This window comes from Arthrobacter sp. WCS2018Hpa-7 (assembly GCF_031843805.1).
GTDB lineage: Bacteria > Actinomycetota > Actinomycetes > Actinomycetales > Micrococcaceae > Arthrobacter.
In genome coordinates this window covers 110,730-152,143 of sequence record NZ_JAVTJB010000010.1, presented here as the reverse complement: position 1 = coordinate 152,143, position 41,414 = coordinate 110,730, and the positions used below count along the sequence as shown (strand labels likewise).

The 41,414-nt window shown below is 63.1% G+C and carries 37 protein-coding genes (1 of these 37 only partly in view); 22 read left to right on the top strand and 15 right to left on the bottom strand.

The window, feature by feature from the left end:
* Positions 1-171: 171 nt before the first annotated feature.
* Positions 172-903 carry a glutamine amidotransferase gene (locus RQH14_RS13095; RefSeq protein ID WP_311213650.1) on the bottom strand — a complete coding sequence of 244 codons (732 nt, stop codon included), beginning with the start codon at positions 901-903 and terminating at the stop codon, positions 172-174.
* A 148-nt stretch (positions 904-1,051) separates the two neighbouring features.
* Between RQH14_RS13095 and RQH14_RS13090 the strand changes: the two genes are divergently transcribed.
* The gene (locus tag RQH14_RS13090) at positions 1,052-2,290 is read left to right on the top strand and encodes an MFS transporter (protein ID WP_396136283.1); all 1,239 of its coding nucleotides are present in this window, start codon (positions 1,052-1,054) and stop codon (positions 2,288-2,290) included.
* Positions 2,291-2,460: 170 nt separating this feature from the next.
* On the top strand, positions 2,461-3,774 hold the full coding sequence (locus tag RQH14_RS13085) for an ammonium transporter (protein WP_311213649.1): 1,314 nt from the start codon (positions 2,461-2,463) through the stop codon (positions 3,772-3,774).
* 139 nt (positions 3,775-3,913) lie between these two features.
* On the opposite strand, the gene RQH14_RS13080 is transcribed toward RQH14_RS13085, so the two are convergent.
* Together RQH14_RS13080 and RQH14_RS13075 are read right to left on the bottom strand one after the other, a co-directional pair.
* Positions 3,914-4,510 (bottom strand): DUF1992 domain-containing protein, encoded by a 597-nt coding sequence (locus tag RQH14_RS13080; protein WP_311213648.1) that lies wholly within the window; start codon positions 4,508-4,510, stop codon positions 3,914-3,916.
* A 191-nt stretch (positions 4,511-4,701) separates the two neighbouring features.
* Complete coding sequence (locus RQH14_RS13075) at positions 4,702-6,999, bottom strand: bifunctional SulP family inorganic anion transporter/carbonic anhydrase (RefSeq protein WP_311213647.1); 2,298 nt, start codon at positions 6,997-6,999, stop codon at positions 4,702-4,704.
* 348 nt (positions 7,000-7,347) lie between these two features.
* Here RQH14_RS13075 and RQH14_RS13070 point away from each other — a divergent pair, with 348 nt between their 5' ends.
* The 4 genes from RQH14_RS13070 to RQH14_RS13055 all read left to right on the top strand — a co-directional run bounded on the left by RQH14_RS13070 (position 7,348) and on the right by RQH14_RS13055 (position 12,711).
* Entirely contained in the window at positions 7,348-9,432 is a 2,085-nt protein-coding gene (locus RQH14_RS13070) for an FG-GAP-like repeat-containing protein (RefSeq protein ID WP_311213646.1), read from the top strand.
* Between the two features lie 110 nt (positions 9,433-9,542).
* Complete coding sequence (locus tag RQH14_RS13065; protein WP_311213645.1) at positions 9,543-10,622, top strand: acyl-CoA dehydrogenase family protein; 1,080 nt, start codon at positions 9,543-9,545, stop codon at positions 10,620-10,622.
* Complete coding sequence (locus RQH14_RS13060) at positions 10,616-11,974, top strand: bifunctional PIG-L family deacetylase/class I SAM-dependent methyltransferase (protein WP_311213644.1); 1,359 nt, start codon at positions 10,616-10,618, stop codon at positions 11,972-11,974. Before RQH14_RS13065 ends, RQH14_RS13060 begins: the two co-directional genes overlap by 7 nt.
* Positions 11,971-12,711 carry a glycosyltransferase gene (locus RQH14_RS13055; protein WP_311213643.1) on the top strand — a complete coding sequence of 247 codons (741 nt, stop codon included), beginning with the start codon at positions 11,971-11,973 and terminating at the stop codon, positions 12,709-12,711. The genes RQH14_RS13060 and RQH14_RS13055 overlap by 4 nt, the downstream gene beginning before the upstream one ends.
* 66 nt (positions 12,712-12,777) lie before the next feature.
* On the opposite strand, the gene RQH14_RS13050 is transcribed toward RQH14_RS13055, so the two are convergent.
* The gene (locus tag RQH14_RS13050; protein WP_311213642.1) at positions 12,778-13,719 is read right to left on the bottom strand and encodes a LysR family transcriptional regulator; all 942 of its coding nucleotides are present in this window, start codon (positions 13,717-13,719) and stop codon (positions 12,778-12,780) included.
* A gap of 120 nt (positions 13,720-13,839) precedes the next feature.
* On the opposite strand from RQH14_RS13050, the gene RQH14_RS13045 reads away from it, so the two are divergent.
* The 3 genes from RQH14_RS13045 to RQH14_RS13035 are packed head-to-tail and all read left to right on the top strand — an operon-like array spanning position 13,840 to position 16,474.
* Positions 13,840-14,832, top strand: a complete 993-nt coding sequence (locus tag RQH14_RS13045) for a DUF1852 domain-containing protein (RefSeq protein ID WP_311213641.1) — start codon at positions 13,840-13,842, stop codon at positions 14,830-14,832.
* Positions 14,833-14,852: 20 nt separating this feature from the next.
* Positions 14,853-15,899 carry a methionine synthase gene (locus RQH14_RS13040; RefSeq protein ID WP_311213640.1) on the top strand — a complete coding sequence of 349 codons (1,047 nt, stop codon included), beginning with the start codon at positions 14,853-14,855 and terminating at the stop codon, positions 15,897-15,899.
* 2 nt (positions 15,900-15,901) lie between these two features.
* Positions 15,902-16,474, top strand: a complete 573-nt coding sequence (locus RQH14_RS13035; RefSeq protein WP_311213639.1) for a flavin reductase family protein — start codon at positions 15,902-15,904, stop codon at positions 16,472-16,474.
* An 8-nt stretch (positions 16,475-16,482) separates the two neighbouring features.
* Here the strand turns inward: RQH14_RS13035 and RQH14_RS13030 are convergent, their stop codons facing one another.
* The 3 genes from RQH14_RS13030 to RQH14_RS13020 all read right to left on the bottom strand — a co-directional run bounded on the left by RQH14_RS13030 (position 16,483) and on the right by RQH14_RS13020 (position 18,014).
* Positions 16,483-17,061 carry an adenylate kinase gene (locus RQH14_RS13030; protein WP_311213638.1) on the bottom strand — a complete coding sequence of 193 codons (579 nt, stop codon included), beginning with the start codon at positions 17,059-17,061 and terminating at the stop codon, positions 16,483-16,485.
* Positions 17,062-17,163: 102 nt separating this feature from the next.
* Positions 17,164-17,652 carry an SRPBCC domain-containing protein gene (locus RQH14_RS13025; protein ID WP_311213637.1) on the bottom strand — a complete coding sequence of 163 codons (489 nt, stop codon included), beginning with the start codon at positions 17,650-17,652 and terminating at the stop codon, positions 17,164-17,166.
* Positions 17,649-18,014 (bottom strand): metalloregulator ArsR/SmtB family transcription factor, encoded by a 366-nt coding sequence (locus RQH14_RS13020; protein ID WP_311213636.1) that lies wholly within the window; start codon positions 18,012-18,014, stop codon positions 17,649-17,651. The genes RQH14_RS13025 and RQH14_RS13020 overlap by 4 nt, the downstream gene beginning before the upstream one ends.
* A gap of 149 nt (positions 18,015-18,163) precedes the next feature.
* Between RQH14_RS13020 and RQH14_RS13015 the strand changes: the two genes are divergently transcribed.
* Positions 18,164-20,836 (top strand): Tat pathway signal sequence domain protein, encoded by a 2,673-nt coding sequence (locus RQH14_RS13015; protein ID WP_311213635.1) that lies wholly within the window; start codon positions 18,164-18,166, stop codon positions 20,834-20,836.
* Positions 20,837-20,943: 107 nt separating this feature from the next.
* Here the strand turns inward: RQH14_RS13015 and RQH14_RS13010 are convergent, their stop codons facing one another.
* Positions 20,944-21,822: a MurR/RpiR family transcriptional regulator gene (locus RQH14_RS13010; RefSeq protein ID WP_311213634.1), complete on the bottom strand. Its 879-nt coding sequence runs from the start codon at positions 21,820-21,822 to the stop codon at positions 20,944-20,946.
* 108 nt (positions 21,823-21,930) lie between these two features.
* Between RQH14_RS13010 and RQH14_RS13005 the strand changes: the two genes are divergently transcribed.
* From RQH14_RS13005 to RQH14_RS12990, 4 genes are all read left to right on the top strand, one after another.
* A complete protein-coding gene (locus tag RQH14_RS13005; RefSeq protein WP_311213633.1) occupies positions 21,931-23,319 on the top strand; it encodes an MFS transporter in 1,389 nt (462 codons plus the stop codon).
* Complete coding sequence (locus tag RQH14_RS13000; RefSeq protein ID WP_311213632.1) at positions 23,316-23,837, top strand: GAF domain-containing protein; 522 nt, start codon at positions 23,316-23,318, stop codon at positions 23,835-23,837. The genes RQH14_RS13005 and RQH14_RS13000 overlap by 4 nt, the downstream gene beginning before the upstream one ends.
* On the top strand, positions 23,838-25,070 hold the full coding sequence (locus RQH14_RS12995) for an amidohydrolase family protein (protein WP_311213631.1): 1,233 nt from the start codon (positions 23,838-23,840) through the stop codon (positions 25,068-25,070). It begins immediately after the preceding gene.
* A gap of 91 nt (positions 25,071-25,161) precedes the next feature.
* On the top strand, positions 25,162-25,791 hold the full coding sequence (locus RQH14_RS12990; protein ID WP_311213630.1) for an SRPBCC family protein: 630 nt from the start codon (positions 25,162-25,164) through the stop codon (positions 25,789-25,791).
* An 86-nt stretch (positions 25,792-25,877) separates the two neighbouring features.
* Here the strand turns inward: RQH14_RS12990 and RQH14_RS12985 are convergent, their stop codons facing one another.
* The gene (locus RQH14_RS12985; protein ID WP_311213629.1) at positions 25,878-27,911 is read right to left on the bottom strand and encodes a rhamnogalacturonan lyase; all 2,034 of its coding nucleotides are present in this window, start codon (positions 27,909-27,911) and stop codon (positions 25,878-25,880) included.
* Between the two features lie 368 nt (positions 27,912-28,279).
* Between RQH14_RS12985 and RQH14_RS12980 the strand changes: the two genes are divergently transcribed.
* Complete coding sequence (locus tag RQH14_RS12980; protein WP_311213628.1) at positions 28,280-29,428, top strand: LLM class flavin-dependent oxidoreductase; 1,149 nt, start codon at positions 28,280-28,282, stop codon at positions 29,426-29,428.
* A gap of 41 nt (positions 29,429-29,469) precedes the next feature.
* The gene (locus RQH14_RS12975) at positions 29,470-29,874 is read left to right on the top strand and encodes a rhodanese-like domain-containing protein (RefSeq protein WP_311213627.1); all 405 of its coding nucleotides are present in this window, start codon (positions 29,470-29,472) and stop codon (positions 29,872-29,874) included.
* Here the strand turns inward: RQH14_RS12975 and RQH14_RS12970 are convergent.
* From RQH14_RS12970 to RQH14_RS12955, 4 genes are all read right to left on the bottom strand, one after another.
* Positions 29,871-31,379, bottom strand: a complete 1,509-nt coding sequence (locus RQH14_RS12970; protein ID WP_311213626.1) for an MFS transporter — start codon at positions 31,377-31,379, stop codon at positions 29,871-29,873. The genes RQH14_RS12975 and RQH14_RS12970 overlap by 4 nt on opposite strands.
* 89 nt (positions 31,380-31,468) lie before the next feature.
* Complete coding sequence (locus RQH14_RS12965; protein ID WP_311213625.1) at positions 31,469-32,629, bottom strand: LLM class flavin-dependent oxidoreductase; 1,161 nt, start codon at positions 32,627-32,629, stop codon at positions 31,469-31,471.
* Positions 32,630-32,652: 23 nt separating this feature from the next.
* Positions 32,653-33,312 (bottom strand): methionine ABC transporter permease, encoded by a 660-nt coding sequence (locus RQH14_RS12960; RefSeq protein ID WP_311213624.1) that lies wholly within the window; start codon positions 33,310-33,312, stop codon positions 32,653-32,655.
* Between the two features lie 2 nt (positions 33,313-33,314).
* Positions 33,315-34,433 (bottom strand): methionine ABC transporter ATP-binding protein, encoded by a 1,119-nt coding sequence (locus RQH14_RS12955; protein ID WP_311213623.1) that lies wholly within the window; start codon positions 34,431-34,433, stop codon positions 33,315-33,317.
* A gap of 222 nt (positions 34,434-34,655) precedes the next feature.
* Between RQH14_RS12955 and RQH14_RS12950 the strand changes: the two genes are divergently transcribed.
* From RQH14_RS12950 to RQH14_RS12940, 3 genes are read left to right on the top strand one after another with little or no spacing between them, the layout of a single operon-like run.
* Positions 34,656-35,540: a MetQ/NlpA family ABC transporter substrate-binding protein gene (locus RQH14_RS12950; protein ID WP_311213622.1), complete on the top strand. Its 885-nt coding sequence runs from the start codon at positions 34,656-34,658 to the stop codon at positions 35,538-35,540.
* A gap of 57 nt (positions 35,541-35,597) precedes the next feature.
* Positions 35,598-36,947: an LLM class flavin-dependent oxidoreductase gene (locus RQH14_RS12945; RefSeq protein ID WP_311213621.1), complete on the top strand. Its 1,350-nt coding sequence runs from the start codon at positions 35,598-35,600 to the stop codon at positions 36,945-36,947.
* Positions 36,944-37,486: a GNAT family N-acetyltransferase gene (locus RQH14_RS12940; RefSeq protein WP_311213620.1), complete on the top strand. Its 543-nt coding sequence runs from the start codon at positions 36,944-36,946 to the stop codon at positions 37,484-37,486. Before RQH14_RS12945 ends, RQH14_RS12940 begins: the two co-directional genes overlap by 4 nt.
* On the opposite strand, the gene RQH14_RS12935 is transcribed toward RQH14_RS12940, so the two are convergent.
* Positions 37,456-38,349, bottom strand: coding sequence for a helix-turn-helix transcriptional regulator (locus RQH14_RS12935; protein ID WP_311213619.1), 894 nt, complete (start codon positions 38,347-38,349; stop codon positions 37,456-37,458). The genes RQH14_RS12940 and RQH14_RS12935 overlap by 31 nt on opposite strands.
* 124 nt (positions 38,350-38,473) lie before the next feature.
* On the opposite strand from RQH14_RS12935, the gene RQH14_RS12930 reads away from it, so the two are divergent.
* The 3 genes from RQH14_RS12930 (at position 38,474) to RQH14_RS12920 (ending at position 41,038) form a co-directional block, all read left to right on the top strand.
* The gene (locus RQH14_RS12930; protein ID WP_311213618.1) at positions 38,474-39,307 is read left to right on the top strand and encodes an oxidoreductase; all 834 of its coding nucleotides are present in this window, start codon (positions 38,474-38,476) and stop codon (positions 39,305-39,307) included.
* A gap of 177 nt (positions 39,308-39,484) precedes the next feature.
* Positions 39,485-39,655 carry a hypothetical protein gene (locus RQH14_RS12925; protein WP_198318270.1) on the top strand — a complete coding sequence of 57 codons (171 nt, stop codon included), beginning with the start codon at positions 39,485-39,487 and terminating at the stop codon, positions 39,653-39,655.
* A 243-nt stretch (positions 39,656-39,898) separates the two neighbouring features.
* The gene (locus RQH14_RS12920) at positions 39,899-41,038 is read left to right on the top strand and encodes a glycosyltransferase family 2 protein (RefSeq protein WP_311213617.1); all 1,140 of its coding nucleotides are present in this window, start codon (positions 39,899-39,901) and stop codon (positions 41,036-41,038) included.
* A 279-nt stretch (positions 41,039-41,317) separates the two neighbouring features.
* Here RQH14_RS12920 and RQH14_RS12915 read toward each other — a convergent pair whose 3' ends face one another.
* A protein-coding gene (locus RQH14_RS12915) for a hypothetical protein (RefSeq protein WP_311213616.1) crosses the window boundary here: on the bottom strand, positions 41,318-41,414 show its end. Its footprint extends 1,229 nt past the window's final position; 97 of the gene's 1,326 nt are visible here — the last part of the coding sequence; the start codon falls outside the window, past its right edge; the stop codon is at positions 41,318-41,320.

The following is a 41,414-nucleotide window of genomic DNA, read 5'->3' as shown; positions in this document are numbered from 1 at the left end:
AGCAGGCCCCACAACACACCCTCCCTACGTTGCGAGGCCCGCTCTGCGCGGCACTCCTAGGATGAGGGGCGCACAGCAGGCCCCACAACACACCCTCCCTACGTTGCGAGGCCCGCTCTGCGCGGCACTCCTAGGATGAGGGGCGCACAGCAGGCCCCACAACACACCCACCTAGCGGGCGTAGAGCTCCGTGAAGTTCTTGAGCACCCGCATGGGTTCCGTTACGGACGATTCAAGGGCGGCAGCGATGAGTTCGTCGGCCTCGTGGGGCGGGAAGTAGCCTGCGTTCTTGTAGATGTTGATGCGGGTGATGAGCCCGTCGGCATCCAGTTCGGGGTGGAATTGCGTGGCGTAGAGGTTGTTCTTGATGCGGAACATATGCACCGGGCAGGCCGCCGAGCTGGCCAACAGCACGGCATGCTCGGGTAGTTCGCTGCACGCTTCCTTATGACCCACAAAAGCGTCGAACGTGTGCGGGACGCCCCGAAGCATGGGGTCCCGCTCTCCCTCGGCGGTGAGCTTGATCTCCGTGGGTCCCACGGCTTCGCCGAAGCGGCGGTCAATGGTGGCCCCTTGGTGAACACCGAGTGTCCCGACGCCGTAGCAGGCACCCAGGAACGGGAAGTCCTCGGCCACAATTCGGTCCAGGAGTGATGAGAGTTCCGTCTCAACCCGGATCTGGGCTGCGCTCTTCTCCTCCACAGGATCGCTGGACGTGTACGGGCTGCCGCCAACAATCACCCCGGAAAAGTCCGAGAGTTCAAAGGGCGGCAGAGGCCCGGATTCCAGCCGGACACGGACCAGTTCTTCCGGTTTCAGGCCGCAGTACTTGAGGTAGGCCTGGTACTCGTCATCGGCTGCAGCGTCTTCGGCGCGGGTGGCCAGCAAAAGGAAGGGCTTCACAGGCCCAGTCTGCGCGAGGAATGCCTGACGAACAAAGTGTGTTGGAGCGGAAGGGGTTTCTGACAGAGACTCCCTTGCATCGCCGTGGCTGCATAACGTTGGTAGGAACCCCGTGAAACAACAATGACTCACTCTTGAGGAGCAATCTTTGAAGCAGGACCCTTTGGTCGCCACGCACTCGTCCAAGGCGTCAGTTGCTGCACCGCAACTCCCCAAGAAGATCCCGTGGGGTGGCCTTCTGGTCCTGGCGGCAGCCGGTTTCACCGCCGTGACCACTGAGCTCCTGCCCTCGGGCCTGCTCCCCCAAATCAGCCGCGACCTCGGAGTGGACGAGTCGGCGGTGGGTTCACTGACTGCTGTGTACGCAGCGATCATCGTCTTCACAGCGCTGCCGTTGTCCCGGTTCCTGGCCGGACGGCTTCCCCGGAAGACACTGCTCATTGCCACCGTGCTGGCCTTTGCCCTGAGCAATGTCCTGCTCGCTTTCAGCCCCTCCTTGGGTTGGGCCATTGGGGCGAGGCTTCTTGGCGGCATCGCCCACGGCATGTTGTGGTCCAGCATGGCACCGTATGTGGCCCGCATCGTCCCCGCTCATTCCGTGGGCAAAGCCATGGCTGTGGTCTTCAGCGGCAACAGTATTGCGTTGGCCGTCGGTGCTCCCATCGGAACGTTGATGGGTTCGCTCATGACCTGGCGGGCCTCGTTCCTGGTCCTGGCCGGGGTTGGCGTCCTGCTGGCCGTGTTGGCTTTCTGGCTGCTCCCTGGCGCCCATGACCAAGCCAGCCAGAAGACCCCATCGCTCCGGGCAGCCATGAAACTGCCCGGCGTCATCGCCATCGCCATCGCATGGCCGCTCCTGCTGCTGGCCCACTTCACACTCTTCACCTACGTTGCTCCATTCCTTCTCGCCTCCGGGCTGCCGGAATCCGCCACCAGCCTGTCCCTTTCCGTGGTGGGCATCGCCAGCTTGGTGGGTATCTGGATTGCCGGTATGACCGCGGACTCCCGCCCGCGCACCTCGGTGATTGCCGCCGTCGGACTCTTGACCCTTGCGTTCGCCCTGTTGCCCGCACTTGGCGGCACCTGGGTGGGCGCGTTTGGACTGATGACGCTCTGGGGCATCGCGTTCGGCGCGGTGGGCATCTACAACCAGGCGGCGATCCTCCGTGCCGGCGGTGAGCACAAGGATGCTGCCAACGGCCTGACTGTGGTGACCATCCAACTGGGCATCGCCGTCGGTGCTGTGTACGGGGCGTTTGCCCTCACCACCGTGGGCGCACAACTGGTGCCGTTGGCGGCCGCCGTTCCCACGGCGATCGCACTCGTCATCATCATCGCCAGCCGTCGCGGCGGTTACCCTGCAGGGGGTCGCGAGAAGCGCCGTTAACATTCCCGAAACACGCCAGTGACGTGATCTTCACGAACGGGAGATTTCTGTAACTTACCTGCAACTTAGCTCTTCTGAGTCTGAAACATAGCTCACCGAATATTGATCGGGGGGTTGGTGTGGGCCGTGCAACAACGGTCCCGTTTCGGACAAGCTTGAAGGGAACGCAGGTGGAGATCTCTGCGCAACACGTCTGGCTGATGTTGTCATCGGCAATGGTGCTTTTCATGACCCCGGGCCTCGGCCTGTTCTACGGCGGCATGACCCGCGCCAAGGCAGCTCTGAACATGATCATGATGAGCTTCATCTCGGCGGGCATCGTGGGTGTTGTCTGGGTCCTGTGGGGCTACTCGATGACCACCGGCGACGGCTTCCTCGGCCTGTTCGGCAACCCGTTCGCGCACTTCGGCCTGCAGGATCTCATGGGCTCACCCGATCTCATCAAGGCAGGCTTCGCTGCGACGTTTGCCATCATTACAGTGGCCCTCATCAGCGGTGCCATCGCCGACCGTGCCAAGTTCGGAGCCTGGGCTTTGTTCGTGCCGATCTGGGTGACGGTTGTTTACTGCCCGCTGGCGTACATGGTCTGGGGCGGTGGCCTCATGAGTGCAGGGGGTGCCCTCACGCAGATCTTCGGCCAGGTCATCGACTTCGCCGGTGGCGCAGTGGTTGAGGTCAGCTCCGGAACTGCCGCTTTCGTCCTCGCCTTGATCGTGGGAAAGCGTCACGGATTCGCCAAGGACCCCAACCACCGCCCGCACAACGTGCCGTTCATCATGATCGGCGCAGCCATCCTCTGGTTCGGCTGGTTCGGTTTCAACGGCGGCGCGGCCAGCACGGTGGAGCAGGCGGGCCTCATCTGGGTCAACACCCTGGTCACCCCGGCCGCGGCGATGCTGAGCTGGCTGGTGGTGGAGAAGGTCCGTCACGGTCACCCCACTTCCTTGGGTGCGGCGTCCGGCGTGGTGGCCGGCCTCGTGGCCATCACCCCGTCCTGCGCCAACATCACTCCGCTCGCAGCTCTTGGCCTGGGCCTCGTGGCCGGCGCTGCCTGCGCAGTGTTCGTTGACCTGAAGTACAAGTTCGGTTTCGACGACTCCCTCGACGTTGTGGGCGTGCACTTCGGCGCCGGTGTGATCGGCACGCTGTCCCTGGGCTTCATCGCCTTCCCCACCGAGGGCACGGCCGGCGGCCTCCTCTACGGCGGCGGTCCGCAGCAGCTGATCGCGCAGACCATGGCCGTACTGATCACCATTGCGCTCTCCGGCCTGGGCACTCTGGTCATCGGCCGGGCCATCCACAAGACCATCGGCTTCCGCGTGGCCCACGAGCACGAAGTCACCGGTGTGGACCTCACCCAGCACGCCGAGTCCGCCTACGAGTTCGGACTCACCGCCCACGGCCACTTCCGCCAGCAGCAGGCGCACCTGTCTGCTTTGATCAAGCGGAAGCCCGAAGAGGCCAAGGAAGACAGCTTCGCCTAACGGCACCCTCACCAAACAGCGGCCGACGGCGGGACCTGGGTCCCGTCGCCGGCCGCTGTTTTCTGCCGTCCCGCCCAAGTAGGTAGCAGTTGAGCGCGTTTTGAGCGGTCAAAACGCGCTCTGCTGCGACTTAGATGGGCTAGCCGGAGCCGTTCCAGATCCGCTGCCACCACGTCCGTTTGCCCGGCAGTTCGGTCTCCGGCTCGGGAGGGGCTGCGGCTGCCCGGCGTTCCCGCCACTTTTCCAGTTCAGCGTCCACGTCGCGGAGATTGGTGATCACTGGCGGCCCGCCTTGGAGTTGCCGCCGGGCCTCGATAACGCGTTTGTTGAAGTCCTCCAGCATGTCCCGCACTTGTTTATCCGTGTACTGCTGGTCCAGCTTGACGTCGAGTTCGGAGTCCTCAATCCGGAGCAGAATGGCGGGCGGACCGATCCCGCTGAGACGTTCGCGTTGGATGAGGCCCTTGACCCACCAGTCGGGATCATAGTGCTCGCCCAGCCCGGGGATTGGTTTGCCGGCGTATTTGAGGTTGTCGAACTTGCCCTGGTTCATGGCTTCCCGGATGAGGTACTCAACCCGGGCGGCGTCATCCACTTTGCGGCGTTTTTCGCGTTCCTCGGCATCGGCGGCCTCGAGCTCCGCCTCTTCCTCCGCGTTGCCGCCCCACGACCGTACGGCACGCAGTTCGGCGCCGCGCTCAAGTCGGCGCCTGAAGGCGTTGTTCTCGGCATTCACGTTCTGCCACCTCCTCGCACGGCAGCCCTCGCCTGCCGGACATCGTGATTCCAGTATTCCGCACGTTGCCGTGGTTGGGGCATGTACCCCCACCACCTGCTTTGAAACCACGACGACCCCCGACACGCCGTGAAGGCAGCGTGCCGGGGGCCGTCCGGAGCCCGAAGTGGGTGGTGGGGGTCCGGCGGAAACTAGGAGCGGACAGCCATGCTCGGATCCAACTGCTCGATACCCTCAGGCGTCACCAGCACCACCCGGGCGGTGCAGATGTCATAGAACAACCCCGTGGCCTGCACGTGACCCGAAGCCAGGGCTGGCCCAGTGACGGGGTGGTCCTCCAGCTTCCGGAGCTGCATGGCAATGTTCACCATGCTCAGCTGGTCCAGCCTGCTGTAGCCGTCGGCCTCGGCCGCGCGGGCAACAGGGTGGCCGGCGAGCAACGCCGAGTAGCTGGGACGCGCGTGCTCCAGCCAGGAATCGAATCCCGCGCCCAGGGCAGGTGCAGAACCCTCAGCATCAGCAATGACGGCCTTCATAGCACCGCAATTGGAGTGGCCACAGATGACAATCGAATCCACGGACAATGCTTTGACCGCGAAGGACAACGTGGAATCAATGGAGGCATCCCGTCCATCGCTGCACACCACGTTGCCAATGTTGCGGAGCGTGAGGAGGTCACCCGGTCCGCTGCTGGTGATCAGGTTGGGGTTGACGCGGGAGTCGACACACGCCACGAACAGCGTGTCCGGGTTCTGGCTTTCGGTGAGGTCCTGAACCAAGGGGCGGACCTTGTCTGCGTGCCGGCGATGGTATTTGTCGATGCCCAGGAGGATGGACCGCAGCGGCGGCTGCCCGCCGTCGTCGTCTGCTGTTGGATCGTCACCGGACGGCAGCCAGGACGTGCGCGGCGGCAGCGGGAATTCGCGCGGGTCCTGCCGCTGGGGAGTGTTGTCCTCAGCGTCCGTGAAAGCAGTGGTTCCGTGTTCCTCCAGAACCACGGACGCGCCGGTGTTCCGGTGCTGCTTCTGCCAAGCGACCAACGCTTCGCGGAAGGCGTGGTCCAGGTAGTCGGCGTTGAGTTCCACCACGGCGTTCTGGCCTTCGGGAACGGAGTGGAGGACGCGGTTGAGCCGGGGCAGCGCGAAGAAGCTGCACGATCCGGCGATGACAACGCGCCACGGCAGGGCCGGACCGGCGGGCGCATGGGCATTGATCTGCGCCCGGAGTACGCGCCACAAAACGCAGAGGGCGGCGAGGGCCAGGCCGATCATGACGCCTTCGAGCAAGTTGAGGACCACGACGCACACCAGGGTGACGCTGTACACCAGAAGCTCGCCGGTGCGGAGGCTGGTCCGGATGTCGGCGACCTTGATGAGCTTAGCGCCGATGACCAGCAGCAGGCCGGCCAGCACGGACAGCGGAATGAGTTGGATGAGCCCGGCGAACAGGGCGGAGAAGACGAGGACCCAGACGCCGTGCAGGATGGCGGAGGTGCGGCTCGCGGCGCCGGCTTCAACGTTGGTGGCGCTGCGGACAATCACCCCGGTCACGGGGAGTCCGCCGAGCATGCCGGAGACGACGTTGGCGGAGCCTTGGCCCACCAGTTCACGGTTGAGGTTGGTGCGCGAACCGCCGTGCATTTTGTCGACGGCGACCGCTGACAGGAGCGATTCGATGCTGGCAATCAGGGCCACCGTGATGACTGCCATGCCCGCTGCGCGCCAGTTGCCGTCGGGCAGGCTGGGGAGGGCAATGGCGTCGAAAATCGATCCGCTGAAGCTGATGCGCTCAACATTAGGAGCCACCGCTACGGACAGGGCGGTGACGGCGACGACGGCGGCCAGCGGGCCAGGCACTTTTCGCACCGCTGCCGGCAAGTATTTCCAGGCCATCAGGATGGCAACAACGGCAAGCCCCAGCAACGCCGAGTGCAGCTCCACGTTGGTGATGGCTGCTGGCAGGGCCGTCAGGTTTTCGACGGCTGACCCAGCAGCTTGGCCGCCGAGCAGCACGTGCAGTTGCTGCAGGATGATGGTGATGCCGATGCCGGCGAGCATCGCCTTGACCACCACTGGCGACACTGCCAGCGCGGCCCGGCCGATGCGGCTGACACCCATCAGTAACTGCACGACGCCGGCGCCGACCGTGATGGCGCACGTCACCGCCCAGCCGAATTCGTCCACAAGACCGGCGACGACGACGGTCAGGCCGGCTGCGGGGCCGCTCACCTGCAGTGGGGACCCGCCCAGGCTGCCGGCAACGATTCCACCAACGGCTGCGGCGATGAGCCCTGCCATGACTGGGGCTCCGGAGGCGGCGGCAATACCCAGCGACAGTGGGAGTGCGACGAGGAAGACTACAAGGGACGCGGGAAGGTCCGCGCCGAGGTTGCTGAGGAAGCTTGGCTTGGCTGCACCTTTGCCCGGGTTCTTTCCCGGCGGGCTGTGGGAGTCAGTGGGGACGGTAGCGGAATCATTGGGCTGCGGCATGGTGGTCCTTGAGCTTGGGAATGCTGACCCTCCCAAGCTACGGAACTTGTCACCGTTAATGACAACAAGATGTGACAAGCGTGACAAAAGCTGTGAAGATGCGCTTCATGTTGGGACCCATAGGAACTTTCGTGGGGGTGGAGCGCGTTGGGGCGTTCGCGGGCCGCGAGTCCCATGCCCGCAATAATGCGACGCGGATCACGATGCGGGCCGTACGGGCTGTAGGCTTCGCTGGTTGAAGCGATAGTCGCGCATTGGATTTTGGGGGTTGGGCCGTTGGCTGCTCGGGGTAGGTTTTTGTCTTTCAGCAGCGGCCCCGGCCGGAGTCTATCTGCCGCACTTCTGGCAGTGATCACTGCACTGTCGGTCTTGGTGGTGGTGGGTACACCGTCGGCAAACGCCGACGTCCTGACGGATCACATCGTCAAAGCCAGCGCCCCCTACGACGTGGCTGTCAATGCCACGACCGGCAGAACCTACGTAGCGAACTGGCACGGGAAATCCGTTACGGTCATCGACGGCGCTACGGCAGCGACGAGGTCGATCGCGGTGACCGACTATCCCGAGAACATCGCCATCAATGAAAAGACCAACAAAATCTATGTCACTCACGCGGCGAGCGACACGATTACCGTCATTGATGGGATGTCCGAAACAACAACAAGAATCACCGTGGATTCCCGCTTGGGAAAAATGGTTGTAAATCAAGCCACCAATGAGATTTATGTTGCCAGCGAGGGACCACCGGGCGGCGTCTATGTCATCAATGGCGCCAGCAGGTCCGTCACCCATGTTCCATTTTTTGGAGATGTCAGGGCGCTTGCAGTCGATGAATCCAGCAACAAGCTCTATGCCACCGCTTGGGAGGGCAACAAAATAGCCGTCCTCGACGGGGTCACCAAAACTGTCACCCAGATTGACCTGGGCACGCCTGCACAGTCCGTGGTGCTGAACCCCACTACAAATATGGTCTATTTCAGCTGCCCGACTGCTCAGGCATTTGCAGTCCTCAACGGGGGCACAAACCAACTTTCCCTGGTTCCCACAGGGTCGAACTCCCGCCCGGGTGTTTTAGCCATCAACCGCAAAGCCAACATGGTCTACGCCGCGGACGAAGGCAATCAGTATCTGACAGCACTCGACGCAACAACAATGAGTCTTGTCAACACGCCGACTGAGCGCACCCACTACATGGACATTGCTGTCAATGAAGCCACGAACAAGGTTTACGCCTCCGACTTTTACCAATCGCTGGTTACCGTGTTCGACGCCAAGGCTAAGGTCCTCGGGCACGTACGGGGTTTCAATAATCCCGAGTCACTGGCAGTTAATCAAAAAACCAACACGATCTACGTCGCCAATCGCGGAGCAGGTCAGGTCCGGACCATCGACGGAAAAAACGTCGCACCCATCATCACTTCCAGCCTTCCACCGAACACCGGCACCGTGGGAGCCCAATACCGACACACGATGACGGCGAGCGGCTCACTGACACCGCAGTTCAAAGTTGCCAGTGGTGCACTGCCCCCAGGCCTGACCCTGGTGTCACAGAATCCAAATGGACTCCTATCCGGCGTTCCCAGCATCCCTGGAACCTTCAGCTTCCGCATCTCTGCCAGCAACGGTTACGGCCCGGATGCACTGACCCCAACCATCACGATCACTATCAAGCCGGCTGATATCAGGCACGACTTCACCGGCGACAAAAAGCCGGACGTCCTGGCCCGGACCAACAGCGGAGACTTGTGGCTCTATCCGGGCAACGGCAGCGGCGGCTGGCAGTCGCCGTCCATGGTGGGCCAAGGTTGGAACGTCATGACGGCTATCGTCTCTCCCGGGGATTTCACGGGTGACGGTAAAGCGGATGTACTGGCCCGTGACACCACCGGAGTCTTCTGGCTATATCCAGGTAACGGCCAAGGAGGCTGGCAAGCCAGGCTGCAAGTAGGCCAAGGCTGGAATGCCATGACCGCAATTACGGGAATTGGTGATCTTGACCTGGATGGTTATGCCGACGTCGTAGCCCGTGACAGCTCCGGACAGTTGTGGCAGTACCGCGGCAACGGCCGGGGCGGTTGGCTAACCCAGGAGATGGTTGGCAGAGACCTCAATGGCATGAACTTTATCTCCGGCCCCGGAGACATCACGAAGGACGGTACCCAGGATTTATTGACCCGTGACGCCAACGGAACGCTCTGGAGTTTCAAGGGCTACGCGCAATCATCCTTCGACTGGGGCGTCCAAGTCGGTTGGGGCTGGAACGCCATGACAGCCATGGCAACGCCCGGCGACTTCAACAGCGACGGCAACGTGGACCTCCTGGCCCGCGACTCAGCCGGCACTCTGTGGCTCTACCCCGGCAATGGCAAACTCGGCTGGCTCCCCCGAGTCCAGGTCGGTTCCGGCTGGAACGTCATGAACGCCATCATCTAGAAGCCGGAACAAAACACGCAAACCACCAGAACGACGGCGGACACCTCCCGCCGTCGTTCAGTTGCCTTCCGTACACATAACCTAAGGTCCCTTAGTTTAGGCTTGGGGTCATGAGCGACTCCGAAGCCCAGCCTGTACGCATCAGTTCCGAACCTGCCCAACTGCAAGCCCTCGAGCCCATGCTGGAAAAAGTGCGGGAAGCTGTGGGCGATGTCCCTGCACTGCTGGCAATAGCCGAGGAAATCGGCCAAACCGCCCCGAAGCCCGGCGAGGGAAATACCGCCAAGCTCTGGGAGCTCCTGGCGTCCGTTACAGCCATGGACGTGGCGGCCGGGCGGGTGCTTGAGCCTCACTTGGACGCCGTAGCGATTCTGGAGCAGGTCGGAAATCACAACCAGCCGGAGGGCGCCTGGGGAGTCTTCGCCGCCGAAGGCCCGGGCCTGAAGCTCGAGGCCAAGCGCGACAACACCGGAAGCTACGTCCTCAACGGATCCAAACCCTGGTGCTCGCTCGCGGCCCAACTGGATGGTGCAGTGATCACAGCCCACACCGAGGACAACAGCCGGGCCGCATTCGCTGTGAACCTGAAGGACCCCGGAGCGTCCTGCGAAACACCCCAGTGGACCAGCCGAGGTCTGCAGGAAATTCCCAGCGGCACCGTCCACTTCGACCAAGTCCCAGCAACCCCCGTCGGCGGTGAAGGGTGGTATTTCACACGACCCGGCTTCGCTTGGGGCGGCATGGGCGTTGCTGCGTGCTGGCTCGGCGGAGCAGTTGCCGTTGCCCGGGATTTCAAGACCGCACTGGCCAAGGGCGCGGACAACGGCAGGGAACCGGACCAAATCGCCCTCGCCTCCTTGGGTGAGGTGGACAGGATCATCACGTCCGTCACCGGGTACCTTGCCCAAACGGCAGAGAGAATCGACGCCGGCGAACTGGACAGCCGCGGCGCTGACACCAGCGGCCCCAGCGCCTGGAGCGAAGCCCTGCGCATCCGCGGAACGGTAGCCGCCGCCGTCGAGCGTGTCCAAACAGTGGTGACGCAGAACCTTGGCCCCGCGCCGCTGGCGTTCAACGAAGCGTACGGAAAGCGCATGGCCGATCTCTCGCTGTACATCCGGCAGCACCACGCCATGCGGGACGACGCCCAACTTGGCGCGCTGACGCTGAAGGGGGAACGGCAGTGGTGACTTTCTCCCACACTGACACCGGAACGCCGGAACAGGAGTGGGCAGCGTCAGGAGTAGCTGCCCTCCCCGAACTGCCGCTGGACACATCAGAGCTTGCGGCCAGGAAGTTCGTGGTCCTGGCCGCGCATCCGGACGATGAAACGCTCGGCGCCGGTGGATTCCTGGCAAGGCTGCACGCGGCCGGCGCGGCTGTCGAGCTGATCCTGTGCACCGCAGGCGAGGCATCGCATCCTGACTCGCCAACCACGACGCCGGAACGACTTGCCGCTGTCAGGCTCGCTGAGTTCACCACGGCGGTGTCAGGGCTGGCGCCCAGCGCGATGTGGCGGTTCCTGGAACTCCCCGACGGACAGTTGGCTGCCCATGCTGACCGTATTGCTGCGGTAATTCGCGAGAGCATCGCGGGGCGAACGGCGGAGGACATAGTGATCGTGGCTCCCTACCGTTCCGACGGCCATACGGATCACGACACCCTTGGCACGGTCGCCGCGGACCTCGCCACACACGACGGCTACGGACTCCTGGAGTACCCCATCTGGTACTGGTTGTGGGCAGGAACTGGGGACACCACCTGGAATGGTTGGGTGCGCGTGCCCCTGAGCCAGGAAGAACAACAAGCCAAGGCCAAAGCAATGCACGCACACGCCTCGCAAACAGAGCCGCTTTCCGGACTACTGGGCGATGAGACGCTGCTGTCCGGGACGTTCCTGGAGCACTTCGAGCGGCCCTGGGAAACGTTCGCCTGGCACCCCTCCACAGCAGGGAGCAACAGCGCAGCGGACGCGGAACGCATCTTCGACGAGGTCCATTCAAGGGAAGAGGACCCTTGGAGCTACACCACAAGCTGGTACGAACGCCGCAAGAGGGCGCTGACCCTGGCGGCCCTGCCCGAGGAAAGCTACGAATCCGGGCTGGAGATCGGGTGTTCCATCGGCACCCTCAGCAAAGAACTCGCCCGGCGCTGCGGGACGTTCCTTGGGGTGGATGCGAGCTCCGCGGCACTGGCCCAAGCCGCGAAGAGGCTCGCCGGGCACCCTTCCGCGGAGGTCAAGCACCTCACCATGCCCCATGAATGGCCTGACGGCATGTTCGATCTCGTGGTGCTGTCCGAGACAGGCTATTACCTTTCGCGGGAAGAACTCACCGAACTGCTGACAAGGATCCAGGCCTCAACCACGCCCGGCGGAACACTGCTTCTGTGCCATTGGCGTCATCCGATTTCCGGCTGGGAGTTGGACGCGGAGTCGGTGCACGCCATGGCCCGTACCCACCTCGGCTGGCCAACCCACGGGCTCTATCAGGAGAAGGACTTCATGCTGGAAGTCTTCACAGCACCGGACACCTCGCCATGACGGACTCTCAAACCATCACCAGCGTCATTGTGGTGATGCCTGCCCATAACGAGGACCGGCATATCGGCAAGGCCCTCGCAGCGCTCAAGACAGCAGCGGACGCCTTGCAACGGGAGCGACCGGGAACCAGCGTTTCCATCGTCGTGGTCCTGGACTGCTGCACGGACCGCTCCGCTGACATTACGGCAGCGTACGTTTCCGCCGACCCCCGTTTCGGGGCCATGGACGTGAAACTGCGGAGTACCGGTGCCAGCCGCGACGCCGGCATCCGTGCCGCCTTGGATTGTATGCCCGGAGACGGAACAGCGACCACCTGGTTGGCGACCACCGATGCCGACTCCGCGGTCCCGGAACACTGGCTGGTGCGGCAAGTGGAGTTGGCCAACGCGGGAGCTGACGCCATCCTCGGCTCGGTTGAACCAGACCCCGACGACGTGGATCCGGCAGTACTGAGGCGCTGGCTGGAGCTACACCCGTTCCGCGAGGACCACCCCCACATCTATGGAGCCAACCTGGGCATCAGGGCATCGGCGTATCTCGCGGCGGGCGGGTTCCCGAAACTGCGGGCCCACGAAGATCGGGTCCTTGTGGAACAGCTCCGCGGCCAAAGATTCGTGGTCACCGCGACGGACACTACCCGGGTGGTGACCTCCGGGAGGACCCACGCCCGCGCGCCGGAGGGTTTCGCGGCCTACCTTCGCACTTTGGGCGCGGAACTTCCGGCAGCGACCGGCTAAGCCGCCGGTGCTATCTTCGACTGCCGTAGTCGCGTTCGACGGCGACGGCGTACCCGCGCGCTGCCGTCAGTCGAGCAGCGCTACGCCGAACTCAGCGACGACGGCCCGCAATTCCCTGAGGTAGTGCTGCGCTTGGTCGGTAAGCGGAATCGCTGCGTGGCCGATCCAGCCGATCTCGATGCGTTCGTCAACGTCGAGCGGGATGGCGACGATCTCCGGGTCGAGCTGCCCGCTGATGATGCCCGTCGAGATCGTGTAGCCGTGGAGTCCGATCATGAGGTTGAAGATCGTGGCACGGTCAGAGACCCGGATCTCCTGCTTACTGGACATGGTGGAGAGAATCTCCTCGGCGAAGTAAAAGGAGTTGTTCGCACCTTGATCGAAGGTCAGCCGCGCCAAGCCGGCGAGATCATCGAGGGTCGCACGCTCTTTTGAGGCGAGCGGGTTATTCCGTGAAATGAAAATGTGCGGATCGGCGAGGAAAAGCGGAGTGAACGCGAGGCCGGATTCCCGGAGCAGCTTGTCGATGATCTTCCGGTTGAAATCGTTCCGGTAGAGGATGCCTATCTCGCTGCGGAGCGTCCGGACATCCTCGATGATGTCCCAAGTGCGGGATTCACGGAGCGAGAACTCGTATTCGGCCACATCAGTGGCCTTGACCATCCGGACGAAGGCGTCCACCGCGAACGAGTAGTGCTGCGTTGACACCCCGAGCAGACGTCGTCGCGGTGGCCTGCCAAGGTAGCGCTGCTCGAGGAGAGCAAACTGCTCCACGACCTGCCTCGCGTAGCCAAGGAACTCTACCCCGTCGGCGGTGAGGGTGGCCCCGCGGGCGGAGCGAACCAGGAGCGCACGGCCAACCCGGGCCTCAAGGTCCTTCATCGATGCGGACATTGTCGGCTGCGCTACGTAGAGAAGATCGGCAGCCGCGGAGATCGACCCCTCTGCTGCAACTTCTATGAAGTAGCGGAGCTGCTGCAGGGTCAATCCGCTCGAAATCTGGGCCATAGGAAAATTCTATATCAATGCATAGCAACCACTAGTTACCTGATACCCCTCCCAAGGCTGCACCATGGATACATCCCCTTCGGAAAGGCCGTCTCCGGCCCATCAACGGAATGGCAGCACATGGCAGACGACTTCACCTTCAGCATCACCACGACCCCCTTCGACGAGGACTACTCGCCGTCGGAAGGCTCGCGGATCACCACGAATTTCGCCAACCTGGCACGGGGCGAGCACCGCCAGGAGAACCTCCGCAACGCCTTGACCATGATTCGGCGCCGCTTCAACGATCTCGCCAGCTGGGACAACCCGGACCGGGACCGTTACACGCTCGAACTTGAGATCGTTTCCGTGCAGATAGAGTTCACTGCAGAAGGCACGGATCAGAAGTTCCCCCTGTTCGAGGTTCTCGACATCCAGATCGTGGACCAGCTGAACGGGGTCCGTCACCAAGGGATCGTCGGGAACAACTTCTCCTCCTACGTCCGTGACTTCGACTTCAGCGTCGTACTGCCAGCGGCAGCAGCGGAGGCAGGCAAGCCCACCGTTCCCGAGGACTTCGGCGATCTTCACGGAAAACTGTTCCAGCAATTCCTCGATTCCCCGGCATGCCAGGAACGTTTCCCGCAACCGCCAGTGGTGTGCATCAGCGTCTCCACGACCAAGACGTACCGGCGAACGGAGAACCATCACCCCGTTCTGGGCGTCGAGTACCAGCAGGACGAGTTCTCACTGACGGACGCGTACTTCGCAAAGATGGGGCTGCAGGTTCGCTACTTCATGCCACGCGGCAGCGTAGCGCCGCTCGCCTTCTATTTCCGCGGCGACCTGCTCAACGACTACTCCAACCTGCAGCTCATCGGCACGATCAGCACCATGGAGACGTTCCAGAAGATCTACCGCCCGGAGGTCTACAACGCGAACTCCGCCGCCGCCGTCGTCTACCAACCGAACCTGGGAGAGCAGGATTACTCGCGGACCCAGATCGACTACGACCGCGTCGAGCGCAGTCAGCTAGCGGTCACTCAGGCGAAGTACACGGAGGAACACTTCATCACGCCCCACAAGGATCTATTGGACCAGTGGACCGCCAAATACCCCGCCCTCGTCAACTGACCCACGGAGAATCGTCAATCATGAACACACTTTTGCCCACCACTGTTGTCGGAAGCCTGCCCAAACCATCGTGGCTCGCACAGCCGGAGACCCTGTGGTCCCCGTGGAAGCTGGAGGGAGACACGCTGCTCGAGGGCAAGCAGGATGCGCTGCGCATCGCCATCCATGAACAGAGCCGACGCGGCATCGACATCGTCAGCGACGGCGAGCAAACCCGCCAGCACTTCGTCACGACCTTCATCGAGCATCTCAGCGGGGTCGACTTTGAACAGCGCAAGACCGTGCGCATCCGCGATCGCTACGACGCGAGTGTGCCGACCGTCGTCGGGCCGGTGCGCCGCGAGCGGCCGGTATTCGTCGACGACGCGAAGTTCCTCCGTGCAACCACCGACCGGCCGATCAAATGGACTCTTCCCGGCCCAATGACCATGGTGGACACACTCTTCGATGACCACTACAAGAGCCGCGATAAGCTGGCCTGGGAGTTCGCTGCGATCCTGAACCAGGAGGCGAAAGAGCTGGAGGCGGCCGGCGTGGACATCATCCAGTTCGACGAGCCCGCGTTCAATGTCTTCCTCGATGAGGTCAAGGACTGGGGCGTGGCCGCGCTTGAGCGAGCGGCAGAGGGGCTGCGTGCGGAGACCGCTGTGCATATCTGCTACGGCTACGGGATCAAGGCGAATAATGACTGGAAGGCGACGCTCGGCTCGCAGTGGCGGCAGTACGAGGAAACGTTCCCGCTGCTTCAGAACTCCAGCATCGACATCATCTCGCTCGAATCCCAGAACTCCCACGTGCCCATGGACCTCATCGAGCTCCTCCGCGGCAAGAAAGTCATGCTCGGGGCAATCGACGTCGCAAGCGAGACCATCGAGACCCCGGAAGAAGTCGCCGACACCCTCCGCAAGGCCCTGCAGTTCGTCGATGCGGACAAGCTCATCCCCAGCTCCAACTGCGGCATGGCACCGTTCCCCCGCGACGTCGCACTGGCCAAGCTCAGTGCACTCAGCGCAGGGACGAGAATCGTTCGCGAGGAACTCGCCCGCTCCGCACCCAGGGTGTCCTAACGATGTTTCATGCCTACCCCCCAGACACCTGGCTGGGGGCTCCGAACCAAAGCTTCCCGTCCTCCCTCTCGGCCGACGAATTCAAAGCACTGTTCCGTGGCCACCCGGGAGGTGTCGCCGTCATCACGGCCGATGCCGGCGAAGGACCGGTGGCACTGACCGTATCGTCGGTCGTGTCAGTGAGCGCGGAACCTCCCTTGCTGATTTTCTCGGTCTCGGCACTGTCCTCAGCGTCGGAGGTGCTTTCGCGCGCCGAAACCGTCGTGGTGCACCTGCTGGACGCGCACGACGTCCACTTGGCGAAGTTTGGAGCGACCCCCGGCGCCGACCGCTTTGACCAGACGCACCGCTGGTCGGCCCTTGCAACCGGCGAAGCGGTGTATGAGGATGTCCGCGCCTGGGTGCGCTGCGCCGTCATCAATCGCATGGAGGTAGGGACCTCCACAATCATCGCCGTTCACGCCCTGGAGTCGCGCGTGATGCGTGACGTCCCGGCGGGAGAACCCGGCGACGCTCTGGTCTACCACAACCGTTCGTGGCACCGTCTGGGCGAGCATTCCAAGCTTGAAGGCTAAGCGACCGGCTAAGCCGCCAGCGCCCTTTCGACGGCGGTAATCGCGGCCGTTGTGATGGTTTCCCGATCTCCGGATCCGTCCACGGTTAACAGAATCCCGCGCTTCGAATAGGCCGTCAGAACTGGCTGGGTCTCGTCCCGGTACAGCTCCAACCGGCGCTGGATCACGGCTTCGGTGTCATCAGTGCGGCCTTGCTCTTGAGCACGGCGGAGCATACGGGCCAGCAACTCGCTGTCCGAGGCCGTGAGCGCCAGGACAACTTCCAAGGGCTGTCCCCGAACCGCGAGCATCTCGTCCAGAGCTCCGATCTGAATCACCGTTCGCGGGTAGCCGTCCAACAGAAACCCCTCGGCAGCATCGGCTTCTTCCATGCGCTGCTTGAGCATGTCCGTAGTGACGTGGTCCGGCACAAACTCACCCCGGTCCATGAAGTCGCCGGCTTCCAGGCCGAGGTCCGTCTTGTCCCGGACATGGGCGCGGAAAAGGTCGCCCGTGGAAATCGCGGGAATCCCGAAATGCCTCGCAAGGTGCTCCGCCTGCGTGCCTTTGCCGGAACCTGGAGGGCCCATGATGATCAGTCGCGCCATGTCACTGGTCCGTTTCAAGAGGGGGCCGGGACTTAAACCATACGCCGACGACGGCGGGAGGCACCCGCCGTCGTCGGCTTCTTTTTGCGTGAGGTTCAGTTCTTAGGCGTTGGCAAGCACGGCATCGATCTGTCCGATCGCCTCCCGCATTCCTTCATCCATGCCCATCTCGGCCATCTTCTGCATCTGTTCTTCGGATTCGAAGCTGGAGGTGATGGTCATTCGCGTGCGGTTGTCCACGGGCTCGAGCTTTACGGTGGCGTGGGTGATGCCCAAGTGGTCAACAGGCTCGCCTTGCTCGTCGGCGAAACCGTCGTCGAATTCCAAGTGGTCCGGGGCGTTGATGGCCGTGAACTTCCACCAACCACGGGCTTTGGTGCCGTCCGGGCCGGTCATGTAGTAGGCGGCCTTGCCCCCGGCGGTGAACTCGTGGGTCTCAAAGGTGGCCGGCCACGTGGGCGGACCCCACCAGCGTTCGAGCTGCCGGGGGTCTTCCCAGATCCTCCACACGCGCTTCACGTCGGCATCGAACTCGGCCACGATGGTGAAGCTCAGGGCCTCAGCATCCTTGTTTACGCTGACAACAGTCATGGCAGTTCCCTTTCGTCATCTTCAGCGAGTATGTCCGCGATCCGGCTGGCACGTTGCCGCCAGATCATTTCGAAGTGGTCCAACAGGTGCCGGGCTTTTTGCAGTCCATCATGGTTTCCCCGCACAATCTGCTCCCTCCCACGCTTCTCCTTGGTCACCAGGGAGGCCCGTTCCAAGACCGCGACATGCTTTTGCACGGCCGCGAAACTCATGGCGTAGAGCGCAGCCAACCCGGAGACGGAGTACTCCCCCGCCGTTACCCGGGCCACGATGTCCCGGCGGGTGGCGTCGGCAAGGGCCTGGAACAGGCGGTCGAGTTCTGCGTCGCCGGAGGGTTTTTTACTGAGCTGATCTACAACCATTTGGTTGTACGATACTCCCGGACGCACCAAGGTGTCAACGGGTTTGGTGACCAGAACCCGACCACCCCTTGCGGCCCCCGCATCGCGCGGGTAAGTTGTTGAAACGTCTCAAAGAAAGCGTTTTCCCAGACTCTTAGGTGGAATTGACCATGACTCAGCACGCCCCGATCACGTGGATCGATGGCGAACCGCCCGCCGGACTCAGCGGCGGCACGACGTGGGGAATGCCGTTCCAACGCGGCACCGTACAGGACGCGGCCGCACTCAAGGTTCTCGACTCCAGCGGCAGCATCGTCGACGCCCAAACCTGGCCCCTGGCCACCTGGCCAGATGGCTCGCTGAAGTGGTGCGGCCTTGCCCTGGGCGCAACGGAACAGCCGGCTGACACCTACTTCGTCACCCACTCGACCGAAGCGCACGACGGCGGCCCGGCAGCCGCCGTCGAACGCTCCACCGAGGTGACGGTCACCGAAGAAGAAGGAACCATCACCGTATCCACGGGCACACTGGACATGGTCCTGCACAGGAGTGGCGACTCTCTGTTCAGCGAGCTCCGCCGTGGCGGCATCGTGGTGGCCAAAGACGGCCGCCTGGTGAGCCTGCTGCAGTCCGGGCTGCCCGAAGGTACGGGTACCACTACCCGCACGGGCTTCACCGGCCACACCTCCAGCGTCACCGTGGAGCAGGCTGGTCCTGTCCGCGCGGTGGTCAAGGTGGAGGGCTCGCACCGCGCCGATGACGGCACCAAGGAATGGCTCCCGTTCACCGTCCGTTTCTACTTCTACGCGGGCGCCCGCAGCGTACGAATGATGCACTCGTTCATCTGGGACGGCGACGCTGAGCAGGATTTCCTCGCCGGCTTGGGCGTCGAGTTCACCGTGCCCTTGGAAAGCGAACTGCATGATCGCCATGTCCGGATCGCCGGGGCCGACAGCGGATTCCTGGTGGAGGCCGTCCGCGGGCTGACTGGGCTTCGGCGGGATCCGGGCGAGGAAGTACGCGCCGCGCAGATCGCCGGCCGGACCACCCCGCCCCTGAGTGAGTGGAGCCCGATGGTTTCCGAACGACTCCATCTCATCCCGAGCTGGAACGACTACACCCTCACGCAACTGACGGCGGACGGCTTTGACCTGCGCAAACGGACTGCTCCCGGCCACGGCTGGGTGGGGATTTCGGGCGGCACCAGGGCGGCCGGGTTCTGCTCGCTGAGCGACGCCCGTGGCGGCTTTGGTGTTGGCATCCGGGACTTCTGGCAGTCGCACCCGGGGCAGCTGGACATTCGCGGGGCAGCCACCAAGGAAGCGAAGGCCACCGCCTGGCTCTACTCCCCCGAAGCCCAGCCGATGGACCTCCGCTTCTATCACGACGGACTCGGTCAAGACACGTTCGAGGACCAGCTTGAGGGACTCGAAATCACGTATGAGGACTACGAGCCGGGCTTCGGCAATCCCACCGGCATTGCCCGCACACATGAGCTGACGTTGTTCGCCTACGACTCGACCCCCAGCACGGAGAATCTCGCCGCGGATGCCAAGGCGGCGTCCACCCCGCCGGTGTTGCAACCCTCGCCGGAGTACCTGCACGCGGCAGGCGTCTTTGGTGACTGGGCTCCGGTGGATCGCAGCACCCCGGCCCGGGCGGAGCTGGAAGACAAGCTGGACTTCCTGTTCGACTTCTACCAGGGCCAGACCGAACAGCGCCGCTGGTACGGATTCTGGAACTACGGCGACGTCATGCACACCTACGACACCGATCGGCACGTGTGGCGCTACGACGTGGGCGGCTACGCATGGGACAACTCCGAGCTTTCGCCCGATCTCTGGCTCTGGTACATGTACCTCCGGACCGGCCGCGCGGACGTCTTCCGCTACGCCGAGGCCATGACCCGCCACACCGGCGAGGTGGATGTCTACCACCTCGGTCCGTGGCGCGGCCTGGGTTCACGGCACAACGTCCAGCACTGGGGCTGCAGCGCAAAGCAACTGCGCATCAGCACTCCTGCCTACCGGCGCTTCTACTACTACCTGACCGCCGACGAACGCACCGGTGATCTCCTCACAGAACTGGTGGACAGCGACCAGAACTTCCTCGGCTTGGACCCCGTCCGCAAAGTCAGGCCCGACGCCGATACCTACCGACCGGACCGCGGCGCCTTGGGCGTCGGGCTGGGTACGGACTGGGGCTCCCTGGCCGCCACGTGGCTCACCGATTGGGAGCGCACAGGCAACCCGCGCTCACGGGATCGACTCCTGGGGACCATGGCAGACATCGGCGCCCTGAAGTACGGATTCCTCACCGGCGAAGCGCTGTACGACCTGGATGCGGGAAGGTTCGACGCCGGCAGGGAAGTCATCAGCGTTTCGCACCTGAGTGCAGTTTTCGGTTTGGTGGAAATCTGCAGCGAACTGATCAGCCTGGTGCCGGACAAGGACTTCGAGCAAGCCTGGATGCAGTATTGCCGGCTCTTCCTGGCCACCCCCGAGGAGCAGATCGCAGAGGTAGGGCAACCCTTGGCCGGTATCTACCTCACACAGGCGCACAGTCGGCTGACGGCCTATGCGGCGGCCCGGTTGGAGTCTCCGGAACTGGCGGAGTTGGCGTGGGAAAGCTTTGCCGAGGGCGGGGAGAACCTGAACCACGCCGAGGCTTTCACGCTCAAGAAGATCCTGCCGCCATACGTGCTTCAGCCGGTCGATGAAGCCCCCACGGTCTCTACCAACGACACCGCCCAGTTCGGCTTGGCCGTCATCCAGAACCTGGCCCTGATCGGTCACCACCTGCCGGCGGCGGCCGATGCGCCTCAGGAGGTCCCGGCGTCGTAATTTCCTCTGCTTCCTGACCTTCTTTGGCGCCGCCGAGGCCGGAAAGCAACCCAAAGGGGTTGTTTTGAGGTCCAGTTGAGCCCAAAGAGGGTCAGGAAGCCACAGCTCTAGGAACTGCTGCGCGGATGCATGATCCGCATTTGGTCCCAAGTCCGCTCCGAGGCGGCGATGTTCTGGTTGGAACGCTCGCGATCCAGGGAGGCAAGCTCGACGGCGATCGCCTGGACCGCGGCCACGGCACCTGTCAGGGACGGGAAGAAGCCGGCGCCTTCAGTGGGCACCACAATCCTGTGATCGGCATGCACTGCTACAGGTGATCCCGCGCTGTCGGTGATGGAAACGATGGGCGTGCCCAGGTTGTGCGCGATGTCCACTGCCCGCATGGTGCTGTCGTAGACCCGCCAGAGACTGATGGCAATGACCAGGTCCTCTGCACCGAGCCGTGCAATGGCATTGGTGAGGGCTGCGACGTCGGCATCGAGGAGCCGGACGTTGTAACCGGCAATGATCGCATTGTGCTCCAGTGCCTTGCCGGGGATGGCGTAACTGCCCGCGGCGACGATGAAAGTCTGCCGTGCATCTGCGATCGCCTTCGCAATATCATGAAGAGTGTTGGCGTCCAGGGTGCGCTCGAAATGCGCCAGGTTCGCCCTGTCGGTGGACACCGCTGCCTGTGCAGGACTACTGATGTGGCCGTTGTGTTCGGCCGCAACCTCCACTGCGCTCAGCGACGCAAGAAACCGTGAACGCAGCTCAAATTGAAAGTCTACCCACCCCTTGAATCCCAGTGTTTGCGCGGTTCTGGTCACGGTCGAGGCGTTCGAGGCGGCCACTGCGGCAATGTCGCTGACCGAGCCGTAGGAAGCAAGGCGGGGCTGGGATCGGAGGATGCCGATCACTTGCATTTGGCGTGCCGCGAGCTTCCGTCCCTGGACACGACTATCCAGCCACTCGGTCAACGTTGACGAGTCGAAATCTTCTTCCACCTATTGACCTACCTCACACTTTGGCCGTAACTTCGATACATCACTTCTGCACAGATCCGTGCATATTCCTAAAAATGTACAACTTGGCCCACTTTGGCAGGAATCACCATGTCACTCACAGCACGCCTTGATCGTCTGGCTCTCAGTCGACCACACTACAAGCTTCTCCTCATAGGAGGCCTCGGCTACTCCTTCGACGGCATGGACGGTGCCGTGGTGGCCTTCCTCCTCCCGCGTATCCAGGAACTATGGGGCCTCAGCACAGCCAGCCTCGGACTGGTGGGCTCAGCAGCCCCGTTCGGCTTCTTCTTCGGCGCGATCCTTGCCGGTTGGATGGGCGATCGCTTTGGCCGCAAGAAGGTCATGCTGTGGGCTCTGGCCTTCTACTGCCTCATGTCGGTAGTTGCTGCCATGGCTCCCAACTTCGAAATCTTCCTGATTGCACGGATCTTTGCAGGATTGGGCGCAGGCGCAGAAAGCGTGATCATCGCACCATTCCTGTCAGAGTTCATTCCCCCGAAGCGCCGCGGCTGGTTCATTGGAACCCTGGCCGGATTCTTCTCCTTTGGCTTCGTTGCTGCAGCACTGATCGGCCGCTTCGTTGTTCCCCTCGGCGAGGACGGCTGGCGCTGGGCGCAGGTCATCACCGCTGTTCCCATCCTTCTCCTGCTCTGGTGGCGTCGCAGCCTGCCCGAGTCCCCGCGCTTCCTTATCAGCCGGGGCCGCATCGCAGAGGCAACCGAAGTGGTGGACCGGTTTGAGCAGAGTGTAGTGAAAGCCACGGGCAAACCACTCCCGGCCCTGCCACCCGCAGAGGAAGAGATCACCAAGCACGAACAAAAGATCAGCATCTGGAACGCCCTGAAGTTCATGTGGTCCAAGGCCATGCGTCGCCGGACCGCCGTGATCTGGCTGATCTGGTTCGTCATCACGTTCTCCTACTACGGCTTCTTCTCCTGGATTCCCACCCTGCTGGTAGGTCGCGGCATCACCATCACCAAGAGCTTCGAGTTCTCCATCCTCATTTACCTGGCACAGATCCCCGGCTACTTCTCCGCTGCCTGGTTGTGTGACCGGATTGACCGCAAGAACACCATCGCCCTTTACTTGGCGGGATCCGCCATCAGCGCTTTCTGGCTGAGCCAGTCCAACGATTCCGGCATGATCCTGTTGGCCGCCGCAACGTTGTCCTTCTTCCTCAACGGCACCTACGCCGGCGTCTACGCCTACACTCCGGAACTCTTCCCCACATGGATGCGTGCCACGGGTGTTGGCCTGGCCAGCGCAGTAGGTCGCATCGGCAGCATCCTTGCACCGTCCATCATCGGCATCTTCGCCGCTTCCCTCGGCTTCGGCGGCGTGTTCACCATGACCACCGTGGTGCTGACCATCGGCGTCCTGGGCGTAGTCATCTTCGGCGCCTCCACAGCGGGCAAATCGCTGGAGAACATCAACGCCCGCGCCGAACATGACCCGGCAGCGGCAGGAAGCAAGTGAACACAGTGACCCCTCTGAACACGGACGAAGTTTTCCACCAGACGCTTGAGGCATTGCAGCAGGAACCGGGAGTCATTCTGTTCACCGCACTGCAGTGGATTCCGCAGCGTTCCAGCCTCAAGCGGCTCTACACCAGCCATCCGGCTGAGTACCCGGTGGGTGGCGAGAAGACAGTGGAAATATCCCCCGGCTGGCTGGGGACGGTCATCGAGGACAAGGAGCCGTTCATTGCCGCAGACCTGGCCGCGCTCCGGAACGTCTTCACCGATTCCGGCCTCATCCAGCAACTCGGCTGCGGCGCCGTGATCAATGTTCCGGTCCTAGACCAGAGCAGCAACGTCGTGGGCGTCCTCGCCCTCCTGGACGCCGAAGGCAAGTACACGCAGCAGAGTGTGGAAACCGCCGTCGACGTGGTCAACTCCAACCGCGCCTCCCTTGTCCGGGCCTTTGAAGCCCACCCCGCCGAAGTCCCAGAAATCCCAGAAATCCCCGATGCACCTGCGAAGGACACCGTTTAAATGAGCACCACCCCAGAAAGCACGCCCCTGGTCATCCGCAACGCCAACGTCCTGGACGTTGCGGCCGGCACCTACTCAACTGCCGACGTCGTCAGCGTCGATGGGAAGTTCAGCAGCGTTGAACCGAATGCCGAGGCACCGTCCGGTGCCCGGGTCATCGATGGCACCGGCAAGTTCGTGATCCCCGGCCTGATCGATGCCCACGTCCACGTGGTGGCGTCCAGTGCGGACTTCCGTTCACTGACGTATACGCCGCCGTCCTATGTCTATGCGCAGACCGCCCGCATCATGGGCGCCATGCTGCGCCGCGGCTTCACCACGGTCCGCGACCTGTCCGGCGCCGACTTCGGGCTGGCCATGGCACAGGAGGAAGGCCTGTTGGAGGGGCCAAAGATCCACTTCTGCGGCCACGCCCTGAGCCAAACGGGCGGCCACGGGGACATGCGCCTGCCGGGCGAGGACCACGATCCCAATGGCCGTGGATGCTGCGGCATCGGCCGGGTGGCCGATGGCGTTGACGCGGTCCGCGCTGCTGCCCGCGACGAGATCCGCAAGGGTGCCCACCACATCAAGATCATGGCATCGGGCGGCGTCTCCTCCCCCACCGACCGCATCGACTCCACGCAGTACTCCATGGAAGAAATGCGGGCCGCGGTGGAAGAAGCCCAGGCCGCCAACCGCTACGTCGCGGCCCACGCGTACACCGCCAAAGCCATCAACCGCGCCTTGGAAGCCGGCGTCCGCTCGATCGAACACGGCAACCTCCTGGACGACCAAAGCCTCAACCTGTTCCTCGAAATGGACGCATTCCTGGTCCCCACGCTGGTCACGTACTGGGCGCTGAAGGAAGAGGGAAAGGACTTCGGGCTCACCGAGGAAATGTGGGCCAAGGTGGATTCCGTCCTCACCAGCGGGCTCGAAGCGATCGCCCGCGCCCACGAGGCCGGCGTAAAAATGGCCTTCGGCTCGGACCTCCTGGGTGGCATGCACCGCCACCAGAACGAACAGTTCAGGCTGTTGGGTAAGGTTCAGCCCGCGATTGACGCCATCCGCTCGGCAACCACGACGGCGGCCGAACTGCTTGAGCGCGAAGGGGAAATCGGCGTGATCGCACCTGGCGCTGACGCCGACCTCCTGGTGCTCGACGCCGATCCGGTGGCGGATATCGCTGTGTTGGCCGACATCACCGAGCATCTGGAGTACCTCGTCCAGAATGGCCGGGTCATCGACTGACCTTGTTCCTTCGAGGTCTGTATTAACGCTTCAAAAGGCCCGATACTATAAGTATGCTGATCAATATCGACCTGAGGAGGAGGCGTACATCATGACCACGAAAGTAAACAAGACAATCATGGTCAACGTTCCGATCAGTACGGCTTACTGGCAGTGGACACAGTTCGAGGAATTTCCGCACTTCATGGGCGGCGTTGAACGCGTAACGCGACTCGGTGACGACCGCTTGGAATGGGTCGCGGAAATCGCGGGCGTCCACCGGAAGTGGGAAGCGAAGATCGTCCAGCAGGATGTCAACCGGGCCGTGGCCTGGGCCGCTGTCGAGGGTGTCAAGAACGCAGGATGGGTGGAGTTCAAGGAAGCAGGCCCCAGCCAGACATCACTTCACCTATCCCTGGAGTACGAACCCCACGGCGTCCTCGAATTTTTGGGGGACAAATTGCATGTTGTTGAAAGGCAGGCTGAGTCCGACTTGAAGAAGTTCAAGGAGTACATCGAGAAGCAGGCACCGGCCACCGGGACAGCCGCGGCCCCCGCAGCGCCCACCACCCCGATCGTTGACCCCGTCACCCACCCGTTCGACCAAACGAACGGCCTGGCCAACGTTGACGGTGACTCCGATGGGACTGCCGACAGCGACACCCTCAGTGCAGCTGAACGGAAGAGACGGGACGACAACCCTCCGGGCTTCATTCCCCCTCCGCCGAGCGCGCTGCCCTAGGGCGAATCAGTCTTAGGCGAACCGTCTTAACGGAAGTACCGCCCGGGTCACCTCGACCCGGGCGGTACTTTTGGTTCTACGGTCGGTTACTTCTTGGCGCCGGTGTAGACGACGGCGGGAATCGCCGGAGCCTGCATACCCTCACCGATGAAGAAGCTGGGGTGCGGCGGCTGGTTGTAAGCAACGTTCTCGCGGGCAACAGCTGTCCGGTACACGGTGTCATGCATCAGCGTCCGCAGCCGGACCTCCGTGGGAGCCGTGGTGGTGTAGACCCGGAGCTCTGTGCTGTCGGTGGACGGCCAGGCGATTTCTTCGCGCCAGTCACCCAGGATGTCTGCCTGGATGGACGGATTGCCCTTGGTGGTGTTGTTGCTGCGGGCACCGTCAGCGGTCAGGAGTCGGTCACTTGTCTCCGTTTCCCAGTTCCACTTGGAGATGGTGGGTACGCCGCGGGACACCGTGGCATCGTAGTCATGGTCCACGATTTCGCGGAGCAGGTCGCCATCCCACCAGGCCAGGAAGTTGGCGGCCGGGATCTTCTCGGCAATCAACTCACCGTTGGCGGACATGAGCTGGCCCACCGGTGAATCCCACGCCGCAGAACCGCCGATGGCCCACCCTTCGGCGCCGGCATAACGGGGATCGATGTCGCCTGCTGCGCCACGTCCGGTGTCCTTGATGGCCGGGATGCTCCACAGCACCTCGCCAGTGGCGGCATCACGGAAGGTTGCGCCGCGATTGCCGCTCTGGCTCATGCTTTCGTGGACGGCAAAGGTTTCCAGTCCGGGCCGTGACGGGTCCAGGTCGCCGGTGTGGATGGCATCGCCGTGGCCCAGCTTGGTGTTGTACAGCGGCTGGCCATTGTCGTCGATGGTCATGGAGCCGAAGACGAACTCGTCCTTGCCATCCTGATCGACGTCGGCCACCGAGAGGTTGTGGTTTCCCTGCCCCTTGTACTGATCGCCGGCGAGGTTTGAATCGAAGGTCCAGCGCTTCACGAGCTTGCCGTTGACGAGGTCGTACGTGACCAGGACTGTCCGGGTGTAGTAGCCGCGGCTGAACATCATGGAGGGGTGCTCGCCGTCCAGGTAAGCCACGCCGGCCAGGAAACGGTCCACCCGGTTGCCGTAGTTGTCGCCCCACCCGGTGACCGCGCCGCGCTCGGGTTCATAGGTCACGGTGTCCATGATGGTGCCGGTTTCACCCTTGAAGACGGTAAGGAATTCCGGACCGGACAGGACGTACCCGGCGGCGTTGCGGAAGTCGGCGTCGGCATTGCCGATCACCGTACCTGCCGCATCCTTGGTGCCATCGGCGGTCTTGAGGGAGACCTCAGCCTTGCCGTCGCCGTCGAAGTCATAGGCCAGGACCTGCGTGTAGTGCGCGCCGGCGCGGATGTTGCGGCCAAGGTCGATCCGCCACAGCTTGGTGCCGTCCAGCTTGTAGGCGTCCACGTAGACGTTGCCCGTGTAGCCGGACTGGGAGTTGTCCTTGGCGTTGGACGGCGACCACGTCTGGATGACCTCGTACTTGCCGTCGCCGTCGAGGTCCGCCACGGTGGCGTCGTTGGCGGAGTAGGTGTAGGCCTTGCCGTCCGGCGTGACGCCATCGGCAGGCTTGTCCAGCTTAATGGCCAGATAATTCTGGGCCAGCGGTTTCACGGCTTCGGTCAGCTTGTCCTGGCCCTGTCCGTTGCCAACGGTTTTGATGACGTAACTCGACTCCGCCGTGCCGCCCGCGTCCACGAACATGGTGGCGTTGCGGAGGGGCTCCGGGGTGATGTTGACGCCGTCGCGCAGGACCTGGAAGCCGATGCTGTCCTTGTCCAGGCCCAGCATGCGCCAACTCACCGTGACGCCTTGGTCGGTCAGGACGGCCACCGGGGCGCGGTCCAGGTTTTCCACCTGGCGTTTCAGCGAGGCCGGGTCCTTCGCGGCAGGCACGACGCCGGGAAGGTTGGCTTGCGCTGCCTGCGGAACTTGGGCAGGGGCTGCTTGCGCGAGCGGAACACCCGTCAGTGCGATGGCGGCGGCAGCGAGGGAAGCGGAGGCGGCCAAAGGGACTGCCTTCCACGCACTGCCACGGGCGGAACGGTAGGAACATTTCGAAGGGTAAACCAAAGAATATCTCCTTTGATGCTGGGCGGCAGGGGATCTGCGCGCCAATGTTGGAACGTTTCACTCACGCAGCCCCGCTTAGCCTGCTTGAGGGCAAAGTGAAGGGAACTGGACGAGAAAACGCTTTCCGCCAACAAGGTTTACCAGCGCTTCAACGGCCCGGTCAAGGGTTTGACAGGAAATGACTGTGAGACTTCGGTGCAATTTGTTCGAATTTGTCCCTGCCCTTGCATGTCCGCAGCACCCTTTTGGCGCGCCTCCCCTGGCTCGCTTGTGACGGTCCGTTGCGCCGGATTTCGCTGGATTTAGCCCGGTTGAGCGGGGTGACGGATGGGCTTTGGCCTTCCCCGGCGCGTCCGTAGTGTCGTTCCATGCCGAAGCCTTCAGTTACTCCTCTGTCCGTCCTTGACCTGACTCCGGTCTCCGCTGGGCAGACCCCCGGCGATGCCCTGCGCAGCACGCTCGCCCTCGCCGGTACTGCTGAAGCTGCCGGATACTCGCGGTATTGGCTGGCTGAGCATCACTTGAACACGGGGGTTGCAGGTTCCGCGCCTCACATTCTGGCCGGTCTGGTGGCGTCAGCCACCAGCACCATTCGCGTCGGAACCGCCGCCACCCTGCTGGGGAACTACCGGCCACTTCAGATCGCTGAAAGCATCGGAACCCTCGCCGCCGTCTTCCCTGACCGGCTGGACCTGGGCTTTGGACGCTCCGGCCCGCCGAAGTCGCCCAGCGAACCGGCTCCTGGCGTCGTACCACCCGCCGGCCCAGCTGACGCCGAGCCTGCCGACCGTGTCATCGACGGCCTCCTGGTCCCCGCGCCGCGGCCCATTTTCGGAGCTGTGCTGCCCCGCAAGTTCCGGCTGCAGGGCGAATTACTGGGCCGTTTCCCCGGAGATACGGACAACTTCGAGAACGACATCCAGGACATCATCGGCTTCTTCACCGGCGAGTACCGCACCAAACACGGCGAGGAAGTCACCGCCACACCAGCCCTGGGACAGAAACCGCAGTTCTGGATCCACGGCTCAACAGCCGGGCCCAGCGCACGTTTGGCCGGCAAGCTGGGACTCCCCTTCGGTGCCAACTACCACGTGGCACCGGCCGGCGTGCTGGACGCCATCGCTGAGTACCGCTCCCATTTCACGCCGTCCGAATCACTGCAGGAACCAAAGGTGATCGTCTCAGCGGATGTCCTGGTTGCCCCCGACGAACGGCAAGCCCATCGTCTGGCCCGCGGCTACGAACACTGGGTGCACGGCATCCGCAGCGGCCACGGCGCCATCCCCTACCCCTCGCCGGACGATGCACTGGAAGTGTCCTTGGACGCCGAGGCCGCTGATCTGGTCAAAGACCGCCTGGACACCAGGTTCGTTGGCGATCCCCACCACGTCCGCGAAGGACTCCGCACCCTGCAACGCGTCACCGGAGCCCAGGAACTGCTCATCACCACCATTGCCCACGACCCCGCCGACCGTGAGAACTCCTACCAGTTGCTCGCCGAGGCCTGGGGCCTTTAGCCTTTTCCGATTTTCCAACCACCACCAACAGAGGGAGCACCATGACCATCGAGACCACCGTCCAGGATGCAGTAGAGCAGGACACCCAACTGATCACCGCCGAACAAGCGGCCCGACTCATCGAGGAAGGCGCCCTGCTGATCGACGTCCGCAGCGAAGGCGGCCGCGCCAGCACCGGAGCAGTACCCGGTGCAGTGATCGTGAACCGGGAGCACGTGGAGGAAGACTTCAGCACGGAATCCGAACACCGTCTGGCCCAGGTCAGCGGAACGGACCAGAAGATCGTTGTGTTCTGCGGCTCTGTGAACGGTTCACGTCCCGTCGCGCAGAAACTCAAAGTCCTGGGCTACGCCAACGCCGTCCACGTGGACGGCGGATTCCCGGCCCTCCGCGACGCCGGCATCCCCACCACCGGGCCCACCGCGCCGCCGGCTCCCACCGCTTAGGCGTCCACCGGTTCGGTGACCTCCGGGCGTCGGGCTCCTGCCGCCGTCGTACTTTCCTTTGCGGATCGCACGACGGCGACAGTTGCGTTTCGCCGGTCCCGCACCTCGCGCAGCCAGTCGAGTCCGCCCGCGAGTATGGCGACACCCAGCAAAATGCAGCACATGACGATGCCCTGGTGGAAGGCGTCCTTGGAGGCTTTCCCTGTGGCCGATCCGTGCGCCTGCAGGAACATTCCGGCTGCCGCGGCTGAGCAGAGTGCCGCCGCAAAGCGCTGGCTGAGTTGGTAGAAGCCTGCTGCCACGCCGGCGGAGCCCACGGGGGCGTGCGCGAGGGTGAGTGTCTGGTTCGGCGCGACTACCAGGCCGGTGGCTACGCCTTGGAGAAGACCGACGGCGGCCACCGCAAGTGCCGCCGACCCGCCGTCGAGTCCTTGCACAAAAATGTCCTTGGCAACCAGGCAGGCAAGGCTGCCGAGCAGCGCGAAAACGATCCCGGCGCGACCGAACCGCGCCACGAAGCGCCAACTGGAACTGGAGGCCAACAGCATCCCGGCTGCTTGCGGCGCGAGGATGGACGCGGCCGCCAACGGAGCCATTCCGGTCCCGGCCAGGAAATAGAACGCCGTCACAGCAGCCATTCCGGCGCCCACGCCAAACTGGCAAAGCGCCACCACGGTACCCAAGGCGTAGCCCTTGGATTGTGCGAGTGCGGCACTGAGCAAGGGAGTCCGGCCACGCCGGTGGTAGAGAACTTCCCAGCCCGCGAAGGCCAGCAGCATGCCTGCGCCTATCGCCAGGGAGGTGACGGCGATAATGCCGGCTCCGTAGATGGTGGGAATGAGTGAGGCAACCACCACCGCTCCCAACAACAGGGCGCCCAGGACGTCAATCGACGGTCTCCCGTTTCCTGGGTGCTTGCCGGAGGCCGGGCGTGGGAGGAGCCGGAAGGCAAGGGGGACCAGGATCAGCACCAGGGGAACGTTGGCGAGGAACAGAATCCGCCAGCCGATGGATGGGTCGCCGAGGGAAAGGACGAGTCCGCCGATCAGCGGCCCGCACACTGCCGCTGATCCACCGGCGGCGGCGTAGGCGCCGAGGGCTTTGGCGCGGTCGTGTCCGGAATAGATGTCCTGCAGGAGTCCCAGGACCTGCGGATTCAGGGTTCCCGCGCCCAGTCCCTGGAGGAGCCTGGCGATGATGACCAGCGACGGCTCCGTGGCCAGACCGGCCACCAGGCTGGAGGCCCCGAAAACGGCAATGCCTGCGATAAAGAGGGTTCTCCTGCCCACAATGTCCCCTAGCCTTCCCGCCGGAACCAAGGCAACGCCAAAAGCCAGGGAGTAGCTCGCCAGGATCCACTGCACCGAACCTGAATCGGCGTGAAGCGAGGCGGACATCGCGGGAACCGCCAGCACGAACATTGATTGGTCCAGCAGCGTGATGAATCCTGCACCCAGGCAAAGCCAAAGGGCGGATCGTTCAGCGTGATTTCCATGGCTTCTCATAGCGTTCCTTCCTGACCTGCTTTGCCGCCCTGGATGCTCAAAAACAACCAAAAGGGTTTGATATGTGTGAGTGTGACGCTGAAAGTGGGTCAGGAAGGCACACCCAGGACGCGTGCCCGGGCTGCGGCATGGCCAGCCCGCAGCTCCCCGGCACTTCTCCCCTGCTCCCGATGCGTCACTTCCTGCTTCAGCTGCGGAATGACATGCTGCCCGAACTCGAGGGCATCCGGGACGAAGTCGTAGCCGCGAAGGCCGAAGATCTCGAAGCCGAGCTGATGGTAGTCAAGGATCGCCTGGGTGACGGTGTCGTAGGAGCCCACCAACGCCGTCGCGCTTCCTCCACCGCCACCCGCCGCCTTCGCGAGCGCAGTCCACAGGGCACGATCGTGGAGGTCCCCGCGTTCCGCTGCTGCGAGGAGCCGCTGGGTGCCGGTAGCTTCCGGTTTCTGGTTGTAATGCCGGACAGGATCAATCACCTCGCCGCCAGACCGCCGCTTCTCGAATGTTCCAAGGATGGCATGCGCTTTCTCCCACGCCAGCTCATCGGTTGCCGCGACTATCGGCCGGAAGGCGATCTGCCAGCGCAACGGTTCAACCCGCCCCAAAGCAGCAGCCCGTGAAAGGATCTGCTCCTGCTGCGAAGCGGCATCGGCAAGGGGTTCACCGAACAGTGCGTAGATGTCAGCCTCTGCAGCACCCACCTCCCATGCCGCCTCGGAGGAGCCGCCGAAGGAGATGCCCGGACGCTTGCCGGCAAAGGGCCCCACACCTGAAGCGAAATCCGAGAAACGGTAGTGCTCGCCGGACCAGTCGAATGACCCGCCGGACCATGCCCGCCGCACGATCTGCATGTACTCCTGGGTCCGTCCATACCGGGCATCCTTGGCCAGGAAGTCACCCTCACGGGCTTGGTCGGCTTGGCTCCCACCCGTGATGAAGTGCACGGTCAGCCTGCCTTGGGCAATGTGGTCCAACGTCAGGAAGGAGCGGGCGGCGAACGTCGGGTGGGAGACATTGGGCCGGTGTGCCAACCTCAGCTGGATCCGTTCGGTGTTCGCGGCCACCCACGCCGCATGGACGGAAGGATCCTGCGTGGTGGAGTTGTAGGCGAATAGGACGTGGTCCCAGTTGTTGTCCTCATGGATCCGCGCAATCCTGGCGGCGTACCCAGGGTCGAAAAAGGAAGTGGTGGCAGGGGACGTCTCGGTTGAGTCGTTGCCGGCACCCATGCCGAGGAACTCGATAGGCATTGAAATTTCTCCCTGAAAAAGAGCTAGCGGCGAAGGATGCGCTGGGCAAGGAAGTTGCCCAGCAACTGCGCGGCCTGCACCATGACGATGATGATCAGGACGGTCACCAAGGTGACTTCCCAGTTGAACTGTTGGTAGCCGTACATGATGGCGAAGTTGCCCAAGCCACCGCCGCCGATATACCCGGCCATCGCGGACATATCCACGATGGCGATGATCATGAAGGTGTAGCCCAGGATCAACGGCGCGAGTGACTCGGGAATCACCACGGACCACAAGATGTGCAGCCGGCTGTCGCCCATGGCCCTGGCGGCTTCCACCACGCCGGGATCTGAGGCCACGAGGTTCTGCTCCACCACGCGCCCAATCACGACGCCGGCCATCAGCGCCATGGGCAGGATCGCCGCCGTCGTTCCGATGGTGGTGCCCATGACGATCAGCGTCAGCGGAGCGATGGCGGTGATGAAGATGATGAACGGGATGGGCCGGATGATGTTGACCAGGAAGTTCAGGACCGAGAACACGGCCTTGTTGGCGAACAGGTTTCCCGGCCTGGTGGCGTAGAGCGTGACACCCAGCGCCAGGCCGGCAGCGCCGCTGAGGAGGACGGTGATGACCACCATGTAGATGGTCTGTTGGAAGGATTCGCCCAGGACGGGCAGGAGGGTTGTCCAGTCGGTCATGGCTATTCTCCGGCGTTCGCGGGGACGGGAAGCTGCGGTACGGCACGTTCGGCGGAGGCCGTCTGCCGCTCGACGGCGGTGACGTCGCCCAAGTCGGCGAGCGCGGCGTCGATCGCGGCCTCGCTTCCGGTGAGTTCGTAGGTGAGTGTGCCGAGGATCTTGTGCTGGATCTCGGTGACGCCGCCGAACACCACGCTGGAGCTGACGCCATGGCGTTCAAAGGTGGCCGCGACCAGCGGTGTAGGCGCCACCTCGGAAATGCCGATGGACACGAGCCTGCCCGGATGCGCTGCGGCCAGCCGGCTCACGGTGTCCGGTTCTGGGGTTCCGTGGACGGCTGTGGACACGAAGCGCTGGGTGGAGCTGCTTTGGGGGTCGGCGAACACGGAGTAGGTTAGTCCGGCTTCCACTACCCGGCCGGATTCCATCATCACCACGGTGTCGCAGATTTCCCGGACTACGTGCATTTCGTGGGTGATGACCACCACCGTGGTGCCGAGTTCCTTGTTGATCCGGCGAAGCAGGCGGAGGACGTCGCGGGTGGTTTCCGGGTCCAGGGCGCTGGTGGCTTCGTCGGCCAGGAGGATGTCCGGGGCGTTCGCCAGGGCACGGGCAATGCCCACGCGTTGCTGCTGCCCGCCGGAGAGACGCCGCGGGTAGGAGCTTGCTTTGTCAGCAATGCCGACGAACTCGAGCAGCTCATCTACGCGGGGTTTGACCTTTTCCTTGGGCCAGCCGGCCACTTTCAACGGATAGGCGACGTTCCCGTAGACAGTGCGGGATTTCAAAAGATTGAACTGCTGGAAGATCATGCCGATCCCGGCGCGGACTTTCCGCAGCTGGCCTTCGGGGAGCGAGGAAATGTCCTGTCCTTTGACCAGGACCTGGCCTTCGGTGGGACGTTCCAAACCGTTGAGAAGGCGGACAAGCGTGGATTTCCCGGCACCGGAATATCCCACGATCCCTACAACGGTGCCCTCTTCAATGTCCAGGGTGACATCGTCGACGGCTCGTACCGGCTCCGTGGGTCTGGTCCCGGTGCGTTTGCTCCCCTGGACGCGGTTGCCGCCTTGGACCGGGAACAGTTTGCTGACTCCGCGCAGGGAAACGATCGCGCTCACCGGGGGCCTCCTTCTGGGTTGTTTGGATCCCCATTCCAGCAGCGCCACAGCCCCCGCAGGGAACCCGGTGACCCCCTGTGACCTGCGGTTTCTTTCCTTGACGGTGCGCGTCGGAGTGTTGCGAAAGCGTTCGTTTCCCACCCTGGCAACTGCCTAGCGTGAGGCAGGGGGAACACCCCGTACCTTCCATTCGCATCATTACCCTTTGTACGGAGAAGCATCATGAAGAACCGCCTGTTAGTTGCCGCCGTCGGCTTGATCGCCGCCCTATCGCTCTCGGCATGCGGAGGTGCTTCAAGCGGTTCCGCGACGTCTGCGAACACCAAGGTGGTTATCGGCGTCGACGACGGTGCCGAGGAGCACTGGACCTTGCTGAAGAACAAGTTGAAGGACCAGGGCATCGACCTGGAGGTCAAGAACTTCACCGATGGCGCGCAGATCAACACGGCAACCCAGCAGGGGCAGGTGGATATCAACCTGTTCCAGCACTTGAAGTACTTGTCCCAGTTCAACGTCAACAGCAACGGCACGCTGGTTCCCGTGGGTGCGACGGCTGTGTACCCGCTGGCGTTGTACTCGGAGAAGTTCAAGTCCGTCGAGGAACTGCCCGCCGACGCTGAGGTTGCCATTCCGAACAACCCCACCAACCAGGCACGTGCCCTGCTGAACCTGCAGACCGCGGGTCTCCTGCAGCTCAAGGATGGCGGCAGCTCCCTGTCGACTCCTGCTGAGATCACCTCCAGCAAGATCAAGGTGGTCCCGGTGGACAGCAACCAGACGGTCAACGCCCTCAAGGGCACCACTGATGCTGCCGTGGTCAACAACACCCAAGCCCAAAAGGGCGGGCTCGGCGACGAGAAGATCATCTTCAAAGAGGACCTGAACTCGGAGTCCCTGGCGCCGTACATCAACGGCTTCGTCGTGAAGGCGGACCGCAAGGATGATCCCACGTGGAAGAAGATCGTGGATGCCTACCACTCCCCCGAGGTTGAAGCCTCAGTGACCAAGCTGAACGACGGCAATCTTCAGTTCAAGGCTGACTGGACAGCTGCCAAGTTGCAGGACGTCCTGACCGCTGAAGAAGAGGCCATCAAGAAGACCAAGTAGTTCTTTGCGGGGTGCCCGTCCAGGGCGGGTACCCCGCAGGATTTCAGGAACAGGCCAATGACCCAGACACTCACTCAAGAACGCCGGCAGATCCACTTCTTCGCCTATCTGGTGGGTACCGGCATCCATCTGGCGTCATGGCGCCACGAAACAGCATTTCCCCAGGCCAGCATTGACTTTGCGCACCAGGTGAAGCTCGCGAAAGCCGCCGAAGACGCCAAGTTTGATGCGATCTTCCTGGGCGACTCCCTCGCGATCAACGAGACGTCCAACCCGGGCATCCTCAATCGCTTCGATCCCATGGGGCTCATCACTGCACTCGGCGCTGTGACCGACAGGATCGGTCTGATCGCGACGTCCTCCACGTCGTACGACGAACCCTTCAACTTTGCCCGAGCAGCGCTGACAGCGGACCACATCAGCGGCGGACGCGTCGGTTGGAACATCGTCACCACCCGGGACCTGACCAACAGCACGGCCGGCAACTTCAGCGCCAGCCAGCACTTCGACCACAGCCTCCGCTACCAGCGCGCCCAGGAATTCGTGGAGGTAACCCAGGGGCTATGGAACTCCTGGGACCAGGACGCTTTCCTCCACGACAAGGACGGCGGCCTCTTCTTTCACCGCCACAAGCTCACCCGCCTGAACTACGAGGGCGAGTTTTTCAAGGTTGCCGGTCCTTTGAATATCGGGCCCTCACCACAGCACTCCCCTTTGCTGGCCCAGGCCGGCACGTCGGTTCCGGGGCAGCAGCTGGGAGCACGCTTCGCCAACGCTTTGTTCGCAAGCCACCCGGACATTCCCCAGGCACGCCAGTACCGGGAATCGATCCGGGCCCAAGCACAGGCGTTCGGGCGGAATCCCGACGAGCTGTACGTCTACCAAGCCATCTCGCCAGTGGTGGCGGACAGCCGTGAGGAAGCCCTGGACCGGATCCGGGAGCTGGACAACCTCATCACTCATCAGCAGGTGCTGGACTTCCTGCAGGAGTACTTCGCGGGTCAGCTCGATTTCACCGGGCTCGGAGCTGATGCCACGGTGGCCCAGTCCGGCATCCCCACCGTCGCCCAGCCCAGGACGGACTTCCGCTCCGCCGGGGAACAGATCGCCGGCCGCGAGGATGAGGTGACCCTCAAGGACCTGTACTCCATCCTCACCGGAGACAAAAGGAACCACGACTTCATCGGGACGCCGCAGCATGTTGCCGATTCGTTGGCGCGGTGGCACGCAGAGGGTGCGGCCGATGGCTTCAACCTCATGTTCTCCCTCCTTCCCCAGGACCTGGAACGCTTCGCCTCCGGCGTCATTCCGCTCCTTCAGGAACGCGGCCTCGCCCGCACCGAGTACTCAGGAACAACGCTGAAATCACACCTCGGACTCACTCCGGAGTGGAAAGGACAACCATGACCACCACCCAGACAGCTGCTGTTGGCACTTACGTCATCCGCGAGGCCCGGCGGGAAGAGTACGACGCCGTGGGGCGGCTGACGTACGAAGGTTTCGGGCATCATCTTCCCGGCGCGCATCAGCCCGACGAAGAGCGGCTCGGCCTGTTGCTGGACGCAACGGCGCGGGCCAACGAAGGAATCCTGCTGGTAGCCGAGGATGTGGAGACTGGACGTTTGGTGGGCACCGCGAGTCTCTTGCCTTTTGGCTCCCGCTTGAGCCGGCAGGCTGAAGAAGGCGAAGTGGAACTCAGGTTGCTCGCTGTTCTTCCGGAAGCCCGCCGCGCGGGTCTGGGTCAAAGGCTGCTCGATGAATCAGCCCGCATTGCCGGCATCCGTGGCGCCAAGCGCGTGGTGCTCGATACTGCCGTCGACAATGAAACCTCCCAGCGCCTCTATCGCCGCCTGGGCTACGTGCGGCGGCCGGAACGCGAGAACGAAAGGCCTGCGCCGAAGGTGCAGTTGGTGGTTTACACGCTGGACTTGCCGTCGGCGGTCTGAGGCGCTGACGTTGGAGAACCTTCGCTGGCCGACCAGCTGGCGAGTAATTTCAGGGACTCCTCAGCCGCCGAACCGGGCTCCGTACTGTAAACGATCAGCGACAACCCGGGGTCAGCTGGCAGTTCCATCGCTTCGAACTGCAACTCGATGTCTCCCACCACCGGGTGGTGGATGCGTTTGAGGCCGGTGCGGTGGTATTTGACATTGTGCGCTGCCCAACGGGTTCGGAAATCTTCGCTGCGCATGGACAGTTCGCCCACCAGGTCCGTCAGAGCGCGGTCATAGGGATTCCGGCCGGCTTCCGTGCGCAACACCGCCACAAGATCGTTGGCAGATTTCTCCCAGTCCAGGAAGAAATCCCGGGCGCGTGGGCTCAGGAACACAAAGCGGGCCACGTTCACCGGACGGACGGGGTCGAGAAAAAGCTCGGAGTACAGCGCGTAGCCCAGTTTGTTGGCAGCGAGGATGTCACGGCGGCCGTTCCGGACGTAGGCGGGCACGTCGGTCATGGCGTCCAGGATTCGCTGCACCGTGGGCCGGACCTGCTGTTCAGCGGGCCTCCGGCGCTGCTTCGACGCCGGTCCGGCAGCCCGGGCAAGGTCGAAAAGGTGGGCGTGTTCGGCGTCGTCCAATTGCAGTGCCCGTGAGAGAGCTTCCAGAACGCTCTCAGAGACGCCGCCCAAGTTTCCCCGTTCCAGCCGGATGTAGTAATCAACGCTCATCCCGCTCAGCAGGGCCACCTCCTCGCGGCGCAACCCGGGCACCCGCCTGTTGCCGCCGTAGGCCGGCAGCCCGGCTTGGTCGGGGCTGATCCGGGCCCTGCGCGTGGCAAGGAATTCGCGGATCTCGCTGCGGTTGTCCATGCTTCCAAGCGTAGGTTGCCGACCGCAGAACAGGGAGGCACTGGGAGTACCCGGAAGAAGCCGCACTCCCACAGCCCCAAGGAGTAGCGTTCCAATGGAATGGTCCCCAAGGAAAAGGAACATCATGACTACCTGGCTCATCACAGGCTGCTCCACCGGACTCGGCCGCGCACTGGCACACGCTGTTCTGGCACGGGGCCATAACGCCGTCGTCACCGCCCGCGACACGTCCACGATTCAGGACCTCACCACAGAATTCCCGACGACGGCCCTCGCCGTCGCGCTCGACGTCACCGAACAGTCCCAAGTGGACGCTGCCGTCAAGCTGGCGGAGGAGCGTTTCGGTGCCCTTGACGTCCTGGTCAACAATGCTGGGCACGGCTACCGCGCCGCTATTGAAGAGGGCGACGACGGCGACGTCCGGGCGCTGTTCGACACCAACGTTTTTGCTCCGGTCGCCATGATCAAGGCCGTCCTCCCGGGGATGCGAATGCGCCGCTCCGGTGCAATCGTGAATATCTCCTCGATCGGTGCCCGCATCTGCCCTCCCGGCTCCGGCTACTACTCCGCGTCCAAGGCGGCCCTGGAGGGGATCTCCGGCTCGCTGCATAAAGAGCTGAAGCCCTTGGGCATCTCAGTGACCGTAGTGGAACCGGGTGGATTCCGGACGGACTTTGCCGGGCGGTCGCTGACCCAGTCGGCCGAAGCAATCGCCGACTACGCAGACACCGCGGGCAAGCGACGCAAGGAACACGACACCGTCCACGGCACGCAACAGGGAGATCCGGACAAGGCAGCGGCGGCGATCATCACGGCCGTTGAAGCCGACGAAACGCCTGCGTTCCTGCTGCTCGGCGAAGACGCTGCAAAGGCCTTCGACGCCGTAGAGGAAGCCCAGCGGGCCGAGGTGGACCGTTGGCGGGAGCTGAGCGTCAGCACCGGTTACACAGAGTCATGAGCAACGTGTAATCGGTCACACTTGGCCGGATTCGCTTGTCAACCATGGCCGGCACCATGAACCATGAATGAGGGAATTCATTCCCATACAAGCTGAATCAGCAATCCTCACCGACGAGGATGCGGCCCCGGGCGAAGAGGCTTGGGGCTGTTAACGGCCTGAGTGAAAGTACTGACAATGACGACACATACTGACTCCATCACGCTGAAAATCTGGGACAAGTCGGCCATCGACCACACCATCGATGCCGCCGTCCAGTCCCTCTCACACAGGGCAGCTGCAGAAAACTGCGGAATCGCAGTCACCCTGAGCGGACCCAAAACCTTCACCGTGAGCCTGAGCCGCTAAGCAGCTCACACCAAACGCAAGAGGACGACGCCGGTACTTCCCGGCGTCGTCCTCTTGCGTTTAAGCGCTCATCCGGGAAGCGTCCAAAAACGTACAAGTGGTCCTCGAATCCACATCGTGACGGCATTCCTCAAGTCCTGAGCAAACCTTGATATTTCCTTGACGCTTTCCCTGCGTATTTCTTGCGTTGGCGTTGGAACTCTAAGTGAGTCAACGCTTCAACGCACGAACGGAGGGATCACAATGCTCACGGAAATCACGGAACACACGACCGATGCAGTCTCATTGGCAACGGCCGCCGCACCCCGCGGGTCCCACCGCGCGGCCGGTGGCGTGGTCACCGTCCTGGTGCCGGCACACAATGAATCCGCCGGCATCACCGAGACCCTTACCTCGTTGAACAACCAGTCCCGCCGCCCGGACCGCATCGTTGTGGTGGCGGACAACTGCACCGATGACACCGAGGCTCTCGCGCTTGCCCAGGGCGTCGAGGTCCTGCGCACCGTTGGCAACAAGGACAAGAAGGCCGGAGCCCTGAACTTCGCCCTCAGCAAGTTGCTTCCCGATGCCGACCCCGAGGACTTGATCCTGGTTCAGGATGCGGACTCCCAGCTCGCCCTCGACTTCATTGAAAACGCCACCAAGAACCTGTTGGCCGACGAACTGCTCGGCGCTGTTGGCGGAGTGTTCAGCGGCGGTCCCGGCGGCGGTTTCGTCGGACACCTGCAGCGCAACGAGTACGCCCGCTATGCCCGCGACGTGAAGCGCCTCCACGGCAAGTGCCTGGTGGTCACCGGAACGGCAGCCCTGTTCCGGGTCAAGACACTCCGCGATGTGGTTTCGGCCCGGCTGGAGGGCACACTTCCTCCGGGCAACGACAAGGGCGGCGTCTACGACACCTCGGTCCTGACCGAAGACAACGAACTATCCTTCGCCCTGCTGACCCTCGGCTACCGGATCGCATCCCCTTCAAACTGCACCCTGGTCACCGAGGTCATGCCCACATGGCGTGAACTCTGGGCACAGCGGCTTCGCTGGAAGCGTGGCGCTGTTGAGAACTGCGTGCAGTACGGATGGACCAAAATCACCAGGCCCTACTGGGGACGCCAATTCCTGTCCATGATCGGCGTCATGGTGACCCTGGCCTACTTCGGCTCCATCATCTTCGCTGTCGTCACCGGAGCGGGCCTGAACCTCCACCCCTTCTGGATAACTGTTACCGCAATCTTCGTCCTGGAGCGCGTCGTAACCCTGCGCTTCCGGGGCTGGAGGTACATGTTGCTGGCCGCAACCATGTACGAAACCGTCATAGATATGTTCCTCCAGGCCGTTCACGCCAAGGCGTACCTGGATGCAGCACTCAACAGAAAGAAAGTTTGGTAATCGACTCATGTACAACAACCCAGCAGCCCCCCTCGCCGGAGCTACCGCAGCCGGAATGGGCTCAGGAGCACTCGCAATGACCGGAGCAGGAGATCTCTTCTGGTTCGCACTGGCCGCTTTCGCCATGCTGGCGCTCGGCCTCGCCGTCAAGAGGATCGTCCCCGTCAGGGCGCAGAAGAACTAACCAGGCCTGGCAGTCCCGCAGTTGTGTCGCTTACCCCCCAGCGCGACACAACTGCGGGTTTGTCATTTAACCCTCAGTTCTTAGGCGATGAGGGCTCAGGTGACCGGAGCCGAAACAGCCGAGAACTTGGCCACCGTGGTGTAGCCGGTTTTGGTCCCTGTAACCCTGACCCTCATAGTGTCCGCCTGATCA

Coding starts and splice junctions, on each gene's coding strand:
- RQH14_RS13075 (WP_311213647.1), bottom strand. CDS start 6,999: ATGCCGCAGCCCAATGATTCCGCTACCGTCCCCACTGACTCCCACAGC.
- RQH14_RS13065 (WP_311213645.1), top strand. CDS start 9,543: ATGAGCGACTCCGAAGCCCAGCCTGTACGCATCAGTTCCGAACCTGCC.
- RQH14_RS13055 (WP_311213643.1), top strand. CDS start 11,971: ATGACGGACTCTCAAACCATCACCAGCGTCATTGTGGTGATGCCTGCC.
- RQH14_RS13050 (WP_311213642.1), bottom strand. CDS start 13,719: ATGGCCCAGATTTCGAGCGGATTGACCCTGCAGCAGCTCCGCTACTTC.
- RQH14_RS13045 (WP_311213641.1), top strand. CDS start 13,840: ATGGCAGACGACTTCACCTTCAGCATCACCACGACCCCCTTCGACGAG.
- RQH14_RS13040 (WP_311213640.1), top strand. CDS start 14,853: ATGAACACACTTTTGCCCACCACTGTTGTCGGAAGCCTGCCCAAACCA.
- RQH14_RS13035 (WP_311213639.1), top strand. CDS start 15,902: ATGTTTCATGCCTACCCCCCAGACACCTGGCTGGGGGCTCCGAACCAA.
- RQH14_RS13030 (WP_311213638.1), bottom strand. CDS start 17,061: ATGGCGCGACTGATCATCATGGGCCCTCCAGGTTCCGGCAAAGGCACG.
- RQH14_RS13025 (WP_311213637.1), bottom strand. CDS start 17,652: ATGACTGTTGTCAGCGTAAACAAGGATGCTGAGGCCCTGAGCTTCACC.
- RQH14_RS13020 (WP_311213636.1), bottom strand. CDS start 18,014: ATGGTTGTAGATCAGCTCAGTAAAAAACCCTCCGGCGACGCAGAACTC.
- RQH14_RS13015 (WP_311213635.1), top strand. CDS start 18,164: ATGACTCAGCACGCCCCGATCACGTGGATCGATGGCGAACCGCCCGCC.
- RQH14_RS13005 (WP_311213633.1), top strand. CDS start 21,931: ATGTCACTCACAGCACGCCTTGATCGTCTGGCTCTCAGTCGACCACAC.
- RQH14_RS12995 (WP_311213631.1), top strand. CDS start 23,838: ATGAGCACCACCCCAGAAAGCACGCCCCTGGTCATCCGCAACGCCAAC.
- RQH14_RS12990 (WP_311213630.1), top strand. CDS start 25,162: ATGACCACGAAAGTAAACAAGACAATCATGGTCAACGTTCCGATCAGT.
- RQH14_RS12980 (WP_311213628.1), top strand. CDS start 28,280: ATGCCGAAGCCTTCAGTTACTCCTCTGTCCGTCCTTGACCTGACTCCG.
- RQH14_RS12975 (WP_311213627.1), top strand. CDS start 29,470: ATGACCATCGAGACCACCGTCCAGGATGCAGTAGAGCAGGACACCCAA.
- RQH14_RS12970 (WP_311213626.1), bottom strand. CDS start 31,379: ATGAGAAGCCATGGAAATCACGCTGAACGATCCGCCCTTTGGCTTTGC.
- RQH14_RS12965 (WP_311213625.1), bottom strand. CDS start 32,629: ATGCCTATCGAGTTCCTCGGCATGGGTGCCGGCAACGACTCAACCGAG.
- RQH14_RS12960 (WP_311213624.1), bottom strand. CDS start 33,312: ATGACCGACTGGACAACCCTCCTGCCCGTCCTGGGCGAATCCTTCCAA.
- RQH14_RS12950 (WP_311213622.1), top strand. CDS start 34,656: ATGAAGAACCGCCTGTTAGTTGCCGCCGTCGGCTTGATCGCCGCCCTA.
- RQH14_RS12945 (WP_311213621.1), top strand. CDS start 35,598: ATGACCCAGACACTCACTCAAGAACGCCGGCAGATCCACTTCTTCGCC.
- RQH14_RS12940 (WP_311213620.1), top strand. CDS start 36,944: ATGACCACCACCCAGACAGCTGCTGTTGGCACTTACGTCATCCGCGAG.
- RQH14_RS12935 (WP_311213619.1), bottom strand. CDS start 38,349: ATGGACAACCGCAGCGAGATCCGCGAATTCCTTGCCACGCGCAGGGCC.
- RQH14_RS12930 (WP_311213618.1), top strand. CDS start 38,474: ATGACTACCTGGCTCATCACAGGCTGCTCCACCGGACTCGGCCGCGCA.
- RQH14_RS12925 (WP_198318270.1), top strand. CDS start 39,485: ATGACGACACATACTGACTCCATCACGCTGAAAATCTGGGACAAGTCG.
- RQH14_RS12920 (WP_311213617.1), top strand. CDS start 39,899: ATGCTCACGGAAATCACGGAACACACGACCGATGCAGTCTCATTGGCA.